Source organism: Bacillus sp. PDNC022, assembly GCF_016919285.1.
GTDB classification, from domain to species: Bacteria; Bacillota; Bacilli; order Bacillales; family Bacillaceae; genus Bacillus; species Bacillus safensis.
Genome location: NZ_CP070345.1, coordinates 1,325,233 through 1,382,903, shown reverse-complemented (window position 1 = coordinate 1,382,903; position 57,671 = coordinate 1,325,233). Strand labels below are relative to the sequence as shown.

Genomic DNA, 57,671 nt, shown 5'->3' with positions numbered 1-57,671 from the left:
TCTGGGAACAATATACAGAAGAGCAAGAAGATTCTTTTGCTGAAATTGCTGAAAACATGATTGGATTTGATATATAATAATCCCTTGTGCAGCAAGCTTTCTACACATTCATTTCTATTTGAAAAAGGTGGGACCATAACATCATGTTCCAACATGAGACAGTATTATTAAAAGAAACAGTTGACGGTTTAAACGTCAAAGAAGACGGTACATATGTAGACTGCACGCTAGGCGGAGCAGGACACAGCTCATATTTACTATCTCAACTATCAGAAAAAGGTACATTAATTGGATTTGACCAAGACGATGCTGCACTGGATCATGCACGAGAGAAGCTCGCGGATTCTAAAGCGAACATTCTTTTCATAAAAAGCAACTTCCGATATTTAAAAGAACGTCTGAATGAACAAGGTATTACAAGCGTAGACGGTGTGATTTTTGACCTTGGGGTTTCATCGCCTCAGCTCGACACACCAGAGAGAGGCTTTAGTTATCATCATGATGCACCTCTTGACATGCGAATGGATCAAACAGCCGCATTGTCGGCAAAACAAGTGGTGAATGAATGGCCATTTGAAGATCTAGTTCGGATTTTCTACAAATATGGGGAAGAAAAATTCAGCAAGCAAATCGCACGCAAAATTGAAGAAGCTAGAAAAAAAGCGCCAATTGAAACAACAGGTGAGCTTGTCGACATTATCAAAGAAGGAATTCCCGCACCTGCAAGACGAACAGGCGGACATCCAGCAAAAAGAGTGTTTCAAGCGATCCGAATTGCTGTAAATGATGAATTAAAAGTTTTTGAAGAAGCACTAGAACAAGCAATAGAGTTACTCAATCCGAAGGGGAGAATTTCTGTCATTACATTCCATTCACTTGAAGACCGGATTTGTAAAAGTACATTTAAAGAAATGTCTTCTCTTCCAGAACTTCCGCACGGACTACCAGTGATTCCAGAAGGACTTGAACCAAAACTGAAGCTGATCACGAGAAAACCAATCGTTGCATCAGAACAAGAGCTGGAACATAACAACCGTGCCCGTTCAGCGAAGCTCCGAATTGCAGAAAAAAAGTAAAACGACACCATAGATGATGATAAAAAGGAGGTTTCTTATGAGTAATTTGGCTTACCAAAGAGAAGTAAAGCAATATCAAACAGAGCAGCAAGGCCAATCGGTGGTTATCAAAAGACGAGGTTCTATCACACTTGGTGAAAAAATCTTACTTGTCATGTTTGTCATGGCTCTCATGTGCAGCTCCATTCTCATCATTTCTAAAGCCTTTGCTGTCTATCACGCCAATATCGAGGTGCAGAAATTAGAACAGCAAGTATCTTTAGAATCGAAGAAGATCACTGAGCTTCAAAAAGAAAAAGACTTGCTGAGTGAACCCGAGAGAGTCATTGATACTGCGAAAAAAGCAGGTTTCATCATTTCGAAAGATGTGAAGAAGGTCGATTAAGATGGCGATGCCTAAAAAGAATAAAATGATGAACAGAGGCGCGGCAATTGCGAGTATTTGCTTCGCCCTGTTTTTCTTTATCATCCTTGCACGTTTTATCTATATTCAGATTACAGGAACGGTCGATGGCCAAGTGTTAGCCGCAAAGGCGAATGAACAATATCAATCAAAGAAAACACTTGAAGCTAAAAGAGGGTCTATTTTAGACCGAAATGGGAATGTGATTGCAGAGGATACTTCTGTCTATAAGCTCATTGCAGTCATGAGCAAGAAAATGACGGTCGATCCAAAGCACCCAATGCATGTCGTCGACAAAGAAAAAACAGCCAAAGAGCTGTCAAAAGTAATTGATATGAGCGAAAGCGAAATTTTAAAGCGTCTGAATACAAAAGATGCGTTCCAAGTTGAGTTTGGTAAAGCTGGGAAAGATATCAGTTTTTCAACAAAAGAAAAAATTGAAAAGCTAAAGCTTCCAGGGATCGCATTTGAAAAAGACACGAAGCGATATTATCCAAACGGCATGTTTGCTTCGAATCTAATCGGTTATGCAAGATTAGATGAGGCGACGAAGGACATGTCAGGCGCGATGGGACTTGAGAAGGCACTGAACAAATATTTAAAAGAAAAAGACGGCTATGTGACATATAACAGTGACAGAAGCGGATGGGCACTTCCAAATAGTAAAGAAGACATTGTCGCTCCGAAGAATGGAAAAAACGTCACGCTGACTATCGATCAAAAAATTCAAGCGTTCCTTGAAGAAAGTATGACGCAGGTTGCCAAAAAATATAAACCGAAGAAAATCATTGCCACAGTCGTTGACCCAAAAACGGGAAAGGTGCTCGCAATGGGACAGCGGCCAAGCTTTAATTTAAATGAATTAGACATTACGAATTATAACAATGATGTCATTTCATATGCGTTTGAGCCAGGTTCAACGATGAAAATCTTTACACTTGCTGCGGCAATTCAAGAAGGGGTCTACCAAGGCAATGATAAATATCAATCCGGTACTTATAAAGTAGGCGGCGGCCTTGTAAGAGATCACAACAACGGAAATGGCTGGGGGAAAATTGACTTTCATCAAGGGGTTCTCCGTTCGTCAAACGTAGCTTTTGCAAAGCTGGCAAAAGAAAAACTAGGCTTCACGCGATACGAACAATATTTACAAAAATTCCATTTCTACGACAAAACAGGCATTGACTTGCCGAACGAAGCGTCTAGTAAAATCAATTACAGATACGAATATGACAAAGCATCGACGGCTTATGGTCAAGCGTCTGCTATTACACCGATTCAACAAATCCAAGCAGCGACAGCGGTAGCGAACGGTGGAACGATGATGAAGCCATATGTCATTGATCATATTACAGACCCGAACACAAACAAAACGATTTTACAGCACGAACCAACAGTAGCTGGAAAACCAATTTCCTCTGATACAGCAAAGCAAGTCCGTGATATTTTAGGTGAGGTTGTTTCTTCGAAAATTGGAACAGGTCAGCCTTACCAAATCAAAGGCTTTGACGTTGCTGGAAAAACAGGTACAGGACAAATTGGCGGTGCCGGCGGTTACCTCCAGGGAAGAAACGATTACGTCTTTTCATTTATGGGAATGGCGCCAAAAGATGATCCGAAGCTGCTCGTTTATGTCGCTGTACAGCAGCCGCAGCTGTCTGACACAGAAACAGGCTCTGCCCCAGTTGCACAAATCTTTAACCCAGTGATGAAAAATAGTTTGCTATATTTAAATATTGCACCAACAAAAACAGACGATAAAAAATCAGGCGGACAAAAAGTGAAACAAGAAACAATGCCTTCATTCCTAGATTTAGAAGTGAAGCAGGCGGAAACAGAAGCCAAAAATAAAAACTTAACGCCTATTGTTATCGGCGACGGCCTCTCCATTAAACGACAGTGGCCAAGTGCAGGCTCTGAATTCTCTGAAAGCCAGAAAGTCTTCTTGAAAACAGCAGGAAAAACCATGAAGATGCCTGATATGACAGGCTGGTCGAGAAGGGAAGTCCTTCAATATGCCTCCATTTCCGATGTGCATATAGAAACAAAGGGACAAGGATATGCTGTCAAACAAAGTGTGAAAAGTGGAGCAGAGATTTCAGATAAAGTCATCACTGTGACATTTAAAAGCCCGAGTTAACTGCAAAACCTAGCAAACGACTTGCTAGGTTTTTTCTTTTGCCAAGCGGGATAGACGAGACGTTCTACATAAGGACGGGCCTGCATATGATGGAAACAAGCCATATGTATGTAAGGAGTGAACCGGGCGTGCGAGTATCAAGTGTAACAGTGAGAAAACGATTGCTTTTCGTGCTGCTGTTTGGGGTGATCATTTTTTTCATCATAGATATTAGATTAGGATATGTACAGTTTATTATGGGCGAGAAGCTGACAAGCTTAGCAAAAGATTCATGGAGCCGGAACCTCCCGTTCGAACCAGAAAGGGGAGATATTTTGGACCGAAATGGGGTAGAGCTTGCAACAAATAAAAGTGCCCCATCTATATTGGTCGTCCCCCGGCAAATTAAAGATCCCGCAGAAACAAGTAAGAAATTGGCGGCAGTCCTGAATATGTCTGAGGAGAAAGCGTACAAGCACGTCACAAAGAAAACATCAATCGAACGAATTTCTCCAGAAGGGAGAAAAGTATCTCATGAAAAAGCAAAAGAAGTCAGAGAGCTTGATTTAGATGGCGTTTATGTTGCGGAAGACAGCATCAGACACTATCCGTTTGGCAGTTTTCTTTCTCATGTGCTTGGCTTCGCCGGAATTGATAATCAAGGGTTACTTGGACTGGAAGCCTATTATGACGATGACCTAAAAGGTGAAAAAGGCTCTGTCAAGTTCTATTCCGATGCAAAAGGGCAAAAAATGCCAGATGAAGCAGATGATTATACACCGCCTAAAGATGGTCTTGATATGAAATTAACTGTCGATGCGAAAGTACAAACCATTATAGAACGTGAATTAGACAATGCGCAGGCAAAATATAACCCAGATGGCATGATTGCGATTGCGATGAATCCGAAGAACGGTGAAGTACTTGGGATGTCGAGCAGACCGGATTTTGATCCAGCGGATTATCAATCAGTTGACTCGAAAGTGTTTAACCGAAATCTACCGGTGTGGAGCACATATGAGCCAGGTTCGACATTTAAAATTATTACACTTGCAGCAGCACTAGAAGAGAAAAAAGTCAATTTAAAACGCGATCATTTTTTTGACAGCGGATCTGTGACAGTTGATGGTGCAAGACTTAGGTGCTGGAAAAAAGGCGGACACGGATCACAGTCATTTTTAGAAGTGGTTCAAAACTCCTGTAACCCCGGCTTTGTTGAGCTAGGCGATCGTCTTGGAAAGGATAAATTATTTTCCTATATTAAAAATTTCGGGTTTGGCCAAAAAACAGGAATCGATCTTCAAGGGGAAGGGCGAGGCATTTTGTTCCCGCTGGACCGGGTTGGTCCTGTAGAGCAGGCGACAACTGCCTTTGGTCAAGGTGTATCTGTTACGCCGATACAGCAAGTGGCTGCCGTCGCAGCTGCGGTAAATGGCGGAACACTTTACACGCCATACATTGCAAAAGAATGGATAGATCCAATCACAAAAGAGGTTGTGAAAAAGCAATCGCCGATTGCCAAAAAGAAAGTGATTTCAGCAGAAACATCAAAAGAAATCAGATATGCGCTTGAAAGTGTAGTCGCTCAAGGGACTGGCCGAAATGCATTTGTTGAAGGTTATCGAGTTGGCGGGAAAACAGGGACAGCACAGAAGGTAAAGGACGGCAAGTACATGGAAAATAATCACATTGTGTCGTTTATCGGATTTGCGCCTGCTGATGATCCAAGTATCGTTGTATATGTGGCAGTAGATAACCCGAAAGGCACCATTCAATTTGGTGGGACAGTTGCAGCACCAATTGTTGGTCATATTATGCGGGACAGCCTGCCTGAGATGGGTGTGAAAAAAAGAAAAGGACAAATTGAAAAGAAGTACCAGTGGCTGGACACAAAAACCATTGAAGTACCGAATCTTGTAGGGGGATCTGTTTCAGACCTTGAATCCTTACTGATTAACCTGAAGATCGATGCTTCTGGAACTGGCAGTAAAGTGGTGAAGCAATCGCCTGCTGCCGGGACAAAAGTCAAAGAAGGCTCCACCATCAGATTATACTTAAACGATGAATAATAAAGAATGAACAGAGGGTAGCCGCACTCATTCGGCTGCCTCTTTTTGTTGAAAGAGAAGGTCTGTTTGAAAAAAAGAGCCTAAAGTGTGTTTTTTCCAAGAGAAACTTAAGGAATACGCTGGATGTATCCTTTTTTTTACGATAAAATATAGACTGTGTGTTTTTTTCACAAGACATGCACGTGAACGAATTTGAGAGGTTTGATATGAAATGAAATTACAAGAACTCCTTACATACTTTAAAAGTGAAAACAACGAATTAATAAACGAAAATCCTGATATCACTTCCATTGAAATGGATTCAAGAGAGGTGAAAAAAGGAAGCCTTTTTGTCTGTATAAAAGGCTATACAGTAGATGGACACGATTATGCTGAAAAAGCGGTGAAAAGCGGGGCTGCAGCGATTGTAGCAGAACACCCTCTTAACATAACAGTTGTACCAGTCATTATTGTGAAACACTCTCAAAGAGCTCTTGCAAGAATAGCTGATGCGTTTTACGAGCAGCCAACTCATAAGCTGAATCTCATCGGGATCACAGGCACAAACGGAAAAACTTCCACAACACACATGATTGAACAAATGATGAGAAAAGCCGAAAAGAAAACAGGCTTAATCGGTACGATGTATATGAAGGTGAATGATGACATTCTCGATGTGAAAAACACGACACCTGAAAGTGTCACGCTTCAGAAAACCTTTAAACAGATGCTTGATCAAGATGTAGATACAGCCATTATGGAAGTATCATCACATGCACTGCATCTTGGCAGGGTTCATGGATGTGATTATGATATTGCTGTATTCACAAACCTTTCGCAGGACCATCTTGACTACCACAACACAATGGAAGAATATAAACATGCGAAAAGCTTACTATTCTCGCAGCTTGGCAGTGCCTTTCATCACGATAAGCCGAAGCATGCGATTTTAAATGCAGATGATGACGCTTCGAGTTATTATGAAAAAGTTACAGCTGCTGAAGTCATGACATATGGCTTAGAGCAAGAAGCAGATGTCATGGCAAAGAATATTCAAATCAAGCCGAAGGGAACTCAATTTGATTTGATCACTCCAATTGGCACAAAAAATGTGACAGTTGCCCTCATCGGAAAGTTTAATGTGTACAACATCCTGGCAGCTGTATCAGTAGGGATCGTATCTGGCTTAACATTTGATACAATTGTGAGTGCTATTGAAGAGCTGGAGGGAGTCAAAGGCCGATTTGAACTTGTGAACTGTGATCAAGATTTCCCTGTCATCGTCGATTACGCCCATACACCTGACAGCTTAGAAAATGTCCTTACAACGTGTAGAGAATTAACAGAGGGCAAAATTTTCTGTGTGATAGGCTGCGGCGGCGACCGTGATAAAACAAAGCGTCCTCAAATGGCCCAAATCGCTGTGAAGTATGCAGATGAGCCTGTATTTACATCAGACAACCCAAGAAGCGAAGATCCTTCAGCTATTTTAAAGGACATGGAAAATGGGGTGCCAGACGCATATTATCATAGCTTTGTGAATCGTAAACAAGCCATCTTTTTTGCAATTGCCAATGCGAAAAAAGGTGATACAGTCTTAATAGCGGGTAAAGGTCATGAGACATATCAAATCGTTGGCGATCAAGTTTACGATTTTGATGATGCAAAGGTTGCTATGGACGCTATTTTAGATCTAAACAAATCTTAAAATGATGAAAAGAGTGTAATGAAATGAAGCATTTTGTACAAAAACAACATACGAAGAACGCGAATGAATACCTTAATAATGAATGCAATTTTCAGATGAAAAACGGCTTTGGAAATTCGGAAGGAGTAAAGAACGATGCTTGAACAGGTGATATTGTTTACAATCATAATGGGATTTTTAATCAGTGTTCTTTTATCCCCGATTTTTATTCCGTTTTTAAGAAGACTTAAATTTGGTCAAAGTATTAGAGAAGAAGGACCACAGTCTCACCAAAAGAAATCAGGTACTCCGACAATGGGCGGAATTATGATTATCTTTTCTATCACAATTACGACGATTGTGATGATCAACAAATTTTCTGAGATTAGTCCAGAAATGTTTTTATTGTTATTTGTCACGCTTGGCTACGGTCTATTAGGATTTTTAGATGATTATATTAAAGTAGCGATGAAACGAAACCTCGGTTTAACATCGAAGCAGAAATTAATCGGTCAAATTGTGATCGCGGTGATTTTTTATGCAGTTTTCCATTATTATCAGTTTGCAACGACGATTCGTATTCCAGGAACAGATGTCAGCTTTGATTTAGGATGGGCTTACTTTATCCTTGTCGTTTTCATGCTTGTTGGAGGTTCTAATGCCGTGAACTTAACGGATGGACTGGATGGTCTATTATCTGGAACCGCTGCAATTGCCTTCGGAGCCTTTGCTATACTGGCTTGGAATCAATCACAGTACGATGTAGCGATCTTTTCAGTAGCTGTTGCTGGAGCCGTCCTTGGGTTTCTTGTGTTTAACGCGCATCCTGCAAAAGTATTTATGGGTGATACAGGCTCGCTTGCTTTAGGCGGAGCGATTGTAGCGATTGCCATTTTAACAAAGCTTGAAATTTTGCTTGTCATTATTGGAGGAGTATTTGTTGTCGAAACGTTATCCGTTATTCTTCAAGTGATCTCCTTTAAAACAACTGGAAAAAGAATCTTTAAGATGAGTCCGCTTCACCACCACTATGAGTTAGTTGGCTGGTCTGAGTGGAGAGTAGTTGTCACCTTCTGGACAGCTGGTTTATTACTTGCTGTTTTAGGAATTTACATCGAGGTGTGGTTATAATTGAATAAGATGCAAATGTTAAAAAACGAACATGTACTAGTATTAGGTCTTGCAAAAAGCGGATATGCGGCAGCTTCCATTCTTCATGAGCATGGAGTAAATGTTACAGTAAATGACCAAAAGCCGTTTGAAGAAAATGAACCTGCTCAGCTTCTATCTGAAAAGGGGATTGATGTCATTTGTGGCAGCCATCCTCTTCGTATATTCGATGATAAAGAAATTACAATTTTAATTAAAAACCCGGGAATTCCATATGAAAATGTGATGGTTCAAGAAGCGATTCGCCGCCAAATTCCAGTTTGGACGGAAATAGAATTAGCTTATCATTTAACCTCAGCTCCTTTTATTGGGATTACTGGATCAAATGGAAAAACCACTACCACGACTTTGATTTATGAAATGCTGAAACAAGACAGTCAAAAAACTTTAGTGGCAGGTAATATTGGAACAGTTGCCAGCGAAGTCGCTGCAAATGCAGCTGGCGATGAGTGGATCGTAACAGAGCTCTCCTCTTTTCAGTTAATGGGAACCGTTGACTTTAGACCTAAAATCAGCTTAATATTAAATATTTTTGATGCCCATTTAGACTATCACCATACTCGTGATGAATATGAAAAAGCAAAGCAGAAAGTTTACGCACATCAACTTGATGATGACATAGCAGTCATTAACCTCGATGATCCATCGGTCGTAAAACTGGCTGAAGCTTCAAAAGCAAAAAAAGTGTTTTTCTCCGTGAAAGAGCAAGTAGAACATGGTGCGTATATTAAAAATGGTGCGATCTACTACATGAATGAACACATTATCGATTTAAAGAGTGTTGTTCTTCCTGGTGAGCATAACCAAGAAAACATTTTGGCAGCTATTTGTGTGGTGAAAAATGCAGGCTGTTCAAATGAAGCAATCGCACACGTTCTCACGACATTTAGTGGAGTGAAGCATCGTCTGCAGTTTGTAGAAACAATTCAAAGCAGAAAATTCTATAACGATAGTAAAGCCACCAATATACTGGCAACAAGTAAAGCATTGTCAGCTTTTAAGCAGCCGACTATTTTATTAGCCGGCGGACTTGATCGCGGCAATGAATTTGATGAATTGAAACCTTTTATGAAAAATGTAAAAGGAATTATTACATTTGGTGAGACGGCACCTAAGTTTGTGAAGCTTGGTGAAGAACTGGGAATACATCACGTAAAACATGTCGATAATGTTGAACAAGCAGTACCTGCGGCGTTTAACATTTCTGAAGAAGAAGACGTGATTTTATTATCTCCGGCTTGTGCAAGCTGGGATCAGCATAAAACATTTGAAGAACGTGGAGACATGTTTGTAAACGCCGTGCATATGCTTAAATAAGGGCTTGTCTCTCATATGACTGACAGCCCAAATGAAATTATGCTTGGGGTGTCGGTCTCTTGACGAATAAGAAAACTTCTCCGGATTTTTTGCTTGTTGTCATTACGTTACTTTTATTGACGATTGGTTTAATTATGGTGTACAGCGCTAGTGCTGTGTGGGCATCGTATAAATTTGATGATTCGTTTTATTTTGCTAAAAGACAGCTTTTGTTTGCCGGAATCGGAGTTATCGCGATGTTTTTCATTATGCGAGTCGATTATTGGACGTGGCGGACTTGGTCAAAGATATTGATTGCTGTTTGTTTTCTCCTTTTGCTTCTTGTACTTATTCCTGGTATCGGTATGGAGAGAAATGGATCAAGAAGCTGGATCGGTGTCGGTGCGTTTAGTATTCAGCCCTCTGAATTTATGAAGCTTGCGATGATTGCGTTTCTTGCAAAATTCTTATCTGAAAAACAAAAAAATATCACATCCTTTCGTAAAGGTTTCGCACCAGCATTAGGCATTGTGTTTTCTGCATTTGCCATCATAATGCTTCAGCCAGATTTAGGAACAGGGACTGTAATGGTGGGAACCTGTATTATTATGATATTTGTTTCAGGTGCGAGAATTGCTCACTTTATATTTCTCGGTCTTTTAGGGCTCAGCGGATTTGCTGCACTTGTCTTGTCAGCCCCCTACCGTATAAAACGAATTACATCGTACTTAAATCCTTGGGAAGATCCACTAGGCAGTGGGTTTCAAATTATTCAATCCTTATACGCTGTTGGTCCAGGCGGTCTGTTCGGAATGGGTCTCGGTCAAAGCAGACAAAAATTCTTTTATTTACCTGAGCCTCAAACGGACTTCATCTTTGCGATATTGTCTGAAGAGCTTGGCTTTATAGGAGGATCACTCATTTTGCTGCTCTTTAGTGTTCTATTATGGAGAGGCATACGAATAGCACTTGGAGCCCCAGACTTATACGGAAGTTTCCTAGCAGTTGGTATTATTTCAATGGTTGCCATTCAAGTGATGATTAATATCGCAGTTGTTACTGGACTTATCCCTGTGACAGGTATCACGCTCCCATTCCTAAGTTATGGCGGCTCATCGCTGACATTAATGCTGATGGCAATTGGCGTACTTTTGAATGTAAGCAGGTACGCTAGATATTAATGTGCTGCTAGTTCATGAAACCATGGTGACATTTATTTTGCAAAAGTACAAAAAAATGATTTGAAGAGTAGAAATGACAGGTTTTGTATTGAAAACATGTTTTTTGACTCTTCTTTACAGGTTTTAACGGAGCCCTGTTGTTTAAAACAGGGTTTATACTTTGTTCAGAGCAGAAAAAAATTGAGGGGAAATGGTATAATGCGTATAGTAATCAGTGGAGGCGGAACAGGCGGACATATTTATCCGGCCTTAGCTTTTATTAAAGAAGTGAAAAGACTGCATCCTGATGTAGAATTTTTATATATTGGTACTGAAAATGGACTGGAAAAGAAAATTGTAGAAAGAGAAAATATCCCTTTCAAGTCCATAGAAATTTCAGGTTTTAAAAGAAAGCTTTCTTTTGATAACGTAAAAACGGTGATGAGATTTCTAAAAGGCGTTCAAAAAAGCAAATCTTACTTAAAGGAATTTAAGCCAGATGCGGTCATTGGAACAGGTGGTTATGTGTGCGGCCCTGTCGTTTATGCAGCTTCTAAGCTGAAAATCCCGACCATTATTCACGAACAGAACAGCCTGCCTGGTATCACAAATAAGTTTTTGGCGAGATATGTTGATAAGGTAGCCATCTGCTTTGAAGAAGCAAAGGCACATTTTCCTTCTGAAAAGGTTGTATTTACGGGAAACCCTAGAGCCTCTGAAGTCGTCTCTATAAAAGAGGGGAAATCTCTGAAAGAGTTTGGGCTGGATGAAAAGAAAAAAACGGTTCTTATTTTTGGCGGGAGCCGGGGTGCTGCTCCGATTAATAGAGCAGTCATTGACATGCAAGATGAATTAAAAGCTAAGAACTATCAGCTTTTATATATCACAGGTGAGGTTCATTATGAAAAAGTGCTGAACGAACTAAAGGAAAAGGGTGCAGCACCTAATATGCTCACAAAGCCTTTCTTGCATCAAATGCCGGAGTACTTGAAATCGATTGATGTGATTGTTGCAAGAGCGGGAGCCACAACGATTGCTGAAGTGACAGCCCTTGGAATTCCAACTATTTTTATTCCAAGTCCATACGTGACGGCAAATCACCAGGAAATCAATGCAAGATCACTAGAAAAGCATGATGCTGCAATCGTTTTAAGAGAATCAGAGCTTTCTGGAGAGAGCCTCCTTCATGCCATTGATGAAATTGCTGGTAATGAAGAAAAATTAAACGAGATGAGCCGTTTAACAAAAGAACTCGGAGTACCAGATGCGGCTGGACGTTTATATAATGTATTAAAAGAAATTACGACTACATGATGGAATGATATTAGGTAAGGCGGAGGGTAATATGGAGAACTTGAAGAATGAATTATTAGAAGCGCAAGTCGGTAAAGTGCTTGAAAATGAGCCGCTTGCAAACCATACGACAATGAAAATAGGCGGGCCGGCAGATCTATTGATCGTTCCTAAAGATATCGATGCAGTTAAAACGATTATGGATCAAGTAAAGAAACACCAAGCGGACTGGACTGTTATTGGGAGAGGGTCTAATTTACTCGTACTTGATAAAGGAATACGCGGTGTAGTTCTGAAGTTAGGCGCAGGACTTGATCACTTAACTGTAAATGATGAAGAAATTACAGTTGGCGGCGGCTATTCTGTTGTAAGGCTTGCAACGTCTCTAAGTAAGCAGGGGCTTTCGGGACTGGAATTTGCAGCTGGTATTCCAGGGTCTATTGGCGGCGCTGTTTATATGAACGCAGGTGCACACGGATCTGATATCAGTAAGATTCTTGTGAAAGCAAGAATCTTATTTGAAGATGGAAGCATCGAGTGGCTAACAAATGAGCAGATGAACTTTAGCTACAGAACGTCTGTCCTTCAAAAGGAACGACCAGGCATTGTTCTCGAGGCCGTGTTTAAGCTCAAACAGGATGATCGAGAGAAAATCACAAAGAAAATGCAGCAAAATAAAGACTATCGTAAGGAAACACAGCCTTATAATCGACCATGTGCCGGAAGTATTTTTCGAAATCCGCTGCCTGAATATGCAGGACAGCTTGTAGAAAAAGCGAATTTAAAAGGGTACCAAATTGGCGGAGCAAGAATCTCTGATATGCATGGCAACTTTATTGTGAACGCTGGTGGCGCTACTGCTCAAGACGTGCTGGACTTAATTCAGTACATCCAAAATAAAATTAAAGAAGACTACAATGTAGATATGCATACAGAAGTAGAAATTATCGGTGAAGCAAATTAAAAGCTAGTTTTTATGATGGCATCACGGGAAAACAAACGGCATGAAAGAATGCCGTTTGTTTTCTCATCAAATGATGATCCAAAGGTGTGGACAAGCAGCTTTGAATGAGGTGAAGAATATATATGCGGCCTGATCATGAAAATGAAAAGATCGTCAATATAGAAGAGAGAATTCCTAAAATTAAAGAACAAAGGAAGCAGAAAGCGAATCGGAGACTAATCTCTTTTATTCTACTGTTTTTTATCATGGTTTTAATCATTATTTATTTGCAGACACCAATCAGTAAAATCTCTTCTTTAACCATTACGGGTAACGAGCATGTTTCTACAAAACAGCTTGTGACACTTTCGCAAATTAAAGAAGGCGAAACAGAGTTTTGGAATTTAAATAAAGATTTAACAGCAGACCATATTAAGCAAAACAAACTGATTAAAAGTGTCAGTATCAAAAAACATTTTCCAAATAAGGTCAGTATTGCTGTCAAAGAATATGCCAATATTGCGTATCTTCAAAAGGGGAATTTATACTATGAGCTTCTTGAAAATGGGACAGCATTACCAGAAGAAGTCACACCGAGTCATGCAGGACCTATTTTTGTCGATTGGGACAATAAAGAGAAGCTGAAGCTAACCGTTAGATCTTTAAATAAGCTGCCAGCCTCTATTCAGGAACTCATCTCAGAAATATATTATGTGCCGACAAGCTCAAACCAGTGGCTTGTTAAATTTTATATGAATGACGGGAACACCGTGATTGCATCAATTAAAACATTCGCTGATAAAATGAAAACCTATCCTGCCATTGTAAAAGAACTTTCACCATCTGAAAAAGGCACAATCCATATGGAAGTCGCGACGTATTTTGAAGCGTTTAAATCTAAGAAAAAGGAAGATGAACGTTGAGAGGCAAAACAGTTATATTCTCAATTGTAATGCTTGTTCTTGGTTTTCTGATTTCTTTTTCATACCAATATACTAAGCAGCATCAGGCAGATGTCATTCGAACAGAGCAATGGAAAAAAGAATACTCTTTGAAAAGTCAGCTGACAAAGCAAGAAAAGGCGAATCAGAAACTTGAAAAAGAATTATACAGCCTTCAATCACAGGTTCAAGCCACTGAGTCCAATTTGAAAAATGAAAAAGAGCAGTATTTTAATGTATTGGAAGATGTTGAGAAATACAGGATGTTTACAGGAGAGATCGGTGTAAAAGGAAAAGGGGTAAAAGTATCCCTAGAAGATGCATCTTATATCCCGAGTGGACAAAATGTCAATAATTACATTGTTCATGAGAGCCACATTTTTCATGTGATAAACGAACTGTTTATATCAGGGGCCTCTGCCGTATCTATTAATGGACAGAGAATTACACACCAATCATACATACATTGTAACGGCCCAGTTGTCACAGTTGACGGTGTTCAGCATCCAGCGCCATTTGTTATTTCTGCTATCGGTGATCCGGCTGTGTTAATACCTGCATTAAATATTGCAGGTGGAGTGGTCGATCAGCTGACAAGTGATCACATTTCGATGATGATTGAAAAAAAGGATATTCGTATGAATCCTCTTTTAAAACACAAAGATTAAAAGTGAAAAGGTGAGTGGTGTTGAGGAAAAAGAAGCCTTTACTTAGTTTGACAGCCTTAATGGTGATATTCGGCATCATGGTCTCCATCCAATTTAATTCATTGCAAAAGCCCAAAGTTCGTGATACTCGCGATGTGTGGGAGCTAAGAGAGGATTTATCTGCATCTAAAAGTAAAGAATTGGATTTATTGAAAGAAATTGACAAATACGATGAAATGCTGAAAAAGTATGGTCATCAAGGAGATCAATCAAAAGAAGCTCAACTAACAAAAACGTTAAAAGATTTAAAAGAAAAGGCTGGTTTTACAGAAGTGACAGGGGAGGGAATTGAAGTTGACATCTCTCAGCTCTTCTCCAAGGATCTGACCGGAGAAGAAGTGAAAAATATCCCGCCTGATCTTCTGAAAAAGTTAATCAACGAAGCCAATATGTATGGGGCAAAACATATTTCCATTAATGACCACCGTGTGATTAATACAAGTGTGATTCGAGATATTAATGGCACGACGAAAATGGATGGCTACAGCTTAGATGGTGATGAAGTGACCATCAAGATGATCAGCGACCAGGCCGACAAATTATACAGCCGTTTAAATGTATCAGATATTGGTGATTTGTTTGCTCAGGAAAACTTCGGCTTGAGCATTAGCCAGCCCAAGCAGCAAATTCAATTAAAAGCATATGACGGTGCGATTCAGTTAAACGAGTTGAAGCCTCTTGACGATGTAAAGGAGGGAAAATCTTAATGTGGCTTCCTGTACTTGGCTTAATCATAGGAGTTGCGATCGGTTTCTTAACAAATTTTACGATACCGAATGAGTATTCTAATTATCTTTCCCTCGCTGTACTTGCTGCGCTTGATACATTGATTGGTGGAATCAGGGCACATCTGCAAGGGGCATACGATGAACTAGTGTTTGTATCAGGCTTTTTCTTTAATATTATTCTTGCAATAAGTTTAGCTTTTCTGGGCGTCCATCTTGGTGTAGACTTGTATTTAGTCGGAATGTTTGCTTTCGGCGTTAGATTGTTTCAAAATATAGCAGTTATTCGAAGAATTCTACTAACAAAATGGACAATTTCTAGAGAAAAAAAGAAAAAAAGTGAGTCATAAAAAAGGATATACATATGATGTAACGAATATTTTCAGTAATCCTAATAAAAAATGTTGATTTTTTAAGTTTTGTTACACACTTGTAAAAACACATTCATTGTATTGTTGTTCAGCAAATAATAGAATAGAAAGTATTGATATGTGAGGAGGTGCCATAGAATGAACAACAATGAAATTTACGTCAGCCTTGACATCGGTACATCCAATATTAAAGTCATCGTCGGAGAAATGGCGGATGATTCGCTTAACATTATAGGTGTTGGAAATGTCCCTTCAGAAGGGTTAAAAAAAGGATCGATTGTTGATATAGATGAGACAGTTCATTCTATTAGACAAGCATTTGAACAGGCTGAAAGAATGGTAGGTTTTCCTTTACAAAAGGCGATTGTCGGAATTAACGGAAACCACATTCATATTCAGAATACGAGCGGCGTGGTCGCAGTATCTAGTGAAAACAAAGAAATACATGCTGAAGATGTGAGACGTGTCTTAGATGCTGCACAGGTAGTATCTATTCCTCAAGAACATCTTATCGTAGACGTCATCCCGAGGCAATTTATCGTCGACGGAAGAGATGAGATCACTGATCCGAAAAAAATGCTTGGTGTTCGGCTAGAGGTGGATGGATCGTTAATTACAGGTTCTAAAACGATTCTACATAACTGGCTCCGATGTGTAGAGAGAGCTGGAATTGAAATTATGGATATTTGCTTGCAGCCGCTCGCATCGGGCTCAGCAGCATTATCGAAAGATGAAAAAAACCTAGGGGTAGCTCTCGTTGATATTGGCGGCGGATCTACAACGATTTCCGTATTTGAAAACGGGCATCTCTATTCTACTCACAGTATCCCTTTGGGCGGAGAGAACATTACAAAAGATTTGTCTATAGGACTTAGAACTTCTACTGAAGAAGCTGAACGAATCAAAAAACAATTTGGACATGCGTTTTATGATGAGGCATCGTCTGAGGAAACATTTGAAGTTTCTGTCATCGGTACTGATCAGAAACAGACGTATACACAGCTTGAAGCGGCTAATATCATCGAAGCTCGGCTGGAAGAAATCTTTCTCTTTGTGGCAGAGGAATTAAGAAATATGGGTGTCCATGATTTGCCTGGCGGATTCGTTCTAACAGGTGGACAGGCAGCTATACCAGGTATCCTTTCTCTTGCACAAACGGTCTTGCAAAACAATGTTAGAATTGCAAGTCCGAATTATATTGGGGTGAGAGAACCTCAGTATATGACAGGAGTGGGTCTGATCCACTTTGCTTATCGCAATGCAAAGATTCAGGGCAGACAGGTTGGATTCCAAATGCCGGATGAGGCGTTTCATGAAGTAGGCGCATCCATGGAGCCGGTTTCTTCTGCACCACAAGTGAAAGAAGCGCAGCCAAGACCGAAAGTGAAACAAAAAGCACAAGAAGAGACAAATAAAAAACCGGGCAAAATGAAAAAACTATTTAATATGTTCTGGGAATAGAATTAGATTTTCGACGGATTAGGAGGATTCAGCATGTTGGAGTTTGAAACAAATATAGACGGCCTAGCATCAATTAAAGTAATCGGAGTAGGTGGAGGCGGAAATAACGCTGTCAACCGAATGATCGAAAATGACGTACAAGGTGTCGATTTCATTGCAGTCAATACAGATGCACAGGCATTAAATCTATCAAAAGCAGAAACGAAAATGCAAATCGGTGCTAAGCTGACAAGAGGGCTTGGAGCAGGTGCGAATCCTGAAGTCGGTAAAAAAGCTGCTGAGGAAAGCAAAGAACAGATTGAAGAAATATTAAAAGGCGCAGACATGGTCTTTGTTACTGCTGGTATGGGCGGTGGAACTGGTACGGGTGCTGCACCTGTCATTGCAAAAATCGCAAAAGATTCTGGTGCATTGACAGTTGGAGTTGTGACTCGTCCTTTCACATTTGAAGGAAGAAAGCGTCAGCTTCAAGCCGTCGAAGGAATTGCTTCTATGAAAGAAGCAGTTGACACATTAATCGTCATTCCAAACGATCGCTTGCTTGAAATTGTCGATAAAAACACGCCAATGCTTGAAGCATTCCGTGCAGCAGATAACGTGCTACGACAAGGTGTTCAAGGAATCTCAGATCTTATTGCCACACCAGGTTTAATTAACCTTGACTTTGCTGACGTGAAAACGATCATGTCCAATAAAGGTTCTGCTCTTATGGGTATTGGTGTCGCAACAGGTGAAAATCGTGCTGCTGAAGCTGCGAAGAAAGCTATTTCTTCACCACTTCTAGAAACGGCGATCGACGGTGCACAAGGTGTCATCATGAATATTACTGGTGGTACGAACCTAAGTCTTTATGAAGTACAAGAAGCAGCGGACATTGTGGCTTCTGCATCTGACGAAGATGTAAACATGATTTTCGGGTCTGTCATTAATGATAACTTGAAGGATGAAATTGTGGTAACCGTGATCGCTACTGGATTTATTGAGCAAGAGCCAGAAGTGACAAAACCACAAAGAAATCCATTAGGACAAGGATTAAAGCAAAATCAATCCATTCCTCAAAAGCGTGAAGTAAAACGTGAGGAACATCAGCAGCCATCATCTCAACCGAGACAAAATACACAATCAAGCGATGATACGCTGGATATTCCAACGTTCTTGCGCAACCGTAATAAACGCTAATCGAGTATCACTCATCCCCTTCCTTTGGAAGGGGATTTTTTCATGTTCAATATATAAAGAAACCCGCATCTCTTCTGATCATAAAGTATTAAATGTGTCTGGATCACTTCATTCAACATATGTATTTTGGCTTAGGGTGATTAAGTAAAAAGGATCATTTTTAAATCCTATTACAAAAAGCGACAAAATGATGAACTTTATTTGACTACATTAAATAGAACACCATGAATCTTGTCATGAACAAAGGAAAGAGAGGAGTGAGATCCACACTCTGTTTGACCATTTGAGGAGGAGGGATTTGATTGAAAGTAAAGTTTCGCAAAACCGCCGGCTATCGTTTGATGAGTCTTTTGGTGATTGGTACTTTAACGATGACAAGCTTTGGGATGGTTCAAGCAAAATCGACTTCTACCTCATATCAAGAGGAAGCTGTTTCCTCCAAGAAAGTAAAAGCAAAGATCTCATCTAGATTAATGAAACAGTTTCAACAAGAAGACAAGGTGACCTTTTTAGTTAAAATGAAGGAACAAACAAATGTGAAAAAAGTGGCGAAGGATGCTGTATCAAAAGCCAAAAAACAGAAGTTAACAGCTGCTAAAACCCAGTACACAAAAAGATCAGCTGTCGTATCAGAACTAAGAGCAACATCTGAAGAAACGCAGGAAGCGCTGCTTGCGTATTTACAAAAGGCACAAAAGAAAAAGCAAGTGAAGGATATTCATTCGTACTATATTGTGAATGGCCTCGCTGTGACAGGCACGAAAGAAGTCATGGAAAAGGTGGCTTCCTTTCCAGAAGTAGATCAAGTGCTGCCAAATGAAATCCGTCAAATCCATCGTCCTGTTGATTTGAAGACTTCAAAGAAAAACAAACAAATCAAAGCTGCAGATGGAATCGAGTGGAATATTTCTCAAGTTCATGCCCCAGAAGCATGGGCTTTAGGCTATGACGGAACTGGTACTGTTGTGGCAAGTATTGATACAGGTGTGGAATGGGATCATCCTGCATTAAAAGAAAAATACCGCGGATTTGATCCTGCGCGTCCGACTGAACCTTCTCATGAATTCAATTGGTACGATGCAACGACAGGTTCTCAAGCGCCATACGATGATTTAGAGCATGGTACACATGTAACGGGAACGATGGTTGGTTCTGAGCCAAATGGAGAGAATCAAATTGGAGTCGCACCAGGTGCAAAATGGATCGCGGTGAAAGCTTTCTCAGAAGATGGTGGAACAGATGCTGATCTGCTTGACGCAGGCGAATGGATTTTAGCTCCAAAAGATGAAAACGGAAACCCACATCCAGAAAAGGCGCCAGATGTGGTCAATAATTCTTGGGGCGGTGGACCCGGTCTTGATGATTGGTATAAAGATGTGGTCAATGCTTGGAGAGCAGCGGACATCTTCCCAGAGTTTTCAGCTGGCAATACGGATTTATTTAACCCTGGCGGTGAGGGATCTATTGCAAATCCTGCGAACTATCAGGAAGCCTTTGCGACGGGTGCAACAGATCAAAACAACAAATTAGGTTCTTTCTCTTTGCAAGGTCCCTCTCCATATGGCGTCATGAAACCAGATATTGCGGCCCCAGGGGTAAACATTCGTTCTTCTATTCCTGGGAAAGGGTATGAAGATGGCTGGAATGGAACCTCGATGGCAGGTCCGCATGTTTCAGCTGTTGTGGCTCTTCTGCGCCAAGTACAGTCAGATCTGTCTGTTGAAGAGATCGAAGAAATTCTCACGGATACTGCAAAGCCGCTGACCGATCAGCAATTTCCGGAATCTCCTAACAATGGCTATGGAGCAGGATTAGTTGATGCAAAAGAAGCGATCACAGCATTAACAGATGGGATTGGTACGATTGAAGGACAGGTGACAAAAGAAGGGGAAGATACAGAACCACCCGTTTTTTCTCATAAAGGACCGAATGAAATTTTTGCCTCTACACCAACACCTCTAAGCATCACAGCAGAAGATGAAGTAGCTGTGACCAATGTCTCCTTGACTTATCAAGTGGATCAAGGGAAAAGAGAGACGCTGCAAGCAAAACGTACGGATGGAAATTATTTAAAAGGGACCTATGTTGTCCAGCTCCCAGAACTTGAGGGAGAAAACGTCACGTACCGATGGATTGTGAAAGATTTTGGAGAAAATGAAGCCGCATCAGAACCGTATACGCTTCCGATTAAAACATCCATCACGACTGGCTACTCGCAAGATTTTGAAGCTTGGCCAAGTGGATGGTTCAGTGGTGGAACAAAAGATCCTTGGCAGTGGGGGAAGCCGACCACAGGTCCGAAACAGGCCTTTACTGGAGATCATGTCTACGCTACAAACCTAGACAGTCCTTATGAAAATCAAACAGATGCTCATTTATCTATGCCGATGATTGCTGTACCTGAGTCAGGACCCTCCTTTTTACAATATCAATACTGGCATGACCTCGAAGCGAATTATGACTTTGTGCATATTCATGTGCAGCCTGAGGGGGAAGATGCTGTCCAAGTGGCAGCCTACACAGGCAAAACAAGTGCATGGACAAAAGGCGAAGTTGATTTATCTGCCTACAAAGGTCAGAACGTGAGAGTTATTTTTCAGCTAAGAACGGATGGCAGTGTGACAAAAGACGGTTTTTATTTAGATGATGTGAAAATAACAGATCAGGCCTTGCCTCAAAAAGCAAAAAAACAACTTGGCGTCATTAAAAAAGAAAAGCCTGCACAGGAGCAGAAGAAACCCGTCGATCCAAAAAGTGCAAAGCCTGCTAAACTAAAAGAAAAGCATGTCCAGATGAAAAAGGAAAAAAGTGTAGATGCTCCGTCTATCAATGCTCTTCCGATGAAGGCAGAAATCAGTGTTCTGGAAAGCGGCAAGTCCACCTACACAGATGAAGCGACAGGGAGATATCAGCTTTCTCATGGTGCAGGAGAATTTACAGTGAAAGCTGAAGCATATGGCTTTGAATCACGCACCCAAAAAGTTAATATTTCTGCAAATGATCAGGCAGAGGCAAATTTCGCCTTACAGCCACTTGAGAAACGAACGATATCTGGCACAATTGTAAGCGAAACAACGGGTGAAAAAGTAAAGGGCGCCACGGTTTATCTTGTAGAAGATGCGAAAATTGAGCCGGTCAAAACAGATGAATCTGGCGAGTTTTCTCTAGAGGCATTGAGCGGTGTATATACAGTTAAAGTATTTGCGAAAGGATTTAAAGGATATTCGTTTACAGCGGATGTGACAGAAAAGCCGCTTGAAAAATCAATCAAGCTGGAACCTTTCATCGGTTTTGCTGGCGAAATTGGCTACGATGACGGAACAGCTGAAAATGCACGGGCGTTCTATGATCCTGGTAATGGCTGGGCGGTGAAATTTTCATTAGAAAAAGGGAAGAAACAAGCACAGGTCACAGGGGGGCTTTTCCGTTTCTGGACAACAGAGTGGCCAGCCCCTGGCGGGAATGAATTTGCGGTTGAAGTATATGATGCTTCTGGGAAGGACGGCGCTCCAGGTGAGAAAATTGCTGGACCTTTTAAAGCGAATGCGCTGCGTAATGGTGAATGGACAAAAGTAGATTTAGAAGATCAAGCCATTACGGTGGATGGAGATTTCTATCTTGTCTATATTCAAACGAAAAAGAATACTGAATCTCCAGGCCTTGCAACAGATGAAGATGGACCAAATGCTGAAAGAAGCTGGCAGCTGACAAGCGGTGCCTTTTCTCCTTCTCCAAAAGAAGAGGGAAATTATATGATTCGTGCGCTTGTCCAATATGAAGCAGATGTGCCAGAAATAACATCTCCAAAGGCTGGAACGATCACGAACAAAGATGAACTTGAGATTGAAGGTAAAGCCTCTCCAGGACTTGATGTAGCGATCTATCAAAACGATGAAGAGATTGCCAAAGTGAAAGCAGATCAATCAGGCGTTTTCAAAGAAAAGGTCACAGTGTCAAGCGGAGAGCATATCTTCACAGCTGCCACTGTTACGGATAAAGGCGCAACGAAAAAATCCAAATCAGTCAAGGTGATCATTGATCAAACATCTCCAGCGTTGACGATAGATACACCGAAAAAAGGGGAAAAATCTAATAAAGAATCACTCACTGTAGAAGGAAAGGTAACGGATGATCATCTTGATCAAGTCACTGTGAATGGAAAAAAGGCAGCCGTAAAAGATGGGAAATATTCTGCAAGAATCCTGCTTGAGAACGGAAAAAATACGATCAAAGTAACAGCGAAAGATGCGGCAGGAAACAAAACGACTAAAAAAGTCAATATCGATGTTCAATACGAGGCACCTGAGATTTCTAAGCTGACACCAGCAGAGAATGTCCATCTATCATCAGGTGAGTCTGTTAAAATTTCATTTAACAGCAGAGAAAAGCTAGACGCAACGTTTGTCATTCACATGCCGCTGACAAACGCGAGATCAAAGCTGCAAAATACAACAGAACTTCCGCTCCGCGAAGTAGCAAAGGGAACATATGAAGGTTACTGGACAGCTACTTCTACCGCTAAAGCAAAAGGTGCTGTCATTGAAGTGATTGTGCGGGATGATTATGGAAATGTCACACGACAAAAAGCTCCAGGCACATTAAATATCAATGAAAAATAATCCTTAAAAAAGGCACGACTCCTTGGAGCGTGTCTTTTTCGTTTCGAATCATTGTTTGAAAGCTTGTCCGGGAGCACATTCTCTTGCTTTGCGCTCTCATTCCTCGACAAAAACAATAACAATCCACCAAAAGTTCTCTATCATCCCCAACAAGAATTGACAGACTTCCATCTCATGACTGTTTTATACTGGTACAAACAAGTGCAAGTACTGCTTTTGATTCTTTGTTTCAGATGAAAGGAGCAGAAGGTGGTCATTTATTTAGATGTGATTTGGCTGTTAAACTTTTGTTTTGATCTATTGCTTCTCTTACTCACTGCATTTATTCTCAAACGACAAGTAAAAAAAAGGCGATATATGTTAGGAGCTCTGATTGGATCGAGCATTGTTCTCTTGCTCTTTACACCATTTGCAATGTTTGTGTCACACCCTTTAGGCAAACTGCTTTTTTCTGTCTTGATCGTGCTTGCAACCTTTGGGTTTCAAAGATTTCGTTCCTTTTTTCAAAACCTGTTTGCTTTTTACTTTGTAACATTTTTGATGGGGGGAGGCATGATCGGGGTTCATTCGTTTTTACAAACCAATACTGTTATTCAAAATGGGCTGCTGATTTCACAAAATGACGGCTTTGGTGATCCCATTAGCTGGCTTTTCGTTTTAACCGGCTTTCCTGCAATTTGGCTGTTTTCAAAGAAAAGATTAGGAGAGGTCGGTGCGAAAAAAAGACAGTTTGATGAACAAGTACTTGTGGAGATACACATTCAAGGAGAGACCATTCGCTTAAAGGGACTCGTCGATTCTGGCAATCAGCTGTATGATCCTATGACGAAAACTCCTGTTATGATCGTTCAGGCAGATCAGCTCATGTCCATTTGCGGAGAGCCATTTTTAGAGCTTATGAAGCAGTCTCATCCTGTTGAAGTGATGCAAAAGCTCGATGATCGATTTCCACTTCTTGATCGTTTAAGACTTGTTCCATATCGAGCGGTCGGTCACGATCACGGGTTTCTTCTATGCTTAAAACCAGATACGGTCATCATTTATTCAAAAACGCATATGATCCAGCCAGCCAAGTGTTTTGTAGGCATGAGTCTGAGCGGTTTATCAGCAGATCAGGAATTTCAATCCATTATTCATCCAGATATGTTAGACGGAAAAATCATCCAAGGGGTGTCTTAAGTTTGAGCGATGTCTTTTATCTTACGAGGTCAACTTGACATTTAGAAGGGAGAAGAAGATGAAAAAATTAAAATTTAAACTCACTTACTACTGGTATAAACTCCTCATGAAGCTAGGTCTAAAGAGTGATGAGATTTATTATATTGGTGGTAGTGAGGCGCTGCCGCCTCCATTATCAAAGGATGAAGAGCAGGAACTGCTTGTCAAATTACCAAAAGGTGATCAAACAGCAAGGGCTATCCTGATCGAAAGAAATTTGCGGTTGGTGGTCTATATCGCAAGAAAATTTGAAAACACAGGGATTAATATTGAGGATCTAATTAGTATTGGAACCATTGGCCTGATTAAAGCAGTCAATACATTTAACCCAGAAAAAAAGATCAAGCTTGCGACATATGCTTCGAGATGTATTGAAAACGAGATTTTGATGTATTTGCGCCGAAATAATAAAATTCGTTCAGAAGTATCGTTTGATGAACCGCTCAACATTGATTGGGACGGAAATGAACTGCTTTTATCAGACGTACTTGGAACAGATGATGATATTATCACACGGGATATTGAAGCAAATGTAGATAAAAAACTTTTGAAAAAAGCGCTGGAGCAATTAAATGACCGTGAAAAACAGATCATGGAGCTCAGGTTCGGCTTGGTTGGCGGTGAGGAAAAAACCCAAAAAGATGTCGCTGACATGCTAGGCATTTCCCAGTCGTATATTTCAAGGCTTGAAAAAAGAATAATTAAACGATTACAAAAAGAATTTAACAAAATGGTCTAAAAAAATTTTTAAAAAGCTCTGTCCCTTTGCTGTCAAAGGAATCAACTTCTTTTCTCGTGATTCTCGTCATCACTCGTGCATATTTTTCCATCCCAAGGAGATACTGAACTTTGTACAACAGCTCCTGTAGGGAGGGAAAAAAGTGTCCAGAAATAAAGTGGAAATCTGCGGAGTCGACACCTCCAAACTGCCTGTTCTGAAAAACGAAGAGATGAGAAAATTGTTCAGACAGCTGCAAGATGAGGGTGACGATACAGCAAGAGAAAAGCTAGTCAATGGCAATTTGCGGTTGGTTTTAAGTGTGATTCAGCGTTTTAACAACAGAGGCGAGTATGTGGATGATCTCTTCCAAGTAGGCTGTATCGGATTAATGAAATCAATTGATAATTTTGATTTAAGCCACAATGTCAGATTTTCAACTTATGCGGTCCCTATGATCATAGGAGAAATCCGTCGATACTTGCGTGATAACAACCCGATTCGGGTGTCTCGTTCACTAAGAGATATTGCCTACAAAGCGCTTCAGGTTCGTGAGAGGCTGATAAGTGAGACAAGCAAGGAGCCAACGGCAGAAGACATTGCCAAAGTGCTGGAAGTGCCTCATGAGGAAATTGTCTTTGCCCTAGATGCGATTCAAGATCCTGTTTCTTTGTTTGAACCGATCTATAATGACGGAGGAGATCCGATTTATGTGATGGATCAAATTAGTGATGATCGGAACAAAGACACACAATGGGTAGAGGAATTGGCCTTAAAAGAGGGAATGCGCCGATTGAATGATCGAGAAAAAATGATTCTCCGCAAACGTTTCTTCCAAGGCAAAACGCAAATGGAAGTTGCTGAAGAGATCGGGATTTCTCAAGCACAAGTCTCAAGACTTGAAAAAGCAGCCATCAAACAAATGAATAAAAACATCTTTTAAAGCCGCGCTTCATGTGCGGCTTTTTTCATTCTTGTGAGAGAGCACGCCTCTAGTATTGACTCGGTCATTTTTTTCATTTAATCTGTTTTTAACAAATGTTATTTTATTTATCATTTGTTAGGGAACACTTAAGCGGAAAGAAGGGTTATTATGACATTCCATGATGAAAGAAGGCTGCTCATAAAGGTTGCGCATATGTATTATGAAGAAGGCGCCACTCAATCTAACATTGCAGAAGCTGTTGGGGTTAGCCGTTCACTCATATCAAAATATTTGGCTAAAGCACGTGAAGCAGGAATCGTGGAAATCATTATTCATGATGAAGTGAATCAACAATATGGATCGTTAGAAAGAAAAATAGAGCGGAAATATGGGCTTCGAGAAGTCGTCTGTGTGGAAACGCTCAGTCAAGAAACAACAAAAAGCAGAATCGGCGCTGCGGCGGCAAGCTTTTTATTAAAAGTAATAAAAGATGGACAAGTCATCGGTTTTTCCTCAGGAACCACTTTGCATGAAATGGCGAAAGCGCTTACGTCAGTTCAGCACTATCCATCCGTAACATTTGTTCCGCTTGTCGGTGGTGTGGGAAACGAAGATGTTGATATCCATGCTAACTATATTATTGCGAGGTGTACAGAGGCACTCAAATCAAAATGTGAGTTTTTACATGTGCCCGTCATGCTTGATACGAAAGAAGCGAAGGATGTACTGATTCGGCAGCCGTCAATCAAAAAAGTGATTGAACTAGGAGAATCATCAAATATTGCGGTTGTCGGGATTGGCGGGGTTCCTCAGCATTCAACGATGGTGAAATCATATATGACAAGCGGTGAGGAGGATATTCTTCAAGCGAAGGATGTAGCGGGTGACATTTGCTATAATTTTATTGATCACCAAGGGGAAGTGTATCCTCACCCATGGAACGACCGGGTAATGGGCATAAGCCCGCAAAAGCTGAAAGAAATCCCGCTTGTCATCGGTGTCGCTGGAGGAGAAGAAAAAATTGAAGCGATCCGGGCAGCATTAGAAGGTGGATTAATTCATGTATTAATTACGGATGAACGAACAGGAGATGCCTTATTAAAGTAACTACCTAATATGATTAGGTAGTTTCAGCGTGTAGACAAACCCTCGCATTCGGTGTCAGTTCTGCGTGCCGGTGCTCACGAATGTCAAATTCGCTCCGCTCCGGTACTCGTCCTTCCTAGACTGCAAAGGTTTTCTATCACGCTGAAAAGAAGACAAAGGGCTAAAATAAAGATCATTTTAGCCCTTTGTCAACAATCTGTAACTACCTAATATGATTAGGTAGTTTTTTTTTGAGTCTTTAGACTCAAAAAGATTGAAAATTTTATCGATTTTAGCTTGACACAAAGTTGACACATCATATAAACTAAGTTCATAACAAATGATAAATAAAATAACAAATGTTACAAGAAGCGGATTTTTGTTAATTTTTATAACATTTGTTAAAAGTTTCAGATTATTTTTCTAGCAATCTACCCGAGAAGCAAGAAAACCTGAAAGGATGATTTAGATGTCAATCTATCAACAATTGTTAGCTCGAGACCGCAGTGGAGATCCAATCAAAGTAGGAATTATTGGGGCAGGCCAAATGGGTTTTGGACTTATTTCACAAATTTCTAAAATTCCAGGCATGATTGTAGCAGGTGTTTGTGATATTCATCTTAGTGCAGCAGAGAAGGCAGCGAATTTTTACAAGCAGCATGCGAAGCCGCATCAAATGGTCGTCACAAATGATTATAGAGAAGTGATTCAATCAGATTTCGTGGAAGTTGTCGTAGATGCAACAGGAGTTCCAGAGGTCGGAGCAAACATTTCTTTGGAAGCGCTTAATTCAAAGAAACATCTCGTTCTTTTAAATGTAGAAGTTGATATTACCATCGGTTTGGTGATGCATAAATTATTCACAAATGCAGGACTTGTTTACTCAGGATCAGCTGGAGACGAACCTGCAGCAACACTAGAATTATATGAATTTGCGAAAACAATGGGACTTGAAGTGCTCGTTGCTGGGAAAGGTAAGAACAATCCATTCTTCCCAGAAGCAAATCCAGATACGTGTAAAGCAGAAGCAGATAGTAAACATATGAGTGCACATATGCTCGCGGCTTTCCAAGACGGAACAAAAACAATGGCAGAAATGAACTTATTAAGTAACGCGACAGGGCTTTTGCCAGATAAAGTCGGCATGCATGGAGTCGAAGCAAATTTAGAGAATGTAGCAGATAAATTGAATCAAAAACAACAAGGCGGCGTGCTCGATAACTTCGGAGTCGTTGAATATGTAAATGGACTTGCTCCAGGCGTATTTGTCATCGTCAAGAGTGATCTAGAGCCAGTAGATGAAGAGCTTCGTTACTTAAAAGTTGGAAAAGGTCCTCACTACACGCTTTACCGACCTTTCCACTTAGCGAGTCTTGAAACTCCTGTTACCATCGCAAAAGCGGTCTTACAGCATGACTCATCGATCCACCCAATTGGTGTACCGGTATCAGAAACAGTCGCTGTTGCGAAAAGAGATATTAAAGCAGGGGAATCACTTGACGGAATTGGCGGATACTCCGTAAGAGGTGTACTTGAAACACATCAAGACATGAAAACGAACGGTCACATTCCGATTGGCTTAATCAGCGGAAAAGTCGTAGCGAAAAAAGACATCAAATTAGGGCAATTCCTCACTCATGATGATGTAGAGCTTGATTCAAATACAACCGTCTGGAAGCTGCGTTCATTACAAGATCACTTATTTCAATCATAAGGACGTGAAGCTATGGAAAAATTAGCAATCGTACTTTGTATCATTCTCATTGTGCAGTATGGGTTATCTTTTATTCAAATCAAGTATTACCGCAAAAGCATGGACTCACTAATTGATGACTACAGAGGGAAACAGGGATATCACTTATTTTCAGGAATGGAACGGCGCAAAGTTGGCCCAGGGGCCATTGCGCTCATCATTGTGGATGAATCGTATATCATTCAAAAATGTCATGTGCTTGGCGGCGTGTCGATCTTATCTAAATTTAAAGAAGTCCCTTCATATGAAGGCAAGCATGTAGGGACTGTGCTGGACGAGCACCACATGATGAAGAAAACATTGAAAAAGCGTAAAAAGGCGCCAGCTGTCATGCAAGCACTTTCCATGGCGGCTGAGCAGGCACTTGTCTCGATTTCGAAAAAAAATATAACAAATGTGAACTAAAGAAAGGGGAGATGAAACATGGAATGGATTCAATGGTTTGGAGAGCACTTTATCGGAATGTTTGAAGCCGGCGGAAAGCAATTCATGGGTCTTATTACAGGTATCGTTCCAACGCTTGTTGTGTTACTTACTTTCACTTATGCTGTCATGAAATTTATTGGAGAAGAGCGAGTGAATAGAGCCATCCAGTTTGCAGCGAAATATACCATTTTACGCTACACGCTAATGCCGATCTTATCCGTTCTTATTTTGACAAACCCAATGGCTTATACGTTTGGCCGCTTCTTACCTGAAAAACAAAAACCAGCATTCTATGATTCAGCTGTTTCATTTGTTCATCCGGTGACATCATTGTTCCCGTATGCCAACGCAGGAGAACTATTTGTCTACTTAGGAATTGCGAACGGGATTAAAGAAGCTGGATATTCAATGTCAGAGCTTGCTGTTCGTTACTTCTTAGTCGGGATCGTCGTCATTTTACTACGCGGAATCATTACTGAATGGATTACAAAATACTTAGCAGGAAAAATGAAAGCGAATTCACAATAGGGGAGGGTTAGACATGACAAACCACAAAGTATTTGTTGCAAAAGGTGCTGGCGGATGGGGAGAAGGCTTAGAACTTGAACCAACTGGTAAAAGAAGAAAGGTTGTTTCCATTACAGGGGGAGGCATTCACCCGGTTGCACGTAAAATTGCAGAAATGACAGGGACAGAAGCATGTGACGGCTTTAAAAACTCTATACCAGAAGATGAAATGATGTGTGTTGTCATTGACTGCGGGGGAACAGCGCGAATCGGACTTTATCCAATGAAACGCATTCCTACTGTAGACGTTTTGGCATCCTCTCCTTCTGGACCGCTTGCAAAACATATTACAGAAGATATCTTCGTATCAGGCGTAACAGAAAAAGATATTTCCTTTGCAGAAGCATCTGATGGTGAGTCGAAAGCAGAAGGTCAGGAAAACAGTGAGTCGATTGACAAAGAGAATTTCAAAGAAACGTATGCAAAGCTGAAAGAGGAAAATATCGAGCGGCAGGAAAAAGGCAATTTCCTGATGAGATTCTCACGCGGAATCGGGAAAGTCACCGGTACGTTCTACCAGGCCGGCCGTGATTCTGTTGATATGCTTTTGAAAAATATTATTCCATTCATGGCATTTGTCAGTATGTTAATTGGAATTATCAATTATACAAAAATCGGTGATTTGATTGCCCATTTTCTATCACCTTTGGCAGGATCTCTTTGGGGACTCTTACTGCTCGTTGTGGTCTGTACACTGCCATTCCTATCACCAGTCTTAGGACCTGGTGCAGTCATTGCCCAAGTCATCGGTGTTCTGATTGGTAGTCAAATCGCACTAGGAAACATTCCGCCTCAATTTGCACTTCCTGCACTATTTGCCATCAACGGTCAAGTAGGTTGTGATTTTATTCCAGTGGGGCTCTCACTTGGTGAAGCGAAGCCGGAAACGGTACAATATGGGGTACCAGCTGTTTTGTATAGCCGTCTTATTACAGGGGTTCTATCTGTTGTGATCGCATACGTAGCCAGCTTCGGTATGTATTAAACGTATTAAAGGAGGAATCGAGATACATGGTAACACAATCTGTCGTAAAAGAAATTGGGATCTTAGTCCCGCAATTTAAAGAAGATAAACTGATTGTTTTATTTGGACCCGCAGCGCCGCAGGAATTAAGAGATATGTCTGTCATTCATGAGTTCGAACATCTAGAAGAAGAGCCGCTGAAGCTGGGCGGAACCATTCAAGTGGGCGATCAAACGTACACGATCACAGCCCTCGGCAATAAAGCGAATGACAACTTTAAAGAGCTCGGTCATATTTCGATCTACTTCCAAGAGCCGTTTGATGATGTATTACCGGGAGCTGTTTTTGCATCCCCGCACACGTTTCCTGATATAAAAGAAGGCGTACGAATTGAAATTTCGTAACGATATAAAAAAGCTGTTCCTAATAGGGAGCAGCTTTTTTATGTGAGGTTTACCAGAAAGAGCATTTACGATATGCTGTAAACATTCATTATTTGTATATTCAGAATTTTTACTCAGGGGGAAGTTATGGTGTCACTTGAATTGAAGAATGTTTCATTAAAACGAAATGGAAAATGGCTGCTGCAGTCTATTGACTGGCAAGTGAACAAGCAGGAACACTGGGTGCTTTACGGTTTAAATGGTGCGGGAAAAACCGCTTTATTAAATATGCTCTGCTCCTATTATTTCCCCACATCAGGCGAGATGACAGTGCTGGGACATGTCTTTGGCAAGGAAGCGCTAGGTGAAAAACTAAGGAAGAAAATCGGTCTCATCTCAGCGGGACTTGAAAAGAAATTGCACAGAGACGACAATGCATTTGAAATTGTACTTAGCGGCGCATTTGCATCTATCGGGCTTTATGAAACCCCGACAGATGAAATGAGAGAGAAAGCCATTGATCTATTAAAAGCATTTGGTTCATTCAAATATGCCAACAGAACATATGAAACCCTCTCACAGGGAGAGAAGCAAAAGGTCTTGATTGCGAGGGCTTTAATGAATGATCCCAAGCTCTTGATTTTAGATGAACCTGTGACGGGTCTTGATTTTTTAGCAAGAGAGCAAGTGCTGGAGACCATCTCATTCATTGCAGCAAAGCCTGATGCGCCTACTTTGCTTTACACGACCCATCATGCAGAGGAGATTCTGCCTGTTTTTCAGCATACCTTGTTATTAAAAGATGGATCTGTTTTTGATCAAGGAGAAACAAAAGAAATGATGACAAGCGGTTTGCTTTCTTCTTTTTTTGAATGTCCGGTAGATGTGATGTGGAGAAATGGCCGTCCGCATTTAAGCAAATTGTAGATAAAAGAAACTATTGGTCTGCGTCCCTGCTTTTCCATCATACATATTATAGTAGAAAACGAAAGGCGGGGAAGGACAGATGATCAGTATTTCTGAATTCCAAATCAAGGATGTCGTCGATGTATCCAGCGGAAAAAAACTAGGCACCATTGGGGACATTGATATTAATGTTACAAGCGGCAAAATACAAGCGATTATTATTGGCGGCACAGGTAAAATGATGGGATTTTTCGGAAAAGAAGAGGAAATGATCGTCCCTTGGCGAAATATAGTAAAAATTGGCGAAGATGTAATACTTGTCCGATTGTCTTCTTAATTCATATAACTCCTCAATGAATCATTCAATTTTTCCTTAAAATAAACTCTTCATTCTCAGCAAACAATGTCTTTTTCGGGTAAAAAGATTACGTTTTCATATCAATTTGAAAAAAAACCTGCAGAAAGGGCACATTTGAGTGTAATATTTAATGAATCCCACTAACTGTCTATGCATGTCTTGTGGTAAAATAGGAGCGAAATAAAGAGAGATGAATGAAAGGTGGGAGGCAGCTTTGACACACAAATATGACCCCTTTCAGCAGAAATCACCATATGCAATGACCATTCATGATTGGACGAACATGACATGTTCTGGCAGAGAGGTAATGGCCGGATTTACGACAAAAAATGGCGGCTTCAGCCTACCTCCATATCAATCATTGAACACTGGACTCCACGTAGGAGATGATGCTTCTAGTGTTCAAATGAATCGTCAAGTCATAGCAGATGCTGCTGCTGTGCCGCTCTCTGATTGGGTGTTTGCAGACCAAACACACGAGGATCGCATCCTGAAAGTCACCAAGGAGCAAAGAGGAAGAGGAAGTCTTCATTATCATGAGGCACTGCCTGGTACAGACGGTTTATATACGTCTGAGACGAACATGATGCTCGCTCTTTGTTTCGCTGATTGTGTTCCGCTTTATTTTCTAGCTCCGCAAAACGGATTAATTGGAACGGCTCATGCCGGCTGGAAAGGAACCGTCAAGCAAATTGGTGCAAAGATGGTTGATGAATGGGTCAGCCAAGAAGGTGCCAAGGCCGATTTTATTCAAGTCGTCATTGGACCATCCATTGGCAGTTGCTGCTACATAGTCGATGACGTAGTCATGGATCAAGTGAAACAGCTTCCTTTTTCAACAGAGGATGTGTATTCCGAGATTTCACAAGGACAATATAAAATTGATTTGAAAACATTAAACAAAAACGTATTGCTTCATGCAGGAATAAAAGAAGAAAACATACATGTCAGTTCGATGTGCACAAGCTGCAATGATCAGCTTTTCTTCTCACACCGGCGTGATCAAGGGAAAACAGGACGTATGATGTCTTTTGTCGGTTTTAAGGAGGCATAAGTGCAATTGAATGTACGAGAGAATCTCAGTCAAATAAATGAACAAATAAACGAAGCATGTAAAAGAGCCGGTAGACATCCAGCAGATGTATCGGTCGTTGCTGTGACAAAGTATGTCTCAATTGAACGAGCACAAGAAGCCAAAGAAGCAGGAATTATGCACTTTGGTGAAAATCGTGACCAAGGGTTACTTGAAAAGCAGGCGGCCATAACCGATGAAAACATTAGCTGGCACTTCATCGGCAGTTTACAAACACGAAAAGTGAAATCTGTCATTCAGACAATTGACTACTTACATTCGCTCGACAGGATGTCTCTTGCGAATGAAATTGAAAAAAGAGCGGATCACATAGTTCGCTGTTTTGTACAAGTGAACACATCACTTGAGGAGTCAAAGCGCGGCTTGAAAAGTGAAGACGTCATCCCATTTGTGAAGCAGCTCGCTGATTTCAAACAGATTGAAATTGCTGGACTGATGACGATGGCTCCATTTACAGATGATCACACTGTAATTCGAAACTGTTTTAAAACATTAAAAAACCTTCAAGAAGAAGTAAAACATCTTAACCAAGTAAATGCACCTTGTCAGCATTTATCGATGGGCATGTCAAATGATTTTGAAATCGCAATTGAAGAAGGTGCGACATTCGTTCGGATTGGCTCTTCACTTGTTGGAAATGAAACAGGAGGTGCGTGACATGAGCATAAAAAATAAGTTTAAAAGCTTTTTCACTCTCGACGATGAAGAGTATGAGTACGAATATATTGATGAAGAAAGAGAACCCGTTCAAGAAGAAAAAGGAACGAAGGATAAAGCAGCATTTCAAGATCGTCCACAGACAGGAAAACAAAATGTCGTCAGCTTGCAAAGCGTGCAGAAATCCTCTAAAGTGGTGTTAAGTGAGCCGCGTGTTTATGCAGAAGCGCAGGAGATTGCAGACCATATTAAAAACAGACGTGCAGTCGTCGTGAATTTGCAGCGCATTCAGCATGATCAAGCAAAGCGAATCATTGACTTCTTAAGCGGAACCGTTTATGCAATCGGTGGAGACATCCAGCGTATTGGCTCGAATATATTCCTCTGCACACCTGATAATGTGGATGTGTCTGGCACAATATCAGAACTTCTGACAGAGGAAGAACCTCAGAGGTGGTAAATCATAGTGATTCTAAATTTCATTTTTAATATTTTAGGAACGGTATTAACGATTTACTCATTCGCGATTATTATTTACATCTTTATGTCATGGGTGCCATCTGCAAGAGAAACTGTGTTTGGCCGTTTTCTGACAAATATTTGCGAACCGTATTTAGAACCATTTCGTAAAATTATTCCGCCAATTGGTATGATTGACATCTCGCCAATTGTGGCATTGCTTGTAATTCGTTTTGCATCAACATATGGACTAACTGGTCTTTACAATATGATTGTGCGCTTCATGTAAACAGGCTGCCGGGCTTGGCACTGCCAGGCTCTTTTACATAAGAGGGGAACAAAATGAGCGATATCTATCAGCATTTTAGAAAAGACGAACAGCCATTTGTCGACCAAGTGTTAGGCTGGAAAAAAATCGCACTCGACCAATATCGAATGAAATTAACAGACTTCCTTGATCCGCGTGAGCAATTTATTACTGAGTCCGTCATCCAGCATGGCGAAGAACTTGGGATCATGTTCTTTGGCGGGTATGAAGGAGCGGAGCGCAAAAGAGCCCTCATTTATCCTGATTATTTAGAACCGTCTATTCAAGATGTTGAGCTGTCATATTTTCAGGTGAACTATGCGAAAAAATTTATTTCCATCGAACACCCGAAGCTTCTCGGCTCATTGATTGGGACAGGCTTGAAGCGTCAAAAATTCGGAGACTTGTTATTTTCAGAGGAAGATGTGCAGTTTATTTGTACAAGTGATGTCGCCGATTTTGTGCGGGCGCAGCTGACACATGTCGGCAGAGCATCCGTTTCATTAGAGGAAATCACGCAGGCAGAAATAAAGCCAGTGATTACGAAGACTGATATCAAAGAAGATACCATTTCTTCACTTCGGCTTGATGCTGTATGTGCTGCTGTCAGCCGTCAGTCTCGGCAAAAAGCACAGCTTTTAGTCAAAAATGGGCTTGTCAAAGTCAATTGGAAAGTCACTGAGGATCCTTCCTTTACAATCGGTGAAGGCGATCAGCTCTCTGTACGGGGATTTGGCCGTTTTAGCCTCAAAACGATTGATGGGAAGACCAAAAAAGATAAATTCAAAGTAACATTTGAGCTTCTGACATAACGAACTTGAATCTGGAGGTGGCGAGGTTGCCATTAACACCTAATGATATTCATAATAAAACGTTCACAAAAAGCTTTCGCGGCTATGACGAAGACGAAGTAAACGAGTTTTTAAGCCAAGTACGTAAAGACTACGAGATCGTACTTCGTAAAAAGAACGAGCTTGAGGACAAAGTAAATGAGCTTGACGAAAGACTAGGTCATTTTGCAACAATTGAAGAGACATTAAACAAATCGATTCTTGTGGCTCAGGAAGCAGCAGAAGACGTAAAGCGTCATTCTGATAAAGAAGCAAAATTGATTATTCGTGAAGCAGAGAAAAATGCAGACCGTATTATCAACGAAGCGCTGTCAAAATCCAGAAAGATTGCAATGGAAATCGAAGAGCTGAAGAAGCAGTCGAAGGTCTTTAGAACTCGCTTCCAAATGCTCATCGAAGCGCAGCTTGATCTTCTGAAAAATGACGATTGGGATCATTTACTGGAATATGAAGTGGACGCTGTCTTTGACGAAAAAGAATAAGCGCATCATCTTGACATGACGTGCTCATGTTGCATATAATACCATCATAAATTAACAAGAGATAAACGTTTGAAAGGGACACTCGCAGCTGTCACATGCGTAATAAAGCGAATCAGGGATGGTGGAAGCCTGACATTACGAGACGTTGCAATGAGATCACCCCTTTAGTTCCTTTTCTGAAATGAATGAGTAAGAAAAGGCGTCTGATCACGTTACGATTTTAGAGTGGATAAGCGGTTATTTCATATCGCTTGTCTAAAAGGGTGGTACCGCGAGACAAGCCTTCTCGTCCCTTATGGGATGAGAGGGCTTTTTTTATTGTTTTTTAATCAGAATTTGCATGTGGAGGAATGGGTATGAACTACAAAGACACCTTATTAATGCCGAAAACAGAATTCCCGATGAGAGGGAACTTGCCGAACAAAGAGCCTGAAATCCAAGAGGAGTGGGCAGAAAAAGACATCTATCAAATGGTTTTAGAGCGGACAAAAGGACGCCCGACGTTTATTTTGCATGATGGACCTCCATATGCGAATGGTGACATTCATATGGGGCACGCACTCAATAAAATCCTAAAAGATTTTATCGTCCGTTTTAAATCAATGAACGGGTACCACGCACCGTACGTACCGGGCTGGGATACACACGGCTTACCAATTGAAACAGCTCTCACTAAAAATAAAAAAGTCAAACGCAAAGAAATGTCTACAGCAGAATTCCGCAAACTATGCGAGGAGTATGCTTGGAAGCAAATTGAAGGTCAGCGTAACCAGTTTAAGCGATTAGGCGTCAGAGCAGACTGGGACAATCCATATGTCACATTAAAGCCTGAATACGAAGCGCAGCAAATTCTTGTCTTTGGTGAAATGGCGAAGAGAGGCTATATCTATAAAGGACTAAAGCCTGTTAACTGGTCTCCTTCAAGTGAATCAGCCCTCGCTGAAGCGGAAATTGAATATAAAGACAAACGTTCACCATCGATTTACGTTTCGTTTAAAGTAAAAGATGGCAAAGGCGTTCTTGAAAACGACGAACAATTCATTATCTGGACAACAACACCTTGGACGCTTCCTGCAAACCTTGGCATTTGTGTTCATCCAAACTTAGAGTACAGTGTTCTTCAAGTCGGTGCTGATCGATATGTTGTTGCATCTGAACTGGTAGAACAAGTGGCAAAAACACTCGGCTTTGAAGAGTATGAAGTCGTGAAAACACTAAAAGGAAAAGAATTAGACAACGTCGTTGCAGAGCATCCGATCTACGGTAGAGATTCTCTTGTGATGCTTGGCGATCACGTGACAACGGATGCAGGAACAGGCTGTGTTCACACAGCACCAGGTCACGGGGAAGATGACTTTATTGTCAGTATGAAATATGGTCTTGATGTGCTCTGTCCAGTAGATGAAAAAGGTGTGATGACAGATGAGGCGCCTGGTTTTGAAGGATTATTCTACGAGGATGCCAATAAAGCCATCACAGAACAGCTTGAAGCAAAAGGCGCGCTGAAAAAGCTCGACTTTATCACGCACTCCTACCCGCATGACTGGAGAACGAAAAAACCAACGATTTATCGTGCAACAGCTCAGTGGTTTGCATCCATTAAAGATTTTAGAGAAGCGCTATTAGACAATATTAAAGAAACGAAATGGGTTCCAGCATGGGGCGAAACACGCCTATTCAATATGGTGCGTGACAGAGGTGACTGGTGCATTTCAAGACAGCGTGTATGGGGCGTTCCAATTCCGGTCTTTTATGCGGAAAATGGTGAGCCGATCATCACGGACGAAACCATTCAGCATGTATCTCAATTATTTAGAGAGCATGGCTCAAATATTTGGTTTGAAAAAGAAGCGAAAGAGCTATTGCCAGAAGGCTTTACACATCCAGGCAGCCCGAATGGTGAATTCACTAAAGAGCAGGACATCATGGATGTATGGTTTGATTCCGGTTCTTCTCACCAAGCTGTTTTAGAAGAAAGAGATGACCTAGTCCGTCCGGCAGATCTTTACCTTGAAGGCTCTGACCAATATCGCGGCTGGTTTAACTCCTCTTTATCAACAGCAGTTGCTGTCACTGGAAAAGCACCATATAAAGGTGTCCTAAGCCACGGCTTTACGCTTGATAAAGAAGGACGTAAGATGAGTAAATCATTAGGCAACACAATTGACCCAACGAAGGTCGCGAAGCAGCTTGGTGCAGAGATTCTTAGACTTTGGGTATCTTCTGTCAACTATCAAGCTGATCATCCAGTATCTGATGATATTTTGAAACAAGTAGCAGAAGTCTATCGTAAAATCCGTAACACCTTCCGCTTCCTGCACGGAAACTTATTTGACTTTGACCCAGCAGTTAATGCCGTGCCAGTAGAAGAGCTTCGCGAAGTGGATCAATACATCTTGATCAAATTAAACAAATTGATTGATAAAGTGAAAAAAGCTTATGATGATTACGAATTTGCGGTCGTGTATCATGCGATTCACAATTTCTGTACGATTGAGCTCAGCTCTTTCTATCTCGATTTTGCAAAGGATGTCGTTTACATTGAGCATGCCGATCATCCAGACCGCCGCAGCATGCAGACGGTCTTCTATGAAACGTTAATGGCATTAGTGAAGCTGACTGCACCAATTCTTCCGCATACAGCAGATGAATTATGGAGCCACTTAAGCTTTGTTGAAGAGCCAAGTGTTCAGTTAACAGATATGCCAGAAGGTGTGGCTGTTCCTCAAGCTGAAGCGACAGAAGCGAAGTTTGACCGCTTTATGGAGGTACGTGACGATGTGCTAAAAGCGCTGGAGATTGCGCGTAACGAGAAAGTTATCGGACGTTCTCTTGAAGCAAGTGTGACCCTTTATGCGACAGAAGAGGTGAAAAACCTTCTTGCATCCATTAAAGAAGATGTGAAGCAGCTCTTTATCATCTCTGAATTAACGGTAGAAGATGCGCAAAATGCTGACACATCAGCACCTGAATACACATCAGGACGAATTGTGGTTCAAAAAGCAGAAGGAGAACTATGCGAGCGTTCTCGTATTATTTCTAAAGATGTTGGTGCAAATCCGAAATACCCAACATTGTCACTGAAAAATGCTGAAATCGTGGAAAAATATTACCAGAATTAACAGTGTGATATGACCAACTAGCGCCCCGCCATATGCGGGGCGTTTTCTTTTTTGCGGAAATGACAGCGTTTAGAACGAAAGGAAAAATCTTATGGCTTTAAAGTAACCAAGCGGGGTAACAATATGATTATCACGACAGGGCAGGAGTTGAAATAGCGACATGAATGGCGATCTAGAGACGATTTACACGGAACTCCTTCAAATGAAAGAAGAGCTGCAATCTAAACTGTTTGAATACGCATCATTTCGTTCACCCGCTGAGCATGTCACATTGAATGAGGTCAAAACGACCACACTTCTTTACCACATCAAAGAAGAGCTGCAAGATGTGTCTCTCGCTATTGCAAAAATCGAACAAGGAACCTATGGCATATGTGAGGCGACAGGAGATGTGATTCCGCTTGAACAAATGAGTATTCTTCCTACCGCCCGCACGGCTGACGACTTTTTATATCATAAGCAATACGAGAAAAAAGCATTCACTCCTTATCCTTACGAATCAAATGATTCTCATTTTGAAGCCTTCCACATGTAGGGAGGTTTTTGTCTGTCAACTAAAGTTTCTTTACTCCTACCTGTTTTCTTGATAAAATGCTTAAAGATCAAAGTATGAAGATGGAGGAACGTGTGTGTTCTATTACATAATCGCATTCGTTATCATTTGTTTAGATCAATTAACAAAATGGCTCATTGTCAAAAACATGATGCTCGGAGATTCTGTGCCAGTAATTGATGGATTCTTTTATATCACGTCTCACCGAAATTCAGGAGCCGCATGGGGAATTCTCCAAGGGCAAATGTGGTTTTTCTATGTGATCACACTCGTTGTAATTGCGGGAATTGTTTATTACTTACAAAAACATGGACAAAAGGACAAGCTGCTTGGAGTAGCGCTGGCCTTAATGCTTGGCGGAGCGATCGGCAACTTTATCGACCGAATTTTCCGTCAGGAAGTGGTAGATTTTGCTCATTTTGTATTTGGGGATTATCACTACCCAATCTTTAATATTGCAGATTCTTCTCTCTGTGTAGGGGTTATTCTGCTCTTCATTCAAATGCTGTTAGATGGAAAGAAAAATAAGGAGTCAACTACATGAATCAAGTAAATATTGCCGTTTCAGAAGAACAAACGAGTGAACGGCTTGATAAATTTCTAAGCACGACAGAACCAGAATGGTCAAGAACCCAAGTCCAGCAATGGGTAAAAGATGGGCTGATCGAAGTAAACGGGAAACAAGTAAAGGCCAATTACAAAGTACAAGCTGGAGATCAAATCAAAGTGGATATTCCAGATCCAGAAGAGCTGGATGTAGAAGCAGAGCCAATGGATCTTGATATTTATTATGAGGATGCAGATGTACTAGTAGTGAATAAACCACGAGGAATGGTCGTTCATCCAGCGCCAGGTCATGTGTCAGGAACGCTTGTAAATGGTCTGATGGCACATTGCAAGGACTTATCAGGGATTAACGGTGTGATGCGTCCTGGAATTGTCCACCGAATTGATAAAGATACGTCTGGACTGTTAATGGTCGCGAAAAACGATATGGCGCATGAGTCACTCGTCAATCAGCTGGTGGCTAAGACCGTCACAAGAAAGTATACGGCCGTTGTCCACGGCATTATCCAGCATGATACAGGTACAATCGATGCACCAATTGGCAGAGACAAAAAAGACCGCCAGAGCATGACGGTCACAAAAGAAAATGCAAAACAGGCCGTCACTCACTTTGATGTGATTGAACGCTTTAAGGACTTCACAGTTGTCGAGTGCCGTCTTGAAACAGGAAGAACACACCAAATTCGTGTTCATATGAAATATATCGGCTACCCTCTTGCAGGAGATCCGAAATATGGACCAAGAAAAACAGTCGATTTTAATGGACAGCTTCTGCATGCAGGTGTTTTAGGATTTGATCATCCTAGAACAGGAGAATATATCGAGTTCACAGCACCAATTCCAGCTGATATGCAGGCTTTTATCGATTCATTAAGAAATAACGATTGACAGGCCGTTCTTTTTCTGAAATAATAAACGAAGAAATTGAGATTCTTTAAAACAGTCCGGAGAGGCTGAGAAGGATAACGGATCAATTTGTGCACGAGTATGCACAAATGAACGCCCCTCTCTGCACTTTGCAGAAGGGGCTTTTTATTTGTCAAAAAGAGGTGTAAAAGATGGAACAAAAAGCAGTCATTCTTGATGAACAAGCGATCAGACGAGCGCTTACCCGAATTGCACATGAAATGATTGAGCGCAACAAAGGGATGAAGGATGTCATCCTTGCCGGGATCAAGACAAGAGGCATACATCTTGCAAAGCGCCTTGCAGAGCGCATCGAGCAAATTGAAGGAAATCCAGTCACTGTGGGTGAACTTGATATTACGCTATACCGTGATGACCTGACAAAAAAGACAGACAACCAAGACCCGCTTGTAAAGGGTGCAGACATACCAGCTGACATTAATGACAAAACACTCATTGTCGTTGACGATGTCCTGTTTACAGGCAGAACCGTCAGAGCAGCTATGGATGCCCTTGTGGATGTAGGAAGACCATCTTCCATTCAGCTGGCTGTGCTCGTCGACCGGGGACACCGTGAGCTGCCGATTCGAGCGGATTATATCGGGAAAAACATTCCGACGTCAAAAGCAGAGACAGTCATGGTTCAGCTCAATGAAGTAGATCAAAACGACCTTGTCGCTATATATGAAAAATAACCTTTTTAAATGCATTCCAGAGAGTTTGCAAAGAGGGCAATAACAGAGACACCGAGCACACGGCTAACATGACGTGTCTGGTTTTTCTAGGCCTCTTTGCGCATACTCGCAAAGAGGCTTTTTTAATGAAAAAGGACACATCTAGGAGGAAAATCATGAGTCAGCAAAAAGCCAATTTAGGCATTCGAGATATCCCAAAACCATTCACATGGCTGTCACTTAGCCTTCAGCATTTGTTTGCGATGTTTGGTGCGACCATTCTAGTACCAAAAATCATTGATATGAGTCCAGCCGTCGCGCTCATTTCAAGCGGTGTGGGAACGATTGTTTACTTAATTATCACAAGAGGACAAATTCCGGCGTATCTTGGATCGTCCTTTGCCTTCATCGCCCCCATACTGAATGTTAAAGCAACGGGCGGCCCTGGAGCCGCAATGGTTGGCGCCTTCATGGCGGGTGTCGCTTATGCGCTCATCGCCCTGTTCATTAAATGGCTCGGCACAGGCTGGCTGATGAAGCTTCTGCCGCCGGTTGTCGTAGGACCAGTCATTATGGTCATCGGACTTGGACTCGCTGGAACAGCAGTCAACATGGCGATGTATGTTGATCCGAATGCCACCGAGCTTGTTTACAGTCTCAAGCACTTAATGGTTGCTGGCTTCACACTGGCTGTCACCATAATCAGTATGATTTTCCTAAGAGGATTCCTTAGCTTAATCCCAGTATTAATCGGCATAATCAGCGGCTATCTCTTTGCCTTAACACAAGGCATCGTGAACTTCCAGCCGGTCATTGACGCAAAATGGTTTGCTGTGCCAGACTTCGTTGTGCCATTTGTCGACTATACACCTGCTGTGACTTTAAGCATTCTCACAGTGATGGTGCCGGTAGCCTTTGTCACAATGTCTGAGCATATCGGCCACCAAGTGGTGTTAAGTAAGGTCGTAGGACAAGATTTTATTAAAAAACCAGGTCTTCACCGCTCCATTTTAGGAGACAGTGCGGCGACGATCTTCGCTTCACTTATTGGCGGACCACCAACAACAACTTATGGAGAGAACATTGGCGTACTTGCCATCACAAGAGTGTTCAGTATCTTCGTCATCGGCGGAGCAGCGGTGTTTGCGATCTGCTTCGGTTTTGTAGGGAAAATTTCAGCATTAATCAGTACAGTGCCGTCCGCGGTGATGGGAGGCGTTTCGTTCCTGCTATTTGGAATCATTGCCTCAAGCGGCCTGAGAATCCTGATTGATCATAAAGTGAATTTTGAAGAAAAGCGTAATCTCATTATCGCATCAGTCATCCTAGTCATCGGAATTGGCGGGGCATTCATTGAGGTGAAACAAATCAATCTCACTCTATCTGGAATGGCACTTGCTGCGATTACAGGTGTCCTGTTAAACCTGATCCTGCCGCATCAAAAAGCAGAAGATGACGAGTCAAATGAATCAAATACAGAAAACCTTTTAAAAGAAGTCCAGTGAGGCTGACAAGGGTTCTAAAATGAGCAGAATGCACGAAAGTGCCGCTGCTTCTTTTGGAGAACCCTAAGCTGCCGAGGCTTAGGGTTTTTTTGAACCTGAAAGTGATGAAAAACTAGAGGGGGAAGAAAAAATGAATGATTTATCGACAATGAGCAGCTTATCAAAAGAAGAGATTTTACAGCTGATTGAAGAAGCAGCTGCACTCAAAAAGGGGAAACAAGAACATGGATTAGCCGGAGAATTTGTGGCAAACCTCTTCTTTGAACCGAGCACAAGAACACGTTTTAGCTTCGAAGTAGCCGAGAAGAAACTAGGGATGAATGTCCTGAGCTTAGATGCAGCAAGCACCTCCGTTCAAAAGGGCGAAACACTTTACGATACGGTAAAAACGCTTGAATCAATCGGAGTAAAGGCATGTGTGATAAGGGACAGCACAGATGAATATTACAACGAGCTGATCGGGAAGGTTGGGATTCCCATCATCAATGCAGGGGATGGCTGCGGGCAGCATCCTACCCAATCACTGCTTGACCTCATGACCATCTTTGAAGAGTTTGGCGGCTTTGAAGGCTTAACGATTTCGATTCATGGAGACATCAAACATAGCAGGGTGGCAAGGTCAAATGCTGAGGTTCTCTCGAGACTGGGAGCGACAGTGCTCTTTTCAGGACCTGCTTCCTTCCAGGATGAACAAAACCCTCACGGAACGTACGTTCAAGTAGATCAAGCCATCGCACAATCTGATGTGGTGATGCTGCTCAGAATTCAGCATGAACGGCACGCTGAAAAAATGGGCAGTGAAGATTACTTATCAACTTATGGATTAACAGTAGATAGAGCAAACAAAATGAAAGAACGAGCGATTATTATGCATCCAGCACCAGTAAACAGAGGTGTTGAAATAGATGATTCATTAGTAGAGTCCAAGCAGTCAAGGATTTTCAAGCAAATGGAAAATGGTGTTTATATCCGAATGGCCGTATTAAAAAGAGCTTTTCAAAATAGCACACTACATCAAAAAGGGAGAGATTCTGTCTATGTCATATCTCATTAAAAACGGTTTTATCTTAACAAGCACAGGCGAAAGAGTGCAGCAGGATATTAGGGTAAAAGGAGAAGTGATTCAAGCGATTGGTCACTTAGAAAGAGAAGACGGAGAAGAGGTTATTGATGCAGCAGGGCTATTCGTATCACCAGGCTTGATCGATCTGCATGTGCATTTAAGAGAGCCAGGCGGAGAGAAAAAAGAAACGATTGAAACAGGCTCTAAAGCAGCCGCAAGAGGCGGCTATACGACGATTGCAGCGATGCCGAATACACGTCCGGTTCCAGATACAAAAGAGCAAATGGAATGGCTCATGAATCGAATCGAAGAGACTTCATCTGTGAGAGTGCTGCCATACGCCTCCATCACAACAAGACAAATTGGGGAAGAAATGACGGATTTTGCAGCACTAAAAGAAGCAGGTGCCTTTGCCTTTACAGATGACGGTGTCGGCATCCAAACAGCAGGCATGATGTACGAAGCGATGAAAAAGGCAGCAAGTCTTGATCAAGCGATTGTGGCGCACTGTGAAGATAACTCGCTCATTTACGGCGGGTGCGTTCATGAAGGAGAATTTTCAAAAGCAAATGGGTTAAACGGAATACCGTCAATCTGTGAATCGGTGCATATTGCAAGAGATGTTCTTTTAGCAGAAGCAGCGAACTGTCATTATCATGTATGTCATATCAGTACGAAAGAATCTGTGCGGGTCGTACGCGATGCAAAAAAAGCAGGCATTCGTGTAACGGCTGAGGTGTCACCGCATCACCTGCTGTTGTGTGATACGGACATTCCGGGTCTTGATACAAACTATAAAATGAACCCGCCGCTCAGAGGAAAAGAGGATCGCGAGGCATTGATCGAGGGACTGTTAGATGGAACGATTGATTTCATCGCAACAGACCATGCGCCGCATACAGAAGAAGAAAAGAACGAAACGATGCAGCGTGCCCCGTTCGGAATTGTGGGACTTGAAACTGCGTTTCCGCTTCTGTATACACGATTTGTCAAAACAGGCGAATGGACATTAAAAGAACTCGTTGATTATATGACAATCAAACCAGCAGAAGCATTTTCTCTTCCATACGGAAAGCTTGAAGAAGGGCACATAGCTGATATCACACTCATTGATTTAAACAAAGAAATGGCAATCGATAAAAAAAGCTTCTTATCTAAAGGGCAAAATACACCGTTTGACAAATTGACTGTATCAGGATGGCCGGTCATGACACTTGCATCTGGGAAAGTCGTTTATGAAGAGGGGAGACTAGTAAAATGAAGAGACGCTTAGTGCTAGAAAACGGAACAGTATTCGAAGGAACAGGCTTTGGCAGCTTAGAACCATCAGTCGGAGAAGTCGTCTTTAATACAGGGATGACGGGCTATCAAGAAATTTTATCTGATCCATCATACTGTGGACAAATTGTCACACTGACTTACCCGCTTATCGGCAACTATGGCATTAACCGTGATGATTTTGAATCGATCACACCGTTTGTGAAAGGGCTGATTGTGAAAGAGCTTTGTGAAAAGCCCTCAAACTGGCGCTCTTCATACTCACTCGATGAATATTTAAAAATGAAAAACATTCCGGGGCTGAGCGGAATCGATACACGGAAGCTGACTAGAATGATTCGAAGTGCAGGGACTTTAAGAGGGGCGTTTGCAGGACCTGATGAACAAGTGGAAGACGTTGTCCGCCGCCTTCAAACATTGCAGCTGCCAACTGATCAAGTGAGTCAAGTATCTGTAAAAAATGCGTACCCAAGCCCAGGCAGAGGAAAAAGAATTGTCCTTGTCGATTTCGGCATGAAGCACGGCATTTTGCGCGAGCTCAATAAACGTGACTGCGACGTCATTGTGGTGCCATACAAAATCACTGCAGATGAAGTGCTGCAGCTAAAGCCTGATGGCATCATGCTTTCAAACGGACCTGGAGATCCCGTGGATGTGCCGGAAGCCGTTGAGATGATTCAGCAATTGATTGGAAAGGTGCCACTGTTTGGAATTTGCCTCGGACATCAGTTATTTGCTCTAGCGTGCGGTGCAAGTACAGAAAAAATGAAATTTGGTCACAGAGGGTCCAACCATCCGGTGAAAGAACTAGCAACTGGCAAGGTGACACTGACGTCTCAAAACCATGGTTACACGGTTAGCAGTATTAACGAAGACGTGCTCGAAGTCACACATATTGCCCTAAACGACAATACGATTGAAGGATTAAAACATAAAGAAGCACCAGCATTCACTGTTCAGTACCACCCAGAAGCATCACCGGGTCCAGAAGATGCAAACTACTTATTTGACCAGTTCATGGAAATGATTCATACGACTGAGAAAGAAGGGGAAGAAGTATGCCAAAACGCGTAGACATCAAAAAGATTTTAGTAATCGGATCAGGTCCTATCATCATCGGTCAGGCAGCGGAGTTTGACTATGCAGGCACACAGGCTTGCTTAGCGCTAAAAGAAGAGGGCTATGAAGTCGTTCTTGTGAACTCTAACCCTGCGACTATCATGACAGATACAGAAATGGCTGATAAGGTATACATCGAACCACTGACACCAGAATTTTTAACACGAATCATTCGAAAAGAACGCCCTGATGCGATCTTACCAACGCTTGGCGGGCAAACTGGATTAAACCTTGCAGTTGAATTATCAGACCTTGGCGTATTAGCTGAATGCGGCGTTGAAGTGCTCGGTACAAAGCTGTCAGCAATCCAAAAAGCAGAGGATAGAGATTTATTCCGTAATTTGATGAATGAACTAAATGAGCCTGTACCAGAAAGTGAAATCATTCATAATCTGGAAGAAGCGATGGCGTTCACGGATCAAATCGGCTTCCCTGTCATCGTCAGACCAGCCTATACATTAGGCGGAACGGGCGGCGGAATTTGTACAAACGAACAAGAACTGAAAGAAATCGTTGAAAACGGTTTGAAGCTAAGCCCAGTTACACAATGCTTACTTGAAAAAAGCATTGCAGGTTTTAAAGAAATTGAATATGAAGTCATGCGAGACAGCGGTGACCATGCAATCGTTGTTTGTAACATGGAAAACTTTGACCCTGTCGGCATCCATACAGGTGACAGTATTGTTGTAGCACCAAGCCAAACGTTAAGTGATCGTGAATATCAGCTGCTTCGCAATGTGTCGCTTAAGCTGATCCGTGCACTTGGCATTGAAGGCGGCTGTAACGTACAGCTGGCACTTGATCCAAACAGCTTTCAATACTATATCATCGAAGTAAATCCGCGTGTAAGCCGTTCATCTGCGCTTGCGTCAAAAGCGACAGGCTATCCAATTGCCAAATTGGCAGCGAAAATTGCTGTCGGCTTAACGCTTGATGAAATGATGAACCCAGTCACAGGTAAAACCTATGCAGCCTTTGAGCCGGCACTTGACTATATCGTTTCAAAAATACCGCGCTGGCCGTTCGATAAATTTGAATCTGCCAACAGACGTCTTGGTACGCAAATGAAGGCAACTGGTGAAGTCATGGCAATCGGCCGCACATTAGAAGAGTCTCTTCTAAAGGCTGTACGTTCACTTGAAGCCGATGTGCATCACATTGAATTAAAAGATGAAGCAGACATCACAAATGAAGTGCTTGAAAAGCGGATTATCAAAGCGGGAGACGAACGATTATTTTATATCGCTGAGGCGCTTAGAAGAGGCTATACCGTCGAACAAATACATGAATTCTCACAAATTGATTACTTCTTCCTTCATAAGCTGGAAGGTATCATCGCCTTTGAGAAAACATTAAAAGAAAACAAAGGCAATACTGACGTATTAAAAGAAGCGAAAGAAAAAGGCTTCTCAGATATCTACATTAGCCGTGAGTGGAATATGAAAGAAGCGGATGTCTACAAGCTAAGACAAGAAGCAGGCATTGTACCTGTATACAAAATGGTGGATACATGTGCGGCAGAATTTGAATCAGAGACACCATATTTCTACAGCACGTATGAAGATGAAAATGAATCAGAACGTACAGACAAGAAAAGCGTTATCGTATTAGGTTCAGGTCCTATCCGAATTGGACAAGGGGTTGAATTTGATTATGCGACCGTTCACTCTGTGTGGGCAATTAAACAAGCAGGCTATGAAGCGATCATTATAAACAACAACCCTGAAACGGTCTCAACAGACTTTAGTATTTCAGATAAGCTTTACTTTGAACCACTCACTGTAGAAGATGTCATGCACATCATCGACCTTGAACAGCCTGAAGGAGTCGTCGTTCAGTTCGGCGGGCAAACGGCGATCAACTTAGCAGATGAATTATCAAATAGAGGGGTTAAAATTCTTGGAACTTCTCTAGAAGACCTAGACCGTGCAGAAAACCGGGACAAGTTTGAACAAACGTTAGAAGCACTCGGCGTGCCGCAGCCTAAAGGGAAAACAGCAACGTCTGTGCCTGAAGCTGTAGCGATTGCAAATCAAATCGGCTACCCAGTCCTTGTCCGCCCTTCCTATGTATTAGGCGGCCGCGCGATGGAAATTGTGTATCAAGAAGCCGAGCTTCTTCACTACATGGAGAATGCGGTAAAAGTCAATCCGCAGCATCCAGTATTAATTGACAAGTATTTGACAGGAAAAGAAATTGAAGTAGATGCCGTGTCTGATGGAGAAACTGTCGTGATCCCAGGCATTATGGAACACATTGAAAGAGCCGGAGTTCACTCTGGTGACTCGATTGCGGTCTATCCGCCGCAAACATTGTCTGAGGATATCAAAGCGAAGATCGCAGAGTACACGATCAAGCTTGCAAAAGGACTTAACATTATTGGGCTTTTGAACATACAATTTGTCCTATCAAAAGGTGAAGTGTATGTACTTGAAGTGAACCCGAGATCAAGCCGGACGGTTCCTTTCTTAAGTAAAATTACAGGCATCCCGATGGCCAACCTTGCGACCAAAGTCATCTTAGGAGACAAACTCAAAAATTATGGCTACGAAGAAGGGCTTCACACAGAGCAAGAAGGAGTGTACGTCAAAGTCCCAGTCTTCTCTTTTGCAAAATTAAGAAGAGTGGATATTACACTCGGGCCTGAAATGAAATCAACAGGTGAAGTCATGGGGAAAGATGTCACAATCGAAAAAGCCTTATATAAAGGATTGATTGCATCAGGCATTCAAATTCCTAATGACGGAACAGTTCTTCTGACAGTGGCTGATAAGGATAAAGAAGAAGGACTTGAGATCGCAAGAAGATTCCATTCAATCGGCTATCATATTTTAGCGACAGAAGGAACGGCGAATTACTTAAAACAAGCTTCCATTCCATCAAGTGTGGTCGGCAAAATCGGAGAAGAAGGCAAAAACCTTCTCGATGTCATTCGAAACGGGGAAGCCCAATTCGTGATCAACACATTAACAAAAGGAAAACAGCCGGCAAGAGACGGCTTTAGAATTAGACGTGAATCTGTTGAAAACGGAGTGGCTTGCTTAACGTCACTAGATACAGCAGAAGCCATTTTAAGAGTGCTTGAGAGCATGACATTTAGAGCGGATGAAATGCCAGAAGTGAAAACGAATGCTGAGGTGACAGTAACGATATGAAAAAAGCATACTTGACGGTCGTCTCGAACCGAGAGATCGCTGATCATATTTTCGAAATGACATTAAAAGGTGACCTTGTGGACTCCTTTCAAACGGCTGGACAATTTCTTCATCTAAAGGTCAGTGAATCCATGACACCGCTGCTGAGAAGACCGATCAGTATTGCCAACATTCATGCCGAGCAAAATGAAGCAACCATCATTTACCGCGCAGAAGGAGAGGGCACAAAGCTCCTCTCCCAAAAGCGGGAGGGAGAAGCAGTCGATGTATTAGGGCCGCTTGGAAACGGGTATGATCCTTCAGTCGTCCAGCCCGGACAGACGGCATTACTAGTCGGCGGCGGAATTGGTGTACCGCCTCTATATGAGCTGTCCAAGCGTTTAACGAAAAAAGGCGTCATCGTAAATCATGTCCTCGGCTTTCAGTCGAAAAAGGATGTATTTTACGAGGAGAAATTTCAAGCACTCGGTGATACGTTTATTGCAACTGTTGATGGCACACATGGTGTTAAAGGCTTTGTGACAGATGTGATAAAAGAGCAAAACCTGAGCTTTGATGTGCTGCTTTCCTGCGGTCCGACACCTATGCTAAAAGCGCTGAAAGACACGTATCCTGATAAGCCAGTCTACATTTCGATGGAAGAACGAATGGGCTGCGGGATTGGTGCCTGCTTTGCATGTGTCTGTCATACTGATCAGCTCGACAAACCTTACGTCAAAGTCTGTCTTGATGGACCTGTTTTTAAAGCAGAGGAGGTGGCATTGTCATGCTAAACGTTGAGTTACCCGGATTATCTTTAAAGAATCCAATTATCCCTGCATCAGGCTGCTTTGGATTCGGGAGAGAATTTGCATCCTTATATGACCTATCAGTACTGGGCGGTATCATGATTAAAGCCACAACCCTTGAACCGAGATTTGGCAATCCGACACCAAGGGTAGCCGAGACAGGAGCCGGTATGCTCAATGCAATCGGCCTTCAAAACCCAGGTCTAAAAGGTGTGCTTGAAAATGAATTGCCTTGGCTCGAGCAGTTTGATACACCAATTATCGCAAACGTTGCTGGCTCACAAGTTGATGATTATGTTGAAGTAGCCAAGCAAATCAGCCAAGCCAAAAATGTTCATGCCCTTGAACTGAATATTTCTTGCCCAAATGTTAAAACTGGCGGGATCGCCTTTGGTACAGATCCAAATATGGCGGCGTCATTGACAAAAGCGGTCAAGGAAGTCTCTTCTGTACCTGTCTATGTCAAGCTGTCACCTAACGTAGCCAATATTGTGGAGATTGCTCAAGCGATTGAAGCTGCTGGCGCGGATGGACTCACCATGATTAACACATTAATCGGGATGCGTTTAGATTTAAAAACGGGGAAACCCATCCTTGCCAATAAAACAGGCGGATTATCAGGACCAGCTGTCAAACCTGTCGCTGTACGTATGGTGCATGAGGTGAGTCAAGCAGTTTCTATTCCGATTATAGGGATGGGCGGAGTGCAAAGTGCTGAAGATGTACTTGAATTTTTACTAGCAGGTGCAAGTGCAGTCGCTGTCGGTACAGCCAATTTTGTGAATCCATTTATTTGCCCGGAAATCATTGAAGAGCTGCCAAATGTGTTAGCAGCATATGGTTATTCATCTGTAGAGGAATGTATCGGAAGGAGCTGGAAACATGAAGCACTTGCCCATCATCGCGCTTGATTTTCCGTCAGGGCAGGAGGCGCTTGCTTTTTTAGATCCCTTTGAAGGGACACCATTATTTGTGAAGGTCGGCATGGAGCTGTTTTACCAAGAAGGACCTGCCATCCTTGAAGCGCTGAAAGAAAAAAATTGCCGCATTTTTCTCGATCTAAAATTACATGACATTCCAACAACGGTGCAAAAAGCGATGAATCGGCTTGCCGCACTTGGCGTTGATTTGGTCAATGTGCATGCTGCTGGCGGGAAACGAATGATGCAGGCTGCATTAGAGGGACTTGAAAGCGGGACTCCTGCTGGACAAAGCCGTCCGGGCATTATTGCAGTGACCCAGCTGACTAGTACGTCAGAAGACATGATGAGAAGCGAGTTGCTCATTGACCGTCCGCTGCAAGAGACTGTGATCCGGTACGGACAATTAGCATATGAAAGTGGACTGGACGGTGTTGTTTGCTCTGTTCATGAATCTAAAGCACTTCATGAACATATCTCACCCTCCTTTCTCACTGTAACGCCAGGTATTCGCTTACCGAATGATCAAACCGATGACCAAAAGCGTGTGGCGACACCTGCCTATGCAAAAGAGCAAGGAGTTTCACAAATCGTTGTCGGGAGATCAATCACAAAAGCTGATAAACCAATAGAAGCCTATCATCAAATTTTGAAAGAGTGGGAGTGACTGCCAGATGAAATCAAAAATCGCGAAACATCTATTACAAATCAAAGCGGTCTCATTAAAACCAGACGAACCGTTTACATGGGCGAGCGGGATAAAATCACCGATCTATTGTGATAACCGCCTGACATTGTCATACCCAGAAGTCAGACACGACATTGCTGAAGGACTAAAGGATTTGATTCTCACTCATTTCAAGGGAGCCGAGGTTGTTGCGGGTACTGCAACAGCAGGCATTCCGCATGCGGCATTAGCAGCAGACCGCTTGAACATCCCGATGTGTTATGTCAGAAGTAAGCCGAAAGCACACGGAAAAGGAAATCAAATTGAAGGGGCCGTATCGAAAGGCCAAAAGGTTGTCGTCGTCGAAGACCTTATTTCCACAGGAGGCAGTGTACTTGAAGTAGTCGCTGCTCTTCAAGCTGAGGGCTGCGAGGTATTAGGAGTTGCCGCAATCTTCACATATGGACTGCCAAAAGCAGCGGCAGCTTTTCAAGAAAAAAATATTCCTTATGTCACCCTAACAGACTATGACACATTGACAGACGTGGCACTTGAACTGAAAGCGATTGAGCCGTCTGCGATGAACAAACTAAAACGCTGGAGACAAGATCCTACCTCTGAATCTTGGATGGAAGAAACGGTCTGAAAAGTCAAAGTCCATCGTTAACAATTTCAAAAGCTGTGCCTGCCAGCACGGCTTTTTTTATTTGGGTAAAAATAGTAAAATAGACTCAAATTTTAATAAAAACTAATCCTATCAATAAAGTCGGGTTGACTTTTGTTTGAATTGTGTTAATATTTAAGACAAATTGAAACTCTTATCCAGAGAGGTGGAGGGACTGGCCCGATGAAACCCGGCAACCTGCGATTCGCAAGGTGCTACTTCCTGCAAAATGATTCTATTTTGAAAGATAAGGAAATCGTAAGCTTCCTCATCTTTCTTTCGGACTGAAAGAAAGTTTTTTTATTTTAACGGTGAGGAGGAAGAGGAGATGGAAGTGAAACAAAATCAGGATGAGGACTTAGTAAAGCATATGCAAGAACTGATTGGGGATATGAAATTTGGTTCAATTACGTTAATTGTTCAGGACGGTCAAGTGATTCAAGTGGAAAAAAACGAAAAAATTAGATTGAAGTAGTGCGAAAAATAGCAATATGAGCGGTACTCCGGAAGGGGAGAAATCATGTTAACTTATGAAAATTGGCAAGAGCCGTCCATTACATTTCAAGAGGATGATTTGTATAAAGGAGCCCTGTCTGTACTGAAATGGGCGTACGGTCATTATGGTGACCAGCTCGTGTATGCGTGCAGCTTTGGCATCGAGGGCATCGTCCTGATTGATCTTATTGCAAAAGTAAAAAAAGATGCGAGAATTGTCTTTTTAGATACAGGTCTGCATTTTAAAGAAACTTACGACACAATTGATGCGGTAAAGGAAAGATACCCGGGTTTAGACATTGTACTAAAAACGCCTGAGCTGACGGTTGAACAGCAAAATGAGCAGCACGGTGATGAATTATGGAAAACAAATCCTCAAAGCTGCTGCCATATGCGTAAGGTCATTCCTTTGCAAGAAGCCCTCTCTGGATATCCAGCATGGCTTTCCGGTTTAAGAAGAGAGCAGTCACCAAAACGAGCAGGGACGAATTTCTTAAATAAGGATGAAAAATTCAAATCAGTGAAAGTATGTCCGCTCATCCATTGGACGTGGAAGGACATATGGAGATATGCATCTAGAGAGGAACTTACTTATAATCCGCTGCATGACCAAGGGTATCCAAGTATCGGATGTGCACCATGTACACAGCCAGCATTTACTGCAGATGATCTGCGTTCTGGCAGATGGTCAGGAACAGCCAAGACAGAGTGCGGATTACATGAGTAAGGGAGCATAATGTATGGAAATCGCCGCAATTTTATTTAGTCTATTCTTTGCTTTAAACATAGGCGCAAGCGGAGCAGCTGCTTCTATGGGTATTGCGTATGGATCAGGTGCCATTCAAAAGCCTATTTATGCGCTCAGCGTTTGTGCAGTTGGGATTTTAGCAGGTTCAGTGATTGGCGGCGGTGAGGTCGTCAAAACAATCAGCTCTGGTATTATGCCAGAATCAGTCATTACACTTGAAATCGTTTGTATTATCATTGCTTCTGCTGCACTATCACTTTTCATAGCGAATCTGATGGCGATTCCTTTATCAACAAGCGAGGTCACAGTAGGGGCTGTGGTTGGTGTGGCAGTCGCGTATAAAGTATTGTTTGTGAAATCCATTTTAGTGATTGTGGCATTTTGGGTCATCATCCCGCTTTTCGCCTTTCTTTTTACCTTTGCTATCGTCAAAATCATCAGAATGTTCCCTAAACGGAAGCTGTCTAAAAAAGGCACAGCTATTTTATCTGTCGTATTAATCCTCAGCGGATTTTTAGAAGCATTTTCAGCAGGTATGAACAATGTGGCAAATGCAGTCGGCCCGCTCGTCGCCTCAGGCGTTTTATCAGTTGGGCAGGGAACACTTTACGGCGGAATCTTTGTCGCAGCAGGGGCCCTCTTGCTAGGCAGAAGAGTGCTGGAAACAAACGGAAAGAAAATCACCCGCTATCAAACGGGCGAAGGGATTTTACTTTCGAGTACCGGTGCTGGGCTTGTCATCGTCAGCTCTATTTTTGGCCTGCCCGTTCCGCTTACCCAAATCACCTCCTCGTCTATTATCGGGCTTGGAATGGCAAAAGGCGGGCCTAACATTTTTCACAAACATGTTGTGAAAAAAATGCTGAAGGTATGGGTGGTCTCACCTTTCTTATCACTCAGCCTATCGTATTTGCTTGTGAGCCTTTTCTTAAAAGGAGACTATTACTCTATCTTTATCATGATGAGTGTACTGCTTGCCTCACTTGGTGCGCTGAGTCTGATGAAAGCAGTCAAAAATGAAAGCAGCTCTATTCATGAACAGGGCGGCGGGATTTAACCATAAATCCGACTATTAACATCTAATAAATATGAACATTGAGAGGAAGATGAACAAATGAGTTTAACACCACATGGTGGCGTATTAATTAATCGAGTAAATGAAGAATATGATCTCAGCACGGCTGAGAAGGAAATTGAACTAGATGCGATTTCCTTTGCGGACCTTGAACTCATTGCAATTGGCGGATATAGTCCAATTGAAGGGTTTTTAACAAAAGCTGATTATGAAGCAGTTGTAAGCAGTATGCGGCTAGCAAGTGGTATCGTTTGGTCTCTTCCTATTACACTGCCAGTAACAAAAGAAAAGGCGGCGGAAATCCATCAAGGCGATATCGTGCGCTTATCCTACAATGGAACTGTATATGGGGTCATTGAAGTAGAGGATCAATACACACCAGATAAAGAAAAAGAAGCGGTGAATGTCTATAAAACTGATGACCGCAATCATCCAGGCGTGAAAAAATTATTTGAACGCGGCGATACTTACATTGGCGGGAAAATCACATTGACGAAACGCAGTGAAAAACCATTCCCTCAATTTACGTATGAGCCAGAAGAAACAAGACGTCATTTTAAAGAAAACGGCTGGAAAACCATTGTTGGTTTCCAAACGAGAAACCCTGTTCATCGTGCCCATGAATATATTCAAAAAACAGCACTGGAAACAGTCGATGGTTTATTTTTAAATCCGCTTGTCGGTGAAACAAAATCTGACGATATCCCGGCAGATGTGAGAATGAAAAGCTATCAAGTGTTATTGAACGGTTATTATCCAAAAGACCGCGTCTTTTTAGGTGTTTTTCCTGCTGCAATGCGTTATGCTGGACCAAAGGAAGCCATTTTTCATGCGCTAGTGCGTAAAAATTATGGCTGCACCCATTTTATTGTCGGAAGAGATCATGCAGGTGTTGGTGACTATTACGGCACATACGAGGCGCAGGAACTCTTTGATCAATTTAAAAGCGAAGAAATCGGCATTACGCCATTAAAATTTGAACACAGCTTCTACTGTAATACATGTGAAGCGATGGCCACACCAAAAACGTGTCCTCACGATAAAAGCGAGCATGTCATTCTTTCAGGTACAAAGGTTCGAACGATGCTGAGAAACGGTGAATTACCACCAAGCACGTTCAGTCGAAAAGAAGTTATTGAAACATTAATCGAAGGATTAAAAACGACAGTATCTTAATGGGAGGGTATGACATGAGCAACGAACATATCGTGTGGCATGATTCATCTATTACAAAAAAAGAATATCAACAGAAAAACAATCATACGAGCGGCATTATCTGGCTTACAGGTCTAAGCGGGTCAGGTAAATCAACGATCGCAAATGCAGCCGCTAGAGAGCTGTTTGAACAAGGCTATCAAGTCACAGTGCTTGATGGCGATAACGTGCGGCACGGACTCAATAAAGATTTAGGGTTTTCAGATGATGACAGAAAAGAAAACATCCGCCGAATCGGAGAAGTGGCGAAATTATTTGTGGAGCAAGGAACGATTGTCATCACTGCTTTTATTTCTCCATTTCAAGAAGACCGCCACACTGTCAGACAGTTGGTCGAAGAGGGAGAATTTCACGAAGTGTTTGTCAAATGTGATTTGAACGTGTGTGAAGAGCGTGATCCAAAAGGGTTATATAAAAAGGCCAGAAACGGCGAAATTCCGTTTTTCACTGGAATCGATTCACCGTATGAAGAGCCCGCTGCGCCTGAGCTCGTATTAGATACAGGGGAATTATCCCGTGAGGAATCCAAACAGCGTCTTGTTGACTATGTAAAAGGAACAACGAAATAATCGCCTGATGGCAGGGGGAGAAAAGCAAGATGGGGAAAGTATACATTGTGGGTGCTGGACCCGGGGACCCAGATTTAATTACATTAAAGGCCCATAAGGCGATACAACAGGCAGATGTCATCTTATATGATCGTCTTGTCAATCAAGAAATTCTCGCCCACGCCAAACCGGAGGCGGAATTGATTTATTGCGGCAAGCTGCCAAATCATCATACAATGAGACAGGAAGCCATCAATG

Annotated in this window: 55 protein-coding genes, 1 riboswitch and 1 other annotated feature (2 of these 57 only partly in view); all 55 genes read left to right on the top strand. The window is 41.9% G+C overall.

Translation table 11 applies throughout. From position 1 onward, the window contains the following. Positions 1-77: the end of a division/cell wall cluster transcriptional repressor MraZ gene (gene mraZ / locus JVX94_RS07175; protein ID WP_003211163.1), read on the top strand. Its footprint begins 355 nt before the window's first position; 77 of the gene's 432 nt are visible here — the last part of the coding sequence; its start codon lies off the left edge, out of view; it ends in the stop codon at positions 75-77. Positions 78-143: 66 nt separating this feature from the next. Then, positions 144-1,076, top strand: a complete 933-nt coding sequence (gene rsmH / locus JVX94_RS07170) for a 16S rRNA (cytosine(1402)-N(4))-methyltransferase RsmH (RefSeq protein ID WP_024426925.1) — start codon at positions 144-146, stop codon at positions 1,074-1,076. Positions 1,077-1,113: 37 nt separating this feature from the next. Continuing rightward, positions 1,114-1,461, top strand: coding sequence for a cell division protein FtsL (ftsL, locus tag JVX94_RS07165; RefSeq protein ID WP_095408414.1), 348 nt, complete (start codon positions 1,114-1,116; stop codon positions 1,459-1,461). Between the two features lie 7 nt (positions 1,462-1,468). Continuing rightward, positions 1,469-3,619: a penicillin-binding protein gene (locus JVX94_RS07160; protein ID WP_240193832.1), complete on the top strand. Its 2,151-nt coding sequence runs from the start codon at positions 1,469-1,471 to the stop codon at positions 3,617-3,619. A 128-nt stretch (positions 3,620-3,747) separates the two neighbouring features. Beyond that, complete coding sequence (locus JVX94_RS07155; RefSeq protein ID WP_111292313.1) at positions 3,748-5,667, top strand: stage V sporulation protein D; 1,920 nt, start codon at positions 3,748-3,750, stop codon at positions 5,665-5,667. A 211-nt stretch (positions 5,668-5,878) separates the two neighbouring features. After that, a complete protein-coding gene (locus JVX94_RS07150; protein ID WP_144470401.1) occupies positions 5,879-7,354 on the top strand; it encodes a UDP-N-acetylmuramoyl-L-alanyl-D-glutamate--2,6-diaminopimelate ligase in 1,476 nt (491 codons plus the stop codon). 135 nt (positions 7,355-7,489) lie between these two features. Then, positions 7,490-8,464, top strand: a complete 975-nt coding sequence (gene mraY / locus JVX94_RS07145) for a phospho-N-acetylmuramoyl-pentapeptide-transferase (protein ID WP_003211854.1) — start codon at positions 7,490-7,492, stop codon at positions 8,462-8,464. Positions 8,465-8,473: 9 nt separating this feature from the next. Then, complete coding sequence (murD, locus tag JVX94_RS07140; protein WP_394336070.1) at positions 8,474-9,820, top strand: UDP-N-acetylmuramoyl-L-alanine--D-glutamate ligase; 1,347 nt, start codon at positions 8,474-8,476, stop codon at positions 9,818-9,820. Between the two features lie 59 nt (positions 9,821-9,879). Next, complete coding sequence (spoVE, locus tag JVX94_RS07135) at positions 9,880-10,980, top strand: stage V sporulation protein E (protein WP_024424259.1); 1,101 nt, start codon at positions 9,880-9,882, stop codon at positions 10,978-10,980. A gap of 198 nt (positions 10,981-11,178) precedes the next feature. Beyond that, positions 11,179-12,273, top strand: a complete 1,095-nt coding sequence (murG, locus tag JVX94_RS07130) for an undecaprenyldiphospho-muramoylpentapeptide beta-N-acetylglucosaminyltransferase (RefSeq protein WP_095408418.1) — start codon at positions 11,179-11,181, stop codon at positions 12,271-12,273. A 31-nt stretch (positions 12,274-12,304) separates the two neighbouring features. Further along, a complete protein-coding gene (gene murB / locus JVX94_RS07125) occupies positions 12,305-13,216 on the top strand; it encodes a UDP-N-acetylmuramate dehydrogenase (RefSeq protein ID WP_048239598.1) in 912 nt (303 codons plus the stop codon). A 122-nt stretch (positions 13,217-13,338) separates the two neighbouring features. Further along, positions 13,339-14,118, top strand: a complete 780-nt coding sequence (locus JVX94_RS07120) for a cell division protein FtsQ/DivIB (protein WP_205185065.1) — start codon at positions 13,339-13,341, stop codon at positions 14,116-14,118. Then, positions 14,115-14,804: a DUF881 domain-containing protein gene (locus tag JVX94_RS07115; RefSeq protein WP_205185063.1), complete on the top strand. Its 690-nt coding sequence runs from the start codon at positions 14,115-14,117 to the stop codon at positions 14,802-14,804. Before JVX94_RS07120 ends, JVX94_RS07115 begins: the two co-directional genes overlap by 4 nt. Positions 14,805-14,824: 20 nt before the next feature. Then, on the top strand, positions 14,825-15,550 hold the full coding sequence (locus JVX94_RS07110; RefSeq protein ID WP_024424254.1) for a DUF881 domain-containing protein: 726 nt from the start codon (positions 14,825-14,827) through the stop codon (positions 15,548-15,550). Next, positions 15,550-15,918, top strand: coding sequence for a small basic family protein (locus JVX94_RS07105; RefSeq protein WP_003210988.1), 369 nt, complete (start codon positions 15,550-15,552; stop codon positions 15,916-15,918). The genes JVX94_RS07110 and JVX94_RS07105 overlap by 1 nt, the downstream gene beginning before the upstream one ends. Positions 15,919-16,077: 159 nt before the next feature. Further along, on the top strand, positions 16,078-17,400 hold the full coding sequence (ftsA, locus tag JVX94_RS07100) for a cell division protein FtsA (RefSeq protein ID WP_205185062.1): 1,323 nt from the start codon (positions 16,078-16,080) through the stop codon (positions 17,398-17,400). Between the two features lie 33 nt (positions 17,401-17,433). Then, positions 17,434-18,579, top strand: coding sequence for a cell division protein FtsZ (gene ftsZ / locus JVX94_RS07095; protein ID WP_205185060.1), 1,146 nt, complete (start codon positions 17,434-17,436; stop codon positions 18,577-18,579). A 302-nt stretch (positions 18,580-18,881) separates the two neighbouring features. Then, positions 18,882-23,198 (top strand): S8 family peptidase, encoded by a 4,317-nt coding sequence (locus JVX94_RS07090; protein WP_205185058.1) that lies wholly within the window; start codon positions 18,882-18,884, stop codon positions 23,196-23,198. A 249-nt stretch (positions 23,199-23,447) separates the two neighbouring features. Further along, positions 23,448-24,377, top strand: a complete 930-nt coding sequence (gene spoIIGA, locus JVX94_RS07085; RefSeq protein WP_144470409.1) for a sigma-E processing peptidase SpoIIGA — start codon at positions 23,448-23,450, stop codon at positions 24,375-24,377. A 58-nt stretch (positions 24,378-24,435) separates the two neighbouring features. Further along, positions 24,436-25,155 (top strand): RNA polymerase sporulation sigma factor SigE, encoded by a 720-nt coding sequence (gene sigE / locus JVX94_RS07080; protein ID WP_007499746.1) that lies wholly within the window; start codon positions 24,436-24,438, stop codon positions 25,153-25,155. Positions 25,156-25,297: 142 nt separating this feature from the next. Further along, the gene (gene sigG / locus JVX94_RS07075) at positions 25,298-26,077 is read left to right on the top strand and encodes an RNA polymerase sporulation sigma factor SigG (RefSeq protein WP_024424250.1); all 780 of its coding nucleotides are present in this window, start codon (positions 25,298-25,300) and stop codon (positions 26,075-26,077) included. A 150-nt stretch (positions 26,078-26,227) separates the two neighbouring features. Then, entirely contained in the window at positions 26,228-27,166 is a 939-nt protein-coding gene (locus tag JVX94_RS07070; RefSeq protein WP_111292306.1) for a sugar-binding transcriptional regulator, read from the top strand. A gap of 448 nt (positions 27,167-27,614) precedes the next feature. Next, positions 27,615-28,859, top strand: coding sequence for an NAD(P)H-dependent oxidoreductase (locus tag JVX94_RS07065; RefSeq protein ID WP_203129790.1), 1,245 nt, complete (start codon positions 27,615-27,617; stop codon positions 28,857-28,859). A 12-nt stretch (positions 28,860-28,871) separates the two neighbouring features. Further along, positions 28,872-29,303: a transcriptional regulator GutM gene (locus tag JVX94_RS07060; protein ID WP_095408427.1), complete on the top strand. Its 432-nt coding sequence runs from the start codon at positions 28,872-28,874 to the stop codon at positions 29,301-29,303. Between the two features lie 18 nt (positions 29,304-29,321). Continuing rightward, a complete protein-coding gene (gene srlA / locus JVX94_RS07055) occupies positions 29,322-29,852 on the top strand; it encodes a PTS glucitol/sorbitol transporter subunit IIC (RefSeq protein WP_024424246.1) in 531 nt (176 codons plus the stop codon). A gap of 13 nt (positions 29,853-29,865) precedes the next feature. Continuing rightward, positions 29,866-30,876, top strand: a complete 1,011-nt coding sequence (srlE, locus tag JVX94_RS07050; protein ID WP_095408428.1) for a PTS glucitol/sorbitol transporter subunit IIB — start codon at positions 29,866-29,868, stop codon at positions 30,874-30,876. 26 nt (positions 30,877-30,902) lie between these two features. Further along, the gene (locus JVX94_RS07045) at positions 30,903-31,259 is read left to right on the top strand and encodes a PTS glucitol/sorbitol transporter subunit IIA (protein ID WP_007499733.1); all 357 of its coding nucleotides are present in this window, start codon (positions 30,903-30,905) and stop codon (positions 31,257-31,259) included. A 129-nt stretch (positions 31,260-31,388) separates the two neighbouring features. Next, complete coding sequence (locus JVX94_RS07040) at positions 31,389-32,165, top strand: ABC transporter ATP-binding protein (RefSeq protein ID WP_185907589.1); 777 nt, start codon at positions 31,389-31,391, stop codon at positions 32,163-32,165. A 79-nt stretch (positions 32,166-32,244) separates the two neighbouring features. Then, positions 32,245-32,481, top strand: coding sequence for a YlmC/YmxH family sporulation protein (locus JVX94_RS07035; protein ID WP_008344958.1), 237 nt, complete (start codon positions 32,245-32,247; stop codon positions 32,479-32,481). A 211-nt stretch (positions 32,482-32,692) separates the two neighbouring features. After that, positions 32,693-33,556, top strand: a complete 864-nt coding sequence (pgeF, locus tag JVX94_RS07030; RefSeq protein ID WP_144470415.1) for a peptidoglycan editing factor PgeF — start codon at positions 32,693-32,695, stop codon at positions 33,554-33,556. A 6-nt stretch (positions 33,557-33,562) separates the two neighbouring features. Further along, positions 33,563-34,252 (top strand): YggS family pyridoxal phosphate-dependent enzyme, encoded by a 690-nt coding sequence (locus JVX94_RS07025; RefSeq protein ID WP_223250963.1) that lies wholly within the window; start codon positions 33,563-33,565, stop codon positions 34,250-34,252. A gap of 1 nt (position 34,253) precedes the next feature. After that, positions 34,254-34,712, top strand: coding sequence for a cell division protein SepF (gene sepF / locus JVX94_RS07020; protein ID WP_024424241.1), 459 nt, complete (start codon positions 34,254-34,256; stop codon positions 34,710-34,712). 6 nt (positions 34,713-34,718) lie between these two features. Further along, on the top strand, positions 34,719-35,000 hold the full coding sequence (locus JVX94_RS07015; RefSeq protein WP_205185056.1) for a YggT family protein: 282 nt from the start codon (positions 34,719-34,721) through the stop codon (positions 34,998-35,000). Positions 35,001-35,053: 53 nt separating this feature from the next. Continuing rightward, on the top strand, positions 35,054-35,830 hold the full coding sequence (locus tag JVX94_RS07010) for a YlmH family RNA-binding protein (RefSeq protein ID WP_203129792.1): 777 nt from the start codon (positions 35,054-35,056) through the stop codon (positions 35,828-35,830). A gap of 26 nt (positions 35,831-35,856) precedes the next feature. Continuing rightward, positions 35,857-36,351 carry a DivIVA domain-containing protein gene (locus JVX94_RS07005; protein ID WP_008344947.1) on the top strand — a complete coding sequence of 165 codons (495 nt, stop codon included), beginning with the start codon at positions 35,857-35,859 and terminating at the stop codon, positions 36,349-36,351. A gap of 59 nt (positions 36,352-36,410) precedes the next feature. Next, positions 36,411-36,648 (top strand) — a binding site (T-box leader). A 59-nt stretch (positions 36,649-36,707) separates the two neighbouring features. Then, the gene (ileS, locus tag JVX94_RS07000) at positions 36,708-39,473 is read left to right on the top strand and encodes an isoleucine--tRNA ligase (protein ID WP_144470422.1); all 2,766 of its coding nucleotides are present in this window, start codon (positions 36,708-36,710) and stop codon (positions 39,471-39,473) included. 160 nt (positions 39,474-39,633) lie between these two features. Next, positions 39,634-40,008, top strand: a complete 375-nt coding sequence (locus tag JVX94_RS06995) for a TraR/DksA family transcriptional regulator (RefSeq protein ID WP_024424237.1) — start codon at positions 39,634-39,636, stop codon at positions 40,006-40,008. 94 nt (positions 40,009-40,102) lie between these two features. Then, positions 40,103-40,570, top strand: coding sequence for a signal peptidase II (lspA, locus tag JVX94_RS06990; RefSeq protein WP_024424236.1), 468 nt, complete (start codon positions 40,103-40,105; stop codon positions 40,568-40,570). Beyond that, entirely contained in the window at positions 40,567-41,481 is a 915-nt protein-coding gene (locus JVX94_RS06985) for an RluA family pseudouridine synthase (RefSeq protein ID WP_205185054.1), read from the top strand. Before lspA ends, JVX94_RS06985 begins: the two co-directional genes overlap by 4 nt. A gap of 170 nt (positions 41,482-41,651) precedes the next feature. Next, positions 41,652-42,194, top strand: coding sequence for a bifunctional pyr operon transcriptional regulator/uracil phosphoribosyltransferase PyrR (pyrR, locus tag JVX94_RS06980; RefSeq protein ID WP_024424234.1), 543 nt, complete (start codon positions 41,652-41,654; stop codon positions 42,192-42,194). 155 nt (positions 42,195-42,349) lie between these two features. After that, positions 42,350-43,678 (top strand): solute carrier family 23 protein, encoded by a 1,329-nt coding sequence (locus tag JVX94_RS06975; protein ID WP_039178389.1) that lies wholly within the window; start codon positions 42,350-42,352, stop codon positions 43,676-43,678. 130 nt (positions 43,679-43,808) lie between these two features. After that, positions 43,809-44,732, top strand: coding sequence for an aspartate carbamoyltransferase catalytic subunit (locus JVX94_RS06970; protein ID WP_205185052.1), 924 nt, complete (start codon positions 43,809-43,811; stop codon positions 44,730-44,732). Next, entirely contained in the window at positions 44,716-46,002 is a 1,287-nt protein-coding gene (locus JVX94_RS06965; protein WP_095408436.1) for a dihydroorotase, read from the top strand. Before JVX94_RS06970 ends, JVX94_RS06965 begins: the two co-directional genes overlap by 17 nt. Next, on the top strand, positions 45,999-47,093 hold the full coding sequence (locus tag JVX94_RS06960) for a carbamoyl phosphate synthase small subunit (protein WP_205185050.1): 1,095 nt from the start codon (positions 45,999-46,001) through the stop codon (positions 47,091-47,093). Before JVX94_RS06965 ends, JVX94_RS06960 begins: the two co-directional genes overlap by 4 nt. Further along, positions 47,078-50,293 carry a carbamoyl-phosphate synthase (glutamine-hydrolyzing) large subunit gene (carB, locus tag JVX94_RS06955; protein WP_095408437.1) on the top strand — a complete coding sequence of 1,072 codons (3,216 nt, stop codon included), beginning with the start codon at positions 47,078-47,080 and terminating at the stop codon, positions 50,291-50,293. Before JVX94_RS06960 ends, carB begins: the two co-directional genes overlap by 16 nt. Beyond that, entirely contained in the window at positions 50,290-51,066 is a 777-nt protein-coding gene (locus JVX94_RS06950; protein WP_205185047.1) for a dihydroorotate dehydrogenase electron transfer subunit, read from the top strand. The genes carB and JVX94_RS06950 overlap by 4 nt, the downstream gene beginning before the upstream one ends. Next, positions 51,060-51,992: a dihydroorotate dehydrogenase gene (locus tag JVX94_RS06945; RefSeq protein WP_073205127.1), complete on the top strand. Its 933-nt coding sequence runs from the start codon at positions 51,060-51,062 to the stop codon at positions 51,990-51,992. Before JVX94_RS06950 ends, JVX94_RS06945 begins: the two co-directional genes overlap by 7 nt. Beyond that, a complete protein-coding gene (gene pyrF, locus JVX94_RS06940; protein ID WP_144470432.1) occupies positions 51,964-52,668 on the top strand; it encodes an orotidine-5'-phosphate decarboxylase in 705 nt (234 codons plus the stop codon). The genes JVX94_RS06945 and pyrF overlap by 29 nt, the downstream gene beginning before the upstream one ends. A gap of 7 nt (positions 52,669-52,675) precedes the next feature. Beyond that, entirely contained in the window at positions 52,676-53,314 is a 639-nt protein-coding gene (gene pyrE, locus JVX94_RS06935) for an orotate phosphoribosyltransferase (protein WP_144470434.1), read from the top strand. Positions 53,315-53,483: 169 nt separating this feature from the next. Then, positions 53,484-53,586, top strand: a riboswitch (SAM riboswitch). A 116-nt stretch (positions 53,587-53,702) separates the two neighbouring features. Continuing rightward, positions 53,703-53,807, top strand: coding sequence for a DUF2292 domain-containing protein (locus JVX94_RS06930; protein ID WP_369810469.1), 105 nt, complete (start codon positions 53,703-53,705; stop codon positions 53,805-53,807). Between the two features lie 45 nt (positions 53,808-53,852). Further along, positions 53,853-54,554 (top strand): phosphoadenylyl-sulfate reductase, encoded by a 702-nt coding sequence (locus JVX94_RS06925; protein WP_024426945.1) that lies wholly within the window; start codon positions 53,853-53,855, stop codon positions 54,552-54,554. Positions 54,555-54,567: 13 nt separating this feature from the next. Then, the gene (locus JVX94_RS06920) at positions 54,568-55,632 is read left to right on the top strand and encodes a sulfate permease (RefSeq protein ID WP_205185045.1); all 1,065 of its coding nucleotides are present in this window, start codon (positions 54,568-54,570) and stop codon (positions 55,630-55,632) included. Positions 55,633-55,689: 57 nt separating this feature from the next. Beyond that, on the top strand, positions 55,690-56,826 hold the full coding sequence (gene sat / locus JVX94_RS06915; protein ID WP_205185043.1) for a sulfate adenylyltransferase: 1,137 nt from the start codon (positions 55,690-55,692) through the stop codon (positions 56,824-56,826). 14 nt (positions 56,827-56,840) lie between these two features. Continuing rightward, positions 56,841-57,434: an adenylyl-sulfate kinase gene (cysC, locus tag JVX94_RS06910; protein WP_024424221.1), complete on the top strand. Its 594-nt coding sequence runs from the start codon at positions 56,841-56,843 to the stop codon at positions 57,432-57,434. A 29-nt stretch (positions 57,435-57,463) separates the two neighbouring features. Beyond that, positions 57,464-57,671, top strand: partial view of a uroporphyrinogen-III C-methyltransferase gene (cobA, locus tag JVX94_RS06905; protein ID WP_041108928.1) — the beginning only. 548 nt of this gene lie beyond the right edge of the window; only the first 208 of its 756 coding nucleotides appear in the window; its start codon is at positions 57,464-57,466; its stop codon lies beyond the right edge, outside the window.

Excerpts from the sequence above, each read along its gene's own strand:
- sepF (WP_024424241.1), top strand. The coding sequence starts at position 34,254 with ATGAGCATAAAAAATAAGTTTAAAAGCTTTTTCACTCTCGACGATGAA.
- JVX94_RS06960 (WP_205185050.1), top strand. The coding sequence starts at position 45,999 with ATGAAGAGACGCTTAGTGCTAGAAAACGGAACAGTATTCGAAGGAACA.
- rsmH (WP_024426925.1), top strand. The coding sequence starts at position 144 with ATGTTCCAACATGAGACAGTATTATTAAAAGAAACAGTTGACGGTTTA.
- JVX94_RS07035 (WP_008344958.1), top strand. The coding sequence starts at position 32,245 with ATGATCAGTATTTCTGAATTCCAAATCAAGGATGTCGTCGATGTATCC.
- carB (WP_095408437.1), top strand. The coding sequence starts at position 47,078 with ATGCCAAAACGCGTAGACATCAAAAAGATTTTAGTAATCGGATCAGGT.
- pgeF (WP_144470415.1), top strand. The coding sequence starts at position 32,693 with ATGAATGAAAGGTGGGAGGCAGCTTTGACACACAAATATGACCCCTTT.
- JVX94_RS06965 (WP_095408436.1), top strand. The coding sequence starts at position 44,716 with ATGTCATATCTCATTAAAAACGGTTTTATCTTAACAAGCACAGGCGAA.
- pyrF (WP_144470432.1), top strand. The coding sequence starts at position 51,964 with ATGAAGCACTTGCCCATCATCGCGCTTGATTTTCCGTCAGGGCAGGAG.
- JVX94_RS07065 (WP_203129790.1), top strand. The coding sequence starts at position 27,615 with ATGTCAATCTATCAACAATTGTTAGCTCGAGACCGCAGTGGAGATCCA.
- ileS (WP_144470422.1), top strand. The coding sequence starts at position 36,708 with ATGAACTACAAAGACACCTTATTAATGCCGAAAACAGAATTCCCGATG.
- srlA (WP_024424246.1), top strand. The coding sequence starts at position 29,322 with ATGGAATGGATTCAATGGTTTGGAGAGCACTTTATCGGAATGTTTGAA.
- ftsA (WP_205185062.1), top strand. The coding sequence starts at position 16,078 with ATGAACAACAATGAAATTTACGTCAGCCTTGACATCGGTACATCCAAT.
- JVX94_RS07120 (WP_205185065.1), top strand. The coding sequence starts at position 13,339 with ATGCGGCCTGATCATGAAAATGAAAAGATCGTCAATATAGAAGAGAGA.
- ftsZ (WP_205185060.1), top strand. The coding sequence starts at position 17,434 with ATGTTGGAGTTTGAAACAAATATAGACGGCCTAGCATCAATTAAAGTA.
- ftsL (WP_095408414.1), top strand. The coding sequence starts at position 1,114 with ATGAGTAATTTGGCTTACCAAAGAGAAGTAAAGCAATATCAAACAGAG.
- JVX94_RS06925 (WP_024426945.1), top strand. The coding sequence starts at position 53,853 with ATGTTAACTTATGAAAATTGGCAAGAGCCGTCCATTACATTTCAAGAG.
- JVX94_RS06930 (WP_369810469.1), top strand. The coding sequence starts at position 53,703 with ATGCAAGAACTGATTGGGGATATGAAATTTGGTTCAATTACGTTAATT.
- JVX94_RS07070 (WP_111292306.1), top strand. The coding sequence starts at position 26,228 with ATGACATTCCATGATGAAAGAAGGCTGCTCATAAAGGTTGCGCATATG.
- cysC (WP_024424221.1), top strand. The coding sequence starts at position 56,841 with ATGAGCAACGAACATATCGTGTGGCATGATTCATCTATTACAAAAAAA.
- sigE (WP_007499746.1), top strand. The coding sequence starts at position 24,436 with ATGAAAAAATTAAAATTTAAACTCACTTACTACTGGTATAAACTCCTC.
- JVX94_RS06975 (WP_039178389.1), top strand. The coding sequence starts at position 42,350 with ATGAGTCAGCAAAAAGCCAATTTAGGCATTCGAGATATCCCAAAACCA.
- JVX94_RS07045 (WP_007499733.1), top strand. The coding sequence starts at position 30,903 with ATGGTAACACAATCTGTCGTAAAAGAAATTGGGATCTTAGTCCCGCAA.
- JVX94_RS06970 (WP_205185052.1), top strand. The coding sequence starts at position 43,809 with ATGAATGATTTATCGACAATGAGCAGCTTATCAAAAGAAGAGATTTTA.
- murD (WP_394336070.1), top strand. The coding sequence starts at position 8,474 with ATGCAAATGTTAAAAAACGAACATGTACTAGTATTAGGTCTTGCAAAA.
- JVX94_RS06950 (WP_205185047.1), top strand. The coding sequence starts at position 50,290 with ATGAAAAAAGCATACTTGACGGTCGTCTCGAACCGAGAGATCGCTGAT.
- JVX94_RS06985 (WP_205185054.1), top strand. The coding sequence starts at position 40,567 with ATGAATCAAGTAAATATTGCCGTTTCAGAAGAACAAACGAGTGAACGG.
- pyrR (WP_024424234.1), top strand. The coding sequence starts at position 41,652 with ATGGAACAAAAAGCAGTCATTCTTGATGAACAAGCGATCAGACGAGCG.
- pyrE (WP_144470434.1), top strand. The coding sequence starts at position 52,676 with ATGAAATCAAAAATCGCGAAACATCTATTACAAATCAAAGCGGTCTCA.
- JVX94_RS06945 (WP_073205127.1), top strand. The coding sequence starts at position 51,060 with ATGCTAAACGTTGAGTTACCCGGATTATCTTTAAAGAATCCAATTATC.
- JVX94_RS07010 (WP_203129792.1), top strand. The coding sequence starts at position 35,054 with ATGAGCGATATCTATCAGCATTTTAGAAAAGACGAACAGCCATTTGTC.
- murG (WP_095408418.1), top strand. The coding sequence starts at position 11,179 with ATGCGTATAGTAATCAGTGGAGGCGGAACAGGCGGACATATTTATCCG.
- srlE (WP_095408428.1), top strand. The coding sequence starts at position 29,866 with ATGACAAACCACAAAGTATTTGTTGCAAAAGGTGCTGGCGGATGGGGA.
- JVX94_RS07105 (WP_003210988.1), top strand. The coding sequence starts at position 15,550 with ATGTGGCTTCCTGTACTTGGCTTAATCATAGGAGTTGCGATCGGTTTC.
- JVX94_RS06995 (WP_024424237.1), top strand. The coding sequence starts at position 39,634 with ATGAATGGCGATCTAGAGACGATTTACACGGAACTCCTTCAAATGAAA.
- JVX94_RS07160 (WP_240193832.1), top strand. The coding sequence starts at position 1,469 with ATGCCTAAAAAGAATAAAATGATGAACAGAGGCGCGGCAATTGCGAGT.
- sat (WP_205185043.1), top strand. The coding sequence starts at position 55,690 with ATGAGTTTAACACCACATGGTGGCGTATTAATTAATCGAGTAAATGAA.
- mraY (WP_003211854.1), top strand. The coding sequence starts at position 7,490 with ATGCTTGAACAGGTGATATTGTTTACAATCATAATGGGATTTTTAATC.
- JVX94_RS07060 (WP_095408427.1), top strand. The coding sequence starts at position 28,872 with ATGGAAAAATTAGCAATCGTACTTTGTATCATTCTCATTGTGCAGTAT.
- murB (WP_048239598.1), top strand. The coding sequence starts at position 12,305 with ATGGAGAACTTGAAGAATGAATTATTAGAAGCGCAAGTCGGTAAAGTG.
- JVX94_RS07150 (WP_144470401.1), top strand. The coding sequence starts at position 5,879 with ATGAAATTACAAGAACTCCTTACATACTTTAAAAGTGAAAACAACGAA.
- JVX94_RS06920 (WP_205185045.1), top strand. The coding sequence starts at position 54,568 with ATGGAAATCGCCGCAATTTTATTTAGTCTATTCTTTGCTTTAAACATA.